Genomic DNA, 57,671 nt, shown 5'->3' on the forward strand with positions numbered 1-57,671 from the left:
GTAAAGGCCTTCTACGTTTTTAGCCATCATGGTTTTTGATGAAAGTTCGTTGGTGTCTACGCCACCTATGGTGACTTCCGCTGTTCTATAGCCTTCTGTGCCATTGGGCTTTATTTGCCAATTTTCTAGCGTGTCAGCAATAGCCTCGCATTCGCCGTGGGTAAGCTGTTTCACCGGTACATTGCGCCAGTTATGATATTCAATAAAGCTTTGCACCATGCGTTTGGGGAATACTTTATTTAAGCAGGTAGCAAGTAGTGCGTCTGGCGTTTCGGTGCGAGCAGTTTGTATAAGTGCAGTGGCATCGTCATTTGGCAGCGTGTTAATGCTTAAGCTGTCACCCGCCTCCCAATAACTTGAAATTTGGAGCATAGCAGGGCCGCTCAAACCACGGTGAGTAAAAAGCATCGCTTCTTTAAACGTGGTGTCGTTACAGCTGGCGTATACGTCAACGGCTATACCGCTAAGCTCTGCCAGCGTCTCTTTGTCTTTATCGTGTAAGGTAAAGGGCACAAGAGCGGCCCGTGTGGGTAATACGTTCAGGCCGAATTGCTGCGCAATTTTATAACCGAATGGCGTTGCCCCCAGCTTTGGCATACTTAAACCACCGGTCGCGATTACTAAAGACTCACAGCTATATTCGCCGTTCGACGTAGTTAGTAAGTACCCACCTTCAACCTTTTCTACGCTTGTAATTTCACAGCGAGTAGTAATGGTCACGCCTGCTTTATTGCATTCGTTCAGCAACAAATCGACGATGTCTTTTGCGCTGTCATCACAAAATAGCTGACCTAAGGTTTTTTCATGATAGGCAATACCATGTTCGGCAACCAAACCGATAAAGTCCCACTGGGTATAGCGGCTTAATGCCGACTTACAAAAGTGAGGGTTTTGCGATAAGAAATTGGCAGGTTCTGCATACATATTGGTGAAATTGCAGCGTCCACCACCTGACATAAGGATCTTACGGCCAACTTTTTTGGCATGATCGAGTACTTCTACGCTGCGTCCGCGCGCGCCTGCCTGTGCCGCGCAGAAAAGCCCTGCTGCACCAGCTCCAATAACGATAACATCGCGCTTAATCACCCTGTATTCACCTTACATCAAGCTAAAAATACTTACGCTCATTCAAGCGTAGGTTAAGAGTTCGGGATTATACGTAATAAGCCTTGCTGCACAACGCAAAGCCCAATCTTACTGTAAATTTAATCTAGTTCTTTAGTAGAAAATTATGGGTTTTAATACTTTTTAACAATACTAAAAGATTTTTAATTCGCCTATAACTACGCACCAGAATTGAGGTGCAACTCAATTTGAACGAACAAACGAACAAAACAAGCAGTAACTACTTCACAAATTACAGAGGATTGTATCCATGGAAGAGTTCTTAGCATCACTCGATATTAATGAGTACCTGCCTGCCGCATTAGCTTGGGCTACCAATATACTTCTAGCCTTGGCCATTCTAATTATTGGTCTTTGGGTAGCGAGTAAGGTGTATAACGCTATCGTCGCCATTGCGAATAGCCACCCTCAACTTGATGACACCCTTTTTAAGTTCTTTGGTAGCGTAGCGCGCTATACCATTCTTGCTTTTGTTGGCATAGCGGTACTTAATCGCTTTGGTGTACAAACAGCATCTATTATTGCGCTGTTAGGTGCCGCAGGTTTAGCGATAGGCTTAGCACTTCAAGGTACACTATCTAACTTGGCTGCAGGCGTCATGCTACTTATCTTCCGCCCCTATAAAGTAAATGACTTTGTCGATGCTGCGGGTAAGTTCGGTAAAGTAACTGAAATCGACTTATTTACTACTATTTTGCAAACCTTCGATAATAAGCAAATTATCATTCCAAACAGCCAAATTTGGGGCGAGCAAATTGTTAATCACTCTCATCATGAAATTCGCGGTGTAGATATGACCTTTGGTATTGCCTATAACGAAAACATTGATGCCGCTCGTGCCGTTATCGATAAAGTGTTGGCAGACCACCCGCACGTACTTAAAGACCCAGCACCATTTGTTGAAGTGTCTACTCTTAACGATAGCTCAGTAGACTTTATTGTGCGTCCATTCTGTCACGGTGAACACTACTTCGACATCCTGTTCTCAGTGCCAGAGCAGGTTAAAAAAGCGCTAGATGAAGCGAATATCGAGATTCCGTTCCCGCACCGTAAAGTGATTGTGGTAAACGAAAACGCATAGCGCGCAGGTAAAAAATAACGTCCTAATAAGCAAAAGGGCAGCCAATTGGCTGCCCTTTTTATGTTCTGGTTTTAGTCAGTTATGAACCGACTTATGCCTTATCTTTTTTAGGAAACACCGCCAAGGGGTGCGTAGTAATTAACTGAACGAACGCTCGAGTATTTGGCTTAATGGCATTTTCATGACTTACTCGTACTTTAAGTTCATCGCCGCTGTCTAGCATAACTGCATAAAGTCTGCTTTCGCCCTCATAGCGCACCCACTCTACCGTACAGTTAGTTTCGCTGTGAGCTGCATCTAAACTTAAATCGTCAGGGCGTACGAGCAAATCTACATTGCCGTTAGCACCTTGAAGCGGCGTTCCAGGCACCTTGCCAATTTCAGTAACGACCGTTTTGTCTGTATTTACTTCGCTAGCATCAAAGGTTGCACTTAAGAAGCTTGCTTCACCCATAAAGCGCGCCACAAATCGACTAGCTGGCGAAGAGTAGCAGGCTTCAGGTGTGTCTAGTTGCTCCAACACGCCTTTGTTTAATATGCCCACTCTATCACCAACACTTAACGCTTCTTCCTGATCGTGGGTTACCCAAATTGCAGGCACGCCCGCCTTTTTAAGCGCATCGCGAATTTCCCAACGCAAGCTGTCTTTTAGTGCTGCATCTAGGTTTGAAAGGGGCTCGTCTAGCAGGACAAAAGAAGGTTCGTGCGCAAGGGTTCTTGCTAGCGCAACACGCTGCTTTTGCCCACCGGAAAGACGTGCAGGTTTAGCATCGCGGAAATTATCTAGGCCTAATAATTTAAGCCAATGGTCGGCAAGCTTAGTGTCTTTTAATCGAAAGCATACGTTTTGCTGAACAGTAAGATGGGGAAACAGCGCGAAGTCTTGGAACACCATGCCCACGTTACGCTTTTCAGGCGGCACGTGTTTGCTTGCTGTACTTTCCCAATTACCTAGGCTCATTGCGCCTTCTGAAATAGGGATAAGCCCTGCCAATGCCTGCAAAATAGTCGTTTTACCGCAGCCAGTTGGCCCCACCAACATCAGGATTTCGTCTTGCCCAAGCTCAAGATTTAACTTGTCGACAACGCGGGTAGACCCATAATTCACTGACAAATTACTTACACTAAGCATTACGAACGATCATCCTCGGTAACGGTAAACTGGGCTTTTCTTTCGCCCGACAGCATGAGAATTAATCCCACACCAGATAATAAAACAAGTAGAAGGCCAGGTACGGCAGCACGTCCAAAGTAACCCGCCTCGTAAACACGCCACATGTAAGTGGCTAAGGTTTCAAAACCTGTAGGCCCCAACATCAGCGTGGCAGGCAGCTCACGCATGGCTTCTAAAAATACTAAAGCAGCCCCTGCAATCATACCACGAAGGGTAAGCGGCAGCGTAACCCGTATAAAGGCTTCCCTTGGGCTAGCACCAAGTACGCGGGCAGCTTTAACCAACCCCGAATCTATATTCTCGGCGGTACTTCTAACACTTCCCACCGCAAGAGGAATAAAACGCAGTACATAGGCCATAACCAATAAACTTAAAGTTTGATACAGCGCAGGTAAGTACTTAAGGCCCACGTACACCAGCGCTGTTCCCATAACTATACCTGGTACACCAAAGCCGAAATAAGTAATACGCTCCATAAAGCGGCCAGCTTTGCCTGCAATAGCCGCGTGAGCAACCGGAATGGCAAGAAGCACGGCCACAATCGCGGCAATAAATGACGCATGGGCTGAATTCCATGCATAGCTTAATTCAAAGCCACCTGTGCCCTCTCGCACTAACCACAGCGTGAAAATAGCTAGGGGAAGTACAATAGCCATAAATACAACGGGCATGGTCGCAAGCAACATTAGGTTGCGCTGCCAGCGTGCAGGAAATAAAGATAAGTGCTTTCCTGGGCGTTCTTGCGCCCCACCTATTCGGCTTTCTATAAACAGAATAAGCCCAACAATCACCATAAGCTGCAGACTTAGCATAGCCGCCTGGCTCAAACCAAAAGCGTTATATTCAACAAAGATAACGCGGGTAAAGGTGTCGAAGCCCATTATTGCGGGTGTGCCAAAATCAGATAACGCGTAAAGCGCAGCAAGAAGTGCCCCCGCAGCAACGCTGTTTACTACGCGCGGTAGCACCACACGCCATAAGCTAGCACCTAACGACAGACCTAGCGTACGCGCCGCGTTAACTAAGCTTGCATCTAAACTCAACAGGCTCGAGCGTGTTGTCATCATTACAAAGGGATAGGTGTATAGGCTCATGACCAACGCCGAGCCCCACAAGCCGCTAATAGGGGGTGTGCTAATTCCTAGAACGTTTTCAATCTCTCCGCCAATACCAAATGAGAAGTACATGGCGAATGCGCCAATATAGCTAGGCAACGCCAGTGGCGCAGCAAGTAGAATTAGCCAGAAGCGCTTGAACGGCATTTGCACATAGGCGGTTAAAAAGGCAAGGGGTACACCAATAAGCACCGAACCAATGATGGTAAGTACTACCAATGAAATAGTATTGCCTAGTACACGAAGGTTATGGGTATCGAAAAGCTGGGCACTATCTTGAGCTAAAGAAAACAAAACGCCGACGGGCAATAAAGCCATCAGCGCAATAAGTAGTGCCAGTGGATACGACTTTGGCCAGTTTGTCACAGTACGCCAGCTTCCCTCATAAGGTTAAGTGTTGGGCGTAAATCAGCCAGTTTACGAAGATCCATTTCAGGTGGCGAAAGCGTGCTTAAATCCGCCAAGCCTTGTGGTGGTTCAACCCCTTGAACCAAAGGTATTTCATATGCCTCGCGAGCAAGGTAAGACTGTACTTCGTGCGACAGCAGATACCGGATAAAGTTAACCGGTAAGTCACCGTCGCTTAATGCCACAATGCCAGACGCATTAACCAAGCAACCTGCATCGCCTTTGCTGTAAGCAAGGGCCACATTTGCGTTTGGTTTACCCGATTTAAGGCGAAGAGTGTAGTAGTGATTTGCAAAGCCAATATCTACTTCGCCACGTTCAACGCCCATCACTACACCAAGTTCACCCGCATACTTTTTCGAATGCTTGTTAATGCCTTTAAGCCATGATTTAGTGGCTTTATCGCCTTCCAAAATACGCATGGCGGTGACGAAAGACTGAAATGATGAATAAGCCGGTGCCCAGCCCACTTTCAAATCGCTATCAGCTAACGCCATCACGCTTTCCGGGATTTGTTCGGGCTTAACGCGCTCTGTGTTATACGGCAGTGTACGCACACGCCCAGTTACCGGTGACCAGCTAGGGTACTGAAAATCTTCGCGAAGCTGCGAACGCAAGTCATCAGGCAATGGCTTTGCAGCGCCAGCATCAGTAACAACGCCAATAGAACCGGTGTCTACAGCCCAAAACAAATCAGCGCGTTTAACGCCCGCTCTTGTTTCAGCAACAATGGTATTTGCCAGTGCTGCTGAGCCGCCGCGTCTAACTTTTAGGTTCAACTTGGGGTTGCGCTTTTCAATGGCTTTTAGAACATTCTCATACAGACCGCCTTCGCCACGCCCTAAATAGAGTGTGAGATCACCTTCTAATTTAGGTAAAGACTCAACTGACACACTGCCAGTTTGGGTCATAGCGAGGGCAAAACTAAACGGCAAACCAGTTAATGCACCGGCTGCAGCTAAGCCTTGTAAGAATGTTCTACGTTGCATACCCCTTCCTTAAAATACGTCTTTACGACTTTGTTCTACTTCAACTAGCAGTGTACGAGCGCGATCAAGTTTAGCCTGCATAGACTCTACTACTTTGCGTACTGCATCTACGCCAGTATCTTTCGAAATGGCTTGCGGAAGCGTTACGTTAAAATCTTTTTCTAGATCTTCAACCAAGGCTGCGTCTTTTGCAATCAAGTCACCCTCTACACCTTCAAAACGTTGAAGGTAGGTGTCGTGCACTAGTGTTGTTGCAACCTCGTGAAGCTGCTCTGCATATTTAGCAACAACGCGATCAAGACGTGTTTTGATATCGTCGATAACTTCAGGCCCTGTAGTCGGCTCTTTTTCAGTGGTTTGAACCTTGCCTACCAGACCTTTCTTCTGATATTGAGACGCAAGTTTAACTGCGCCTAGCGCCTGCCACAAGGCATGATTTAGCTTCTCTTGCTCTACGCGCACGTCAGAAACTGGCTTACCTTCATCAATAGCTACCTTTACACCATAAATACCTTGCCAAATAGAAGCATAGATAGGCACGTACTGGGTTTCGATAGCTGAGTGGAAGTCTACTTCTTCCCAATACTCAATTAGCGCGTCGGTTTTAAGCGATTTATCTTTTGCTTCATACGCATCAACAACACTGCCAAATTTACTTTCTAACCAATGTACTTCTTCGGTGTATTCACCAATATGCGCATGCAAGTTGTTTACGTGATCACCAATGGCACCGTTAGCAAGCGCCTGTGAAGAAAACATCGAAAAAGTAACGGCCGAAGCCATTACTAAAGCACTTATTTTTTTCAGTGTTATTGTCATATTTTTTCCTAAAACGTTTGTCTTTTTTCGCAAATGATACTTATTATCATTAATCAAGTAAAGGTAACTAAACGAGGCTACACGCTAAGTAACGCAGTACATGAACCTTTAATTTCACTGCATTTTCAACGCACAATGATGCAATTAAGTTCATTAACCCTCGCTGAACACTTTGATATTCAACGCAATTTGCAAAACGCTAGATCATAATTGGGTTACATTTTAATGAAAATAGCGACCAAGTATACGCATATATAAATTAATGAATATTCACAAAAGACTAAACGAAAAAAGCCCGCAACAATTGTTGCGGGCTTTGAGTATTTAACGCCTTTTAAAAATTAAAGGCTATCTAACATGGTTTGGGCATCGCTTACATCGAAACGACCAGGGTCTTCAACGTTTAGCTTTTTAACTTCGCCATCTTCTACAAGCATAGAATAACGAAGCGAACGTAAGCCACCGAAGTTACCTGTACTCATGTCTAAGCCAATTTGCTTGGTAAAGAAACCATTGCCGTCGGCTAGCATGGTAATTTCTTCTGCATTGTTTGCTTTACCCCACGCATCCATAACGAATGCATCGTTCACACTTAGGCAAATAATATTATCAACACCTTTTGCCTTAAGCTTATCAGCAAGCGCTACATAGCCTGGCAAATGTGCTTGTGAGCAAGTAGGTGTAAAAGCGCCGGGTACAGCGAATAGTACAACGCGCTTTTCTGAAAACAGTTCGTTCGTTCCTGGGTTAGTTATTTCGCCATTTACTAAAAGGCTAAAATCTACTTCAGGCAAAGTGCCCCCAACTTGTATCATGCTACTCTCCTAGATTTTTTTGACACAAATACACATCAAATCTGTGTTTTTTGCTTTCAATAGCCATTGATGCTTTTATTCCTGCCAGCACATCTGCACTGTTTGGGCGTTTAACCACTACCCGGTGCGTAGCTAGCTCTAGTGCTGGCGGTAACAGCGCATCTGCGTCTGGGTCATGACCAAGCAGTTGCTGAAACAGCCGCATTTCCTTTTTCACCAAGGCTGACTTCTTTTTATGTGGGAACATGGGGTCTAGATAAATAGCGTTCACATTCTCACCAGTGAAGTATTGCATTACCTCAGCGCTATTTCCATGTTGAAGCGACATTTTAGCTGCAAGTTCTGGAAAACTAAGTGCTAATCTGCGAATACCATCTTCAAGTAAGGCGGCAACCACAGGCGATCGCTCTATCATTGTGACCTTGCAGCCAACGCTTACCAAAACAAAGGCATCACGACCTAGCCCAGGCGTTGCATCTACCACATGCCACGCTTCATTACCTTTAAGGCCAATGGCTTTAACAATAGGCTCTTTGCGCCCGCCACCGTGCTGTTTGCGATACAAACTAGCTGGCGAAGCAAAATCTACCTCTACAGGGTTCACTTTTTTCTCGCCAGCGTCAGCAAGACCCAGCACACCATTTTGCACCTGTAAGTACAAGCCTTCGACGGGCTTTTCACTGCTACTAACAACGGGAAAGCCCCATTTTTCGCTAATTGCGCTAATTAGCCCAGCGTCTTCGCTATTTGCGTTAGCGCTGTTTCCGTCATCGCAACTAATTAAAGGCACACTATTAAGCATGACCGTACTGCTCCTTATGCCCTATCCATCTATTGATGATTGCTTGAGCGTGAGACGGATATTTATCCCAAAGGGTATAGGCAATCTCTTGAACTTTTGGAATAAGCGCAGCGTCGCGAACCAAATCTGCTATTTTAAGCTCCGCCATTCCGGTTTGCTTGGTACCCATAAATTCACCCGGGCCACGAATTTCCAAATCGCGCTGTGCAATATAAAAGCCGTCGTTAGACTCGCGTAATACGCCTAGGCGCTGAGTGGCAGTTTTGGATAGTGGGCTTTGGTACATAAGTACACACTGACTTTCTACCGCACCACGCCCTACTCGGCCACGTAATTGGTGAAGCTGTGCTAAACCCAAACGTTCGGGGTTTTCAATAATCATAATACTGGCGTTAGGCACGTCTACGCCTACCTCAATAACCGTAGTTGCCACTAATAAGTCTAGCTTGCCATCTTTAAAATCAGCCATAACCTGCGCTTTTTCAGCAGGTTTTAAGCGCCCGTGTACCAAGCCAACGTGTAAGTCTGGCAACGCTGTACGCAGGGTAACCGCAGCATCTTCAGCGGCCTGACACTCCAACACTTCCGACTCATCAATAAGTGTACATACCCAATAGGCTTGTCGACCGTTGTCTTTACAGGCCTGACGCACTCGCTCTATCACATCGGCCCTGCGTGTATCTGGTAGCACAACAGTTTGTACCGGCGTTCTGCCCGGCGGCAGTTCATCTATGACCGAGGTGTCTAAATCGGCATAGGCTGTCATGGCCAGCGTTCTTGGAATAGGCGTAGCCGTCATGATCAGCTGATGAGGATAGCGACCTTGCTGTTCACCCTTATCACGAAGGGCCAAGCGCTGATGTACACCAAAGCGGTGCTGCTCATCCACAATAACCAACGCTAGCTGCTGGTAGTTCACGCTTTCCTGGAAAATAGCGTGAGTACCCACCAACATTTGAATATCGCCAGCTTCTAAGCGAGCTAAAACTTCATTGCGGGCTTTACCCTTTAGCTTTCCAGCAAGCCAGCCAACTTCAATACCTAGTGGTTCTAACCAGCCTCGAAAGTTATTCGCGTGTTGTTCAGCCAATAGCTCAGTGGGGGCCATTAACGCCACCTGGTGGCCAGCCCCAATGGCTGATAGTGCAGCCAATGCCGCAACTAGGGTTTTGCCCGAGCCCACGTCCCCTTGTACAAGGCGCATCATAGGCCGCGCATTCTGCATATCTTTTTGAATATCTTCTACTACTCTTGCCTGTGCACCCGTTGGTGAAAATGGCAGCTGAGCGAGCATTTTATCGATAAGCGGCTGATTCACCTTAATAGGAATACCTGGCTGCGCGTCAGATAGCTTGCGTACTTTAAGCACGCTTAAGTGATGAGACAGTAGCTCTTCTAATATTAAACGATACTGGGCAGGATGAAGCCCCTCTTCCATTTCATGTACGTCTACATCAGGCGGCGGGCGATGCACTAAGTGAAGCGCTTCGTTCAGGCTAATTTGGTCATCGTAAATGCCTTCAGGTAGTAGGTCGGCCAGCGCCCCTTTATCTAACAGCTTCAAGGCTTGGTCGGTCAAGTTGCGAAGGGTTAGCTGTTTTACACCATCGGTAGTGGGGTAAACCGGCGTCAATGATTCTTCTGTGGGTGGCGCGTCTTCATCTACTAGCTTAAATTCAGGGTGCATCATTTCAATGCCCCACTTGCCAGTACGCACTTCACCGAAACAGCGTACCGTGTTGCCCGGTGTCATAATTGACCGCTGCACGGCGCCAAAGTGGAAAAAGCGTAGGGTTATAGTACCTGTGCCATCACTCAGCTTGACCACCAGCATGCGTTTTTTGCCGTACTGAATGTCGGCGCTCATCACCTCGCCCTGCACGCTTACATGGCTAAACGGGCGGCACTCAGCCACGCTGTAAATACGGGTTCTGTCTTCATAGCGATGAGGAAGGTGAAACAGTATATCTTGAAGGGTAAACAAGCCTATTTTATTAAGTTTTTCTGCCACCTTTGCGCCCACGCCTTTAAGCGCAGTTATGGGTGTAGTGGCCAGTGCTTGCATCAAGCGACATCCTTCTTTTGAAACATAAGTGACTTAACCTTAAAAAGGCACAAGCTGGTATTATTCAACATGTTATAGGAAAAGAAGTGTAAAGGATTGTTGAGGGGTTGGCGAGTACGCTTTAGGCCAGTTTTTTACGCTGGCCTGTATACACATGAGAACCAAACTAAAAGCGAAACCAAGACGTTAAGCCCTAGTCGGCTTCTAGCGCGTTAGCTTCCGCCTTAGTAATTTGCATTTCTCGCCACCAACTATCGTCAGCATCTACTTCACCGATAGCGTTAATAGCAGGCAGTGGCAAACCTTTGCGTTGGCATAGTTTGTACAAGCGAGGATAACCGTTTTGAAATGCCAAAGCCTGACATTCTTCTTCCGGCAACTGCTGTGTATCGTACATACCCGCAATAGTGCGTTGGCGCTGTGCTTCATAAAGAACCAAAGCTGCGGCTACCGATACATTTAGCGACTGCACCATGCCCATCATGGGAATAACGATGTCTTGATCGGCAATGGCTTTCGCCTCATCAGAGGCACCATACTTTTCCTGACCAAACAAAATTGCGGTAGGTTTGGTGTAATCGACATCACGAAAATCGACCGCGGTGTCAGATAAATGGGTAACCAACACTTGCATGCCTTGGCCTTTTAATTCAGCCATCGCATCGCTAATACCATCGTGGTTGGTTTGGCGCACCCATTGCTGGCTGCCCATAGCCGTACCACGGCGAAACTGGTATTTCTTTTCCCACACGGTGTGAACGCGATGAATGCCTACTGCGTCACAAGTTCTAACTATTGCCGAAACATTATGAGGCTTGTGTACATTTTCAAGGCATACCGTTAAATCGGTTTGTCTTTTTTCCAACACATCTCTAATGCGCTGGTAACGCTCAGGTGACATGGCTTACTCCGGCAGTTCCATCACACCATCAATTTCAATTTGTGCACCTTTAGGCAATGCAGACACCTGAACGGCAGCGCGCGCTGGGTAAGGCTTATTGAAGTAACGGCTCATAATTTCATTAACCGTTGCAAAGTGACCTAGGTCAATAAGAAAGATGTTCACTTTTACTAAGTCGTTCGTGGTGCCGCCAGCAGCGTCACACACCGCTTTGATGTTTTCAAAAACTTGTACCGCCTGGGCTTCAAAGTCATCAGAAACCATTTCCATTGTTTCAGCAACAAGTGGAATTTGGCCTGAAAGATAAACGGTAGTACCTGCTTTAACCGCTTGGCTGTAAGTACCAATAGCAGCAGGAGCCTTATCGGTCTGAATAATAGACTTAGACATAGTAGTTCCTAAATATTTGAGTAATTAGTGTCGTGATTGACTATGACGAGACACTTTCTGAACTTCCGGCATGGTGCGTATTTTCTTCATGACTCGCGCCAAGTGCACTCGGTTGTGCGTGGTAAGTTCTAGGTCGATAAAGTAGATATTACTCTCTTTTTCTTCAGTTTGCAGGCCAATAATATTGGAATCGCACCCTGAAATAGTGTTCGTTAATGTTGCCAGTGTGCCCTGATGGTTTATCAGTTCTATACGCAGAGACGCTTTAAATTCACCCTGCGGATTGTCATCCCACTGCATGGGTAGCACGCGCTGAGGCTCTTCACGGGTAAGCTTGCGAATATTGTTACAGCCAGTTTGGTGAATGGTCATACCGCGGCCTGGGCTTAATACCGCTACAATCTCATCATCAGGTATAGGGTGACAACAGCGAGAATAGTGAACAAGCAGGCCTTCTGTACCACGAATAGCCACATTGCCTTTCTTGTCAGACAGATCCGTCGTGCTCTCGCCTAATAAACGGCGAGCCACGATAGCACTTAGTTCGTTACCTAAGCCGATGTCTACCAATAGGTCGTCAAAATTAGCGTGCTTGGTTTCCGCTACCACACGCTCAATGTCTTCATTAGGAATATCATCTAACTTCACTGCACCTAATGCATGACGAAGTAGACGGTTACCCATGTTCACCGCTTCTTGAGAATGCTGCTTACGCAGATACTGGCGAATACGGGTACGTGCGCGAGCACTCACTACAAAGTTCAGCCAGTTCGCATTCGGCTTCGCTTTCGGCGAGGTAATAATTTCCACGGTTTGGCCGTTTTCAAGGGGCTTACTTAAGCTAAAGTTTCTGCGCTCAACCCTCACACCTACGCAGGTATTGCCTACATCAGAGTGTACGGCGTAGGCAAAATCGACAGCGGTTGCGCCCATTGGCAATTCGATAATTCGCCCGTCTGGCGTAAACACGTAAATTTCATCAGGAAACAGGTCAGTCTTAACCGATTCGATGAATTCAAACGATGAACTGGCCGATTGTTGTAGCTCGAGCAAGCTTTGCATCCACTTGCGTGCACGTAGCTGTGCAGTAGTGCCGTTATCGCCTGGCTCTTTATAAAGCCAGTGGGCAGCTACTCCTTTATCTGCCATTTGGTCCATTTCCTGGGTACGAATTTGAATTTCAACAGGAATACCATGAGGACCAATTAATGACGTGTGCAACGACTGATAACCGTTGGTGCGCGGAATAGCAATATAGTCTTTAAAGCGGTTTTCAATTGGCTTGTATAAACCGTGCATAGCACCAAGGGCGCGATAGCAGTTATCTACTGATTTAACCACGATACGAAACGCATAAATATCCATTACCTCGTTGAACATCAGTTCTTTGTTTTTCATTTTTCGGTAAATGGAATACAGGTGCTTCTCGCGGCCTAGTACATCAGATTCTATCTCGTAGGCATCAAGGCGCGTGTTAAGCTCTTCGCGAATGTTTTCGATAATTTCTTTACGGTTGCCACGAGCCTGACGCACGGCAGATTTCAATGCGCGATGGCGCATGGGGTACATGGCCTGAAAACCTAAGTCTTCAAGCTCATTTTTAATATCGTGAATACCCAAACGGTGGGCAATAGGTGCATATATTTCTAGCGTTTCGCGTGCGATACGGCGGCGCTTATCTGGTCGAAGCGAGCCCAGCGTGCGCATATTGTGCGTGCGGTCGGCAAGCTTAATAAGAATAACCCTGATGTCTTGCACCATGGCCATCATCATTTTGCGGAAGTTTTCCGCCTGCGCTTCTTGCTTGGTACTAAAGGCAAGTTTATCAAGCTTACTAACGCCTTCTACCAATTCTGCAACGGTATCACCAAACGCTTCAGCTAAATCTTCTTTGCTGTAATGGGTATCTTCAATAACGTCGTGAAGAAGTGCCGCCATGATCGTTTCGTGATCAAGGTGCATGTCGGCAAGAATACCCGCAACCGCAACAGGGTGAGTAATGTACGGGTCGCCGCTTGAACGCATTTGCCCATCGTGAGCATCTTGAGCTAGCACAAAAGAATTCTGAACCAGCTGAACGCGCTCTGCTGGCAAGTACTCTACAACTTTCTGCTTTAAACCTTCAAACAAATACACAGTGAAGCGTGACCCTTATCTACCTATACACCTTAAGAATACGTTTAATTGTGCAATAAGCCAATACACCAAAAGCAAAGCGCCAGTGCTTTTTTCAAAGCACTGGCGCCAAAATACCGATAAAACCGTTAAAAAGAGGTCTTATTGATCAGATAATATATTTGCTACTGATGCAAATTCAGCGTGTTCTTGCTGCTCTTGTGCTTGAAGTTCTGCTTGTTCAAGCGTTGCAGCAGTTACAAAACCTTCTTCAATTTCACGAAGTGCTGTAACAGTTGGCTTGTCGTTTTGAACGTCAACCATAGGATCTTTGCCTTCAGTGGCAATTTGACGTGCACGGCGTGCAGCAACAAGCACTAGGTCAAAGCGGTTACCAATTTTATCTACGGCATCTTCTACAGTTACGCGAGCCATGTATTTCTCCGAAAATTAGGTTGAGCAAGTTATTCAAAAAACGGCCGCGTAGTATACACAGATACGTAGCGCGATCCTAGCATTTTGTTTGAAATTGAAGCACTCAGATCGTGCAAGATATACAGCGATCGGGATCAGTTTTAAAACAAAACGCTTATTGTTTGGTTAAGCTTACGCGCTACCGAGCAGTTCGTCCATTAGCACTTGATGACGCATCTGCTGTTTTACTGTACGTAAACGCTGCGCTGTCACAATGGCTTCTAAATCGCTTAGTGCAGTCGCAAAATCATCGTTGATGATCACACTATCAAACTCACTAAAGTGAGACATCTCTGCTACTGCTTGTGCCATACGCCCCGCAATGACTTCTTCACTGTCTTGGCCGCGGTTGTTTAAGCGCTGTTCTAATACATCGAGTGACGGTGGAAGAATGAAAATGCCGCATGTATCTGGCATAAGCTTTTTGACTTGGCGAGCGCCCTGCCAATCAATATCCAAAAACACATCAATACCGCGATGCAATGTTTGCTCAATAGTCACACGGGATGTACCGTAATAATTGCCAAACACTTCTGCGTACTCAAAAAATACACCCTGTTCGATAAGTGCTTCAAACTGTTCTCGGCTTACAAAATGGTAATGCACACCGTCGACTTCACCCGGACGCGGTTGACGTGTGGTATGAGACACAGACACCTGCATAGGCGTGGCTGCATTGCCTTCATACTTTTCCATTAGTGCCTTGATAAGGCTTGATTTTCCTGCTCCTGAAGGAGCAGCAAGAATAAATAAATTACCGAGTAGTGAAGCCATAGGATATTAAAATTCTATCAAAATGTGGTGATTTCAAGCGGCAATGATAGCATATGAAGCCATTGCGCCGTAACTGCGATTATCTGGTTTATCCATTGATGGTACATACTCTTTACTCGCAGACCGGTGTTAGCAAAATAAATAACAATAATAAGTTTCCAAGAATTATGGGGTCAGAGTCGTGACTCTGACCCCACCATTCTTGGGAAGACAGAGATTGCCTGTGAGAAAGGATAACCATTGGTGATAAAGCAACAACAAAACTAGGAAATAAAGAATGACTCAGCAACTTCTGCCGTGCGTAGAGATAAACCCATCCACTACGCCTGATGCCTGCGTTATCTGGCTACACGGTTTAGGCGATTCCGGCCACGGGTTTGCGCCTATCGTGCCTGAACTTAAACTTCCCGAATCAATGGCGGTCAAATTTCTCTTTCCCCATGCCCCTGAGCGCCCCGTTACCATTAACGGTGGCATGCGTATGCGAGCATGGTACGACATCAAATCATTGGATTTTGAAAGCCGTGCCGATTTAGAAGGCGTGAAAGAGTCTGCTGCACAAGTAGAAGCACTTATTGAAGCGCAAATTGAAAGTGGTATACCCAGTGAACGCATAGTGCTTGCTGGATTTTCTCAAGGCGGTGTTATTGCGCTTCACTTAGCGCCTAGATATGCCCGTAAGTTTGCTGGAGTTATCGCGCTATCAACCTACATGTGTGAGCCATCGCTACTTGCAAGTGAGGCAACAGACACCAACCGTGAAACGCCTATTATGATGGCCCACGGTGACCAGGACGAAGTGGTACCGGTATTTATGGGCAACGCGGCATTTAAAACGATAAATGAGAGCGGTTTTAACGCTACTTGGCAGACGTATACAATGCAGCATAATGTCTGCATGCAAGAACTAAACGATATCAGCGCTTGGCTTCAGAAGGTTTTAAACTAACTTTTACGATGCCTTACTCAACAATGCCATACCCAGTGTGATAGCTAGCTACAGGGCTAACTATCACACTGCGCCGAGCGCCTTTGCGGGTACTACCGTTATATTCACGCGTTGCGTTCATACATGGCATTAAGATGCCAAACAGGTCGTTACAAACATCGCGCTATTCAGCAACGCGGTTTCTGCCCCCATTTTTGGCTTTGTACAGGTTGTCGTCGGCTTGTTTTAAGCTAGCGTGCAGTTTGTCATCGGTAAGGGCGGTAGCCACGCCAAAACTGGCGGTAATCTTGTGATTGATATCCCCTTCAATAAATGGACTTTCTTCAACCAATTTTCTCATTTTTTCCGCAAGTTTTACGCCTTGGCTCAAAGGCGCTAGAGGAAAGAGGACTAAAAACTCTTCACCACCGGTACGCGCAACAATGTCAGATGCTCTAACAGCACCTTTGATAATATTAGTGAAGTGGATTAGTACCTCATCACCAATATCATGACCGTAGGAGTCGTTTATTTTTTTGAAGTGGTCTATATCGACAACAACTGCGGTAAGAGGGAAATAGGCGCCAGGGTCTTTCATGGCCCGTTCAAAAAAGACCGCTTCCAGAAAGCGTCTATTTGGGAGCTTGGTTAGCGGGTCTGTGTTAGCTTGCCTCATGCGCTCTAAATTTTCACGCAGCATTTCTTTTCGGCTTTTATGCCAGAAATTTTCGCCAATAAAGGCAACGCAAATGAAACAGAATGTGGCAATTAAAAATCGTGAAACATGCTCAGCAGGATATTTTGCAACAATAACGTCTTGGTTATAGAGCATGTAAATAGACAGCCCTATGGTGACAGCAACATAGAGCATAGCGGGCTTAAATCGCACCACTATTATTTGAATAAAAAGTAGTGGAAATATGAAGTACAGTCCAGTGTTATTCAGCCCGCCTGTATAAACCAACGCATTGATAGTGAATACAACGATGAGCCCCGCGACGTAATAAAATACGTCACTTTTGGGGAAAATATGTGAAAGCGCAACGTTAAGGTAAATAACGGTGGCAGATGTAGCTAATACACTAACCAATAATGGGTTATTGGTACCAAAATTAAGCCACGCCATAAATGCGATTATGGTGCCACCAACATAGGAAATAAAATACAACGTCAGTTTGCGTCTTTTTACTTCAGCTTCGTCTTGCTGTGCGTTTCTTAGTAATTGTCCAATTGGCGTGTTGTCCATCTAACAACTCTACTCCCCGTATTTATAAGCAGACACTTTGTCCAACTACAGCATAGACGTATATGTGCACAAAAACCAAATAGAAAACTGCACCTAATTTCAAACATTAACCTAGAAAATGCGTATACTACGAAGTATCTCGTATAGCGTTGTGTTACAGCGTTTAAGTTTCTTTTTTTACAGAGTTTGGAATAGCCATGAGTCACCTCAACACTACCCGCACCGTTCGAATTGCTACTAGAAAAAGCGCGCTAGCGCTTTGGCAAGCAGAGTATGTGAAGGCAAAATTAATGGAGCATTATCCATCAATGACCGTTGAGCTTGTGCCTATGAGTACGCAGGGCGATAAAATTTTAGACACGCCATTGGCGAAAATTGGCGGTAAAGGTCTGTTCATTAAAGAGCTTGAAATTGCCATGCTGGAAGGCCGTGCTGATATCGCGGTTCACTCAATGAAAGACGTTCCAGTAGAGTTTCCTGACGGTTTTGGTTTGCATGCTATTTGTGAACGCGAAAATCCGTTTGACGCTTTTGTTTCTAACAATCACGATAGCCTAGATGCGTTGCCACAAGGTGCAGTTGTCGGCACATCTAGCCTTCGCAGACAGTGCCAAATTCGCAAATATCGTCCGGATCTCGTCATTAAAGACCTGCGCGGTAACGTCAACACCCGCCTAGCCAAGCTCGACGCTGGTGAGTACGACGCTATTATCTTGGCTTCCGCTGGTCTTATTCGCCTTGAAATGGAATCTCGTATTCGCATGGCATTACCTGCCGACATTTCGCTGCCGGCTGTAGGCCAAGGCGCTGTAGGAATTGAATGCCGTAATGACGATAAAGAGCTAATTAACTTGCTACAAGCGTTAAATCATAACGATACCAACACCCGTGTTACCGCAGAGCGCGCCATGAATGAGAGATTGGAAGGCGGCTGCCAAGTACCTATTGGTAGTTTTGCTACCCTAGACGGCGACGTACTAACCTTAACGGGTATGGTTGGCAAACCAGATGGCTCTGAGCTGCTGTTTGCATCGGCTACCGCGTCACGCGAGAAAGCGACTGATATCGGTATTGAAGTGGCGGAAGCCCTCTTAGAGCAAGGTGCCGGAGAAATTCTTAAAGCACTTTATAACTAAGTTATATTTAGTAGAAGCGCGCATTCCTACGCACATAGGAATGCGCCGCAAACTTAGAAGGACGAGAGTTCGATAATATGCTTCTGTTCACGCGCCCACTGCCAAAATTAAAAGCAAGTGCTTCGGCTTTCGATCAGGCGGGCATTGAAGCGGTAGGGGTAGCCACCTCTGATATTATTGATATCTCATCTGAACGAGAAGCCGCGGCAGAGTATTTAGCCCTAAATACAGTAAACGCAATTATTGTTACCAGCGTATACGCTGTGAATAGTGTTATTTCGGGGCTGCGTGACACAGCCACCCCACTCCCTTTGATTATTGCCGTTGGCGATGCCACTGCGCGCAAACTGCAGGCTGGCCTTGAAACGTTTTCTTCGGCGAATGTTGTTACTCCAAAGGTCCATACATCCGAAGGTATACTGGCAATGCATCAGCTTAATGAGGCAAACTGTAAGCATGTCGTTATTATTAAAGGTGAAGGTGGACGAGAAGCCATAGCAAAAGGATTAGACGAAAAAGGTATTTTAGTAAATAGCTTTTGCGTTTATAAAAGGGAGCAACTTACACGCCCAGTTTGCACAAAACGTTGGAAAATGGGCGAAGTTAGCGGCATTATCGCTACAAGCGAAGCAATGGCACTGCAACTGATAGAACAATTTGGTAACGCTTTGTTAGCCTTTAAATGGTTAACAGTGAGTGACCGAGTCGCCCAAACCCTTAACAGTAAAGGTGTTAAAGAGGTAGCGGTATGTCAGCGAGCCACCGATCAGGCACTCATCGCCTGGGTAAAGGATAACTGGGAGTATTGAATGGCCAACAATAATGAAAATAGCCCACAAAAAGAGGAACTCGTAAAAGTGGAAGCTGAAAAAGAAGTAATTGAGTCTTCTGCCACGCAGAGTGAATCGACTGAGACTGGCGCTAAGAAGAAGAAATCATCAGGCAATGGCCTGCTATGGTTCGTTGTAATCATTTTGCTCTTAGCCGTAATAGGCATGGCTGGCGCGGGCTACTGGTATTACATGCAGCAGCAATCGGCTAGCGCAGATTCTACCAACGCACAGCAAAGCAACACGGCAAAGTTAAACAATATCGAACGCGAGCGTAGTGACATCTTAGCGACGCTAGAAGACGTGTCGCGAACGAATAAAGCCTTACAAGATACGGTAGATGAACTTAAGTCCGAGAACGAGAAACTTAGCTTACAGGCCGAGTCTACCCTTCAACAGCTTAATAATATGGAAGGTCGCCGCCCTGCCGACTGGCTAATTGCAGAAGCTGACTATTTAGTTCGTATGGCGGGCAGAAAGCTTTGGCTGGAGAACGATGTTCGCACAGCAATCTTACTGCTAGTTAATGCGGATAAACGCTTAAAGTCTTTGGCCGACCCGTCGGTGCTACCCGTTCGCGCTACGCTAGCTGAAGATATTCAAACCCTTCAACAGCTAAACCCGGTGTCGCAAAGCTCAGTGGCGCTTGCGCTTACCGGCATGATTGCACAAATTGATAAGCTTCCCCTTGATACTTTTGAGAAGCCTGAAGACGCTAACGCAGAAGACACCACCTTGTCTGAGTCGGCTGACGACTGGCAGGACAACCTTGCGAAGGTGTGGCGTTCGTTGGTAAATGATTTTCTTACCGTTAAAACTATTGAAGGCCCGGTTGAGCCAGTACTTTCATTAGAAGCGCAGTTCTTGGCAAAAGAGCAGCTTCGTCTGCAGCTTATGCACGCACAAACCGCCGCACTTCAAGGCGATGCTGGCCTTTACAGCCAATCACTTCAATATGCACAAACGCTGCTTACAGAAAAATACGATACTGAAAAAAGCCAGGTAACCGGCTTTGTTGATGCACTTCAAAACCTAATGGCTACCGATGTATCGCGTCCAATTCCAACAGAGCTGGCATCACAGAAACCGCTAGAGCGTTTATTGGATAGCCGTGTTAAGCAGGTGTTCGGACAAGGAGCAAGTGCACTATGAAATGGTTAGCTATTGCCCTTGCGGTATTAGCCGCATTCGTTGTTGCACTCATTGTTGGACCAATGCTACTTGGCGATAAAGGTTACGTGCTTATTTCTCTTGGCAGTACAGCCATTGAAATGACAGTGATCAGCTTTTGTATTTTGGTCATTGGCGCCGTTATAGCCTGGTACGTGTTATCCCGTTTTGTTTTGTGGGCGTTAAGCTTAATTACAGGCTCACATAAATGGTTCGGCACCTTAGGTGAACGTAAGCGCAAGCGCGCGTTTTACGATGGCTTGCACGCCATGGCCGCTGGTGATTTTGATTCGGCGCAAAAAGCATTAGGCAAAACCACCAATGGTGATTTTGAAGGTGTTAACTACTTAGCCTCAGCGCAAATTGCCTTTGCCAACGACGACCTAGCCAAAGCCCGGTATTTTCTGGTTCAGGCCACGGACTTTCCGAAAGCGAAAGTAGCGGCAACGGTAATGCATGCACGCATTGATGTAGCTGAAGAAAAGTTTGATGCAGCACTCGAAAAGCTTAACGAACTAGACGAGCAAGATCGTGACAACAAGCAGGTTGTGCAGTTAAAAGCGCAAATTCTTGCCAAGCTAGGTAAGTGGCAGGTGCTTCAAGAGAATTTATCGGGCTGGCGTAAAGCCTTGCCTAAAGCTGACTACACCGCGTGGAGCCAGCGTATTGCTAAAGGTAAGTTTGCAGAAATTGCCAGTAAGCAAGGTGCAGTGGAGCTTAAATCGTATTGGGACACACTGCCTCGCAAATTACGTCACGACGACGCTTATCGTGCCGCTTATATTCAGCAATTGCTTGACCAAGGCATGCATGCCGACGCACAAAATTTACTAGTTGAATGGCAAAAACGTGGGCCGAACAGCGCGCTATTCCCGCTTTTCACGCAACTTAATATTCCTGATGCATCGCCATCATTACGTTTACTTGAAAGCTGGATAAAGCAAGACGAAGAAAACGTTGAGCTTTATTCCACGCTAGGTCAAGTGGCGTTCAACTCTGGCGACGATGTGTTGGCGGAAAAAGCATTGCTTAAAGCCACTAAAATGCAGTCGCGCAAAGAAGATTTATTGCTTTTGTCTGCAATTAGCGAACGCAAGCACGACACAGCCACTGCACTTCAGCTTTATAAGGAAGGACAGCAACTAGCTAGCTAAATGAATATTCGTTTAGCTTTCTGGTAGTACTTGTAATCCAACTAAAGTTGAAGATATAGTAAAAGGGAATTCTCAATTCGGGCTGTTTCAATAAAAAACAGCCCGAGCTGAAACAAACAACTTGTCGGAGTGCTTCACTGTTAACCCAGTAAGCTGAGACCGCGAAAGTGGGATCCGTAGAACCTGATCAGGCTAATACCTGCGAAGGGAACAAGAAAATACAATGTGCACAATGTTAAACCGAGGTTTAGCGTTGTGAAGCGAAGTTGTTTTGCTGTTGATGATACAGACACACCCATTACGGTGTGGCTAGTTACTCAAGGTAAACTGCTCAAGTTTATCATCAAGTGAATATCAACGGTGTAAAGGGCTGTAATCACCAGTACCTTCACCAACAATCTCGCTAAAGTAACGGGCTTATCCCCTTCTACACTTACACTTTGTATTCTCCTTCACTCCTGACAAGCATTTTTAGAACCTAAATTTACAAGGTAAAATGCTATGTCGAACAGACGCGAACAACGCCAACAAGCTCAGCAATTCATAAATGAACTAGCGGGCGAAGCTTACCCCAATTCCACACGCCACTACGAGTGTGGTAGCCGCAACGATATCCGCGTGGCCATGCGCCTTATCCACCAGCACGATAGCCTAGTCGGTGGCACCGAAGAAAACCCTATCTTAGAGCCGAACCCACCTATTCCAGTGTATGACACCTCAGGGCCCTACGGCGACCCGCAAGAAAACATAGATGTACATAAAGGTTTAAGTCCGCTTCGCCAGAAGTGGATTGAAGAGCGCAGCGATACATTCGAGCTAGAAGGCGTATCATCAAGCTTTGCAAAAGAGCGTGAAAACGACATTTTTACCGAAGATTTCCGCTTTCTCCGCAGCCGCAAACCACTAAAAGCAAAAGCAGGAAAAAACGTCACTCAGCTTCACTACGCAAGACAGGGCATTATTACCCCTGAAATGGAATACATTGCCATTCGTGAAAACATGGGCCGCCAAGCTATTAAAGATGCGGAGCTAACGCAGCAGCACAAAGGCGAGCATTTTGGCGCGAATTTGCCCAATACCATCACGCCTGAATTTGTTCGCCAAGAAGTAGCCGCAGGCCGCGCCATCATTCCATGTAACATTAATCACCCCGAACTAGAGCCAATGATTATCGGCCGCAACTTCTTGGTGAAAATTAACGCGAATATTGGTAATTCGGCTGTGACGTCGTCTATTGAGGAAGAGGTAGAAAAGCTGGTGTGGTCAACGCGCTGGGGCGCCGATACCATCATGGACTTATCTACCGGCAGAAATATTCACGAAACCCGCGAGTGGCTGCTGCGAAATAGCCCGGTACCTCTTGGCACCGTACCTATTTACCAAGCGCTGGAAAAAGTAAACGGTGTGGCTGAAGACTTAACCTGGGAGATGTTTAAAGACACCCTAATTGAGCAGGCCGAGCAAGGGGTAGACTACTTCACTATTCACGCTGGCGTATTGCTAGAGTACGTGCACCTTACCGCAAAGCGGGTTACTGGCATTGTATCTCGCGGCGGTTCAATCATGGCGAAGTGGTGTTTAAGCCACCACCAGCAAAGCTTTTTGTACGAACACTTTCACGATATTTGCGAAATTTGCGCGAAATACGATGTCGCGCTATCGCTAGGTGACGGTTTGCGGCCAGGTAGCGTGGCCGATGCCAACGACGATGCGCAGTTCTCTGAGTTACGTACCCTTGGTGAGCTAACTAAAATTGCATGGGAATACGATGTTCAGGTCATGATTGAAGGCCCTGGGCATGTGCCAATGCACATGATTAAAGCGAACATGGAAGAGCAGCTTAAGCACTGTCACGAAGCGCCGTTTTATACCCTTGGCCCGCTTACCACAGACATTGCACCTGGCTACGATCACTTCACCTCAGGTATTGGTGCCGCCATGATTGGTTGGTACGGCTGCGCGATGCTTTGCTACGTAACGCCTAAAGAGCATTTGGGTTTACCTAACAAAGAAGACGTAAAGCAAGGGCTTATTACCTACAAAATAGCGGCCCACGCTGCTGACTTGGCAAAAGGCCATCCCGGTGCGCAAATACGCGACAATGCTATGTCGAAAGCGCGCTTCGAGTTTAGATGGGAAGATCAGTTTAACTTAGCACTTGACCCTCACACTGCCCGTGCCTATCACGATGAAACCTTGCCGCAGGCTTCTGGCAAAGTTGCGCATTTCTGCTCTATGTGCGGCCCAAAATTCTGCAGCATGAAAATTTCTCAGGAAGTACGTGACGTCGCTAAACAAGCAGAAGCCCAAGAGTTTGAGAAAGAAAAAGGCATGAAAGACATGGCTGATGCGTTTAATCAATCGGGCGCTGAGCTTTATCACACTGCAGATAGCAAGGTAGAATTGCAATGATAAACAGCCACCTAACCACACCCATACTAGAGCCACCTAGCGCAAGGCTGCCGGTGGTATGGTGTATAGGCGGCGTTGATTCAAGCGGTGGCGCGGGTATAACCCGCGACGCCATCACGCTTGCCGATTTAAGCGTTCATGCCTGTGTGCTCACCACACAACTTACTGTGCAATCAAACCAGCATCTGCTTAGTACAGAAAGCATGAGTGCATCTGCGTTAAACCAGCAGTGGCAAGTGCTTTACGAAGATACGCCACCACGCGCTATTAAAATTGGCGCTATCGCAAACGATGAGCAAGCGCTTTTACTTTGTGCACGTATTCAGTCGTTAATAAAGCCTCGCCCGTTTGTGATATGGGACCCTGTGCAGTCTTCTTCATCTGGCGGCATATTAAGCGATTTAAGCGAAAGCGTTGTTGACGAGTTGCTGAACACAGTAGATTTGGTTACCCCAAATATCGACGAGCTTGCTTGGCTGTCTTACTTACCAGTAAACGACGATACAGGCCTAGCTTCAGCAATAAACCGGCTAATAGGAAAAGGGGCAAAGAGTGTTTACGTTAAAGGCGGCCACGCCGAATGGCAGACTCAGGCATATGACACCTTTGTTTGTGCCTCGCACACCCTTAACTTTAGTCAGCCGATAATCAATAACGGTAAACTTCGGGGTACTGGCTGCATGTTAGCAAGTGCGATTGCAGCTTTTATTGTTAACGACTATTGCATTGAAGATGCGCTCACCCTAGCTAATGCTTATGTGTGTGAAGTAAGGCGAAAGACCCTTTGCGAGCCTCATTCTGATAGCGCTAAGGCGTACAGTCATGGGGCTAATTTGCCCACGTACTTCCCGCGAACTAACGGTTTTCCCGCCCACGCCGTAAGTTTTCCAAAGGTAAATTTTCACCAAGGTAGCGCTGTTTTTCACAATAAAGATTTGTGCCTAGAGAGTTTGTCGAACAGCGACCTCCCCTCAGAAAGTGTGCAAGGTAAAGTAGCCCGTTTCCCTACACTCACTCATACGAACCTAGGCATATACCCCGTAGTAGATAGCGTTGAGTGGATAGCGAGGCTTTGGCCAACGGGCGTAAAAATCATTCAGCTAAGGGTGAAGGAAGGGCCACAACAAGACATTCGCCAACAGATAAAAGAGGCCATTGAGTTAGTGGAACACACCAATTGTCAGTTATTTATTAACGACTACTGGGAGCTAGCCATAGAGCTAGGGGCTTATGGCGTACATCTAGGTCAAGAAGATCTCGACACTGCAGATTTAAACGCCATTCGCAATGCAGGACTAAGACTGGGCATTTCAACTCATGGATTCGCTGAGATTCAGCGGGTTCGCGCACTAAACCCTTCTTACATTGCCCTTGGTCATATCTTTCCAACCAATACCAAAGACATGCCGTCTAAGCCCCAGGGTATAGAGCGATTGGCAAAATATGTGAAGCTGTGTGAAGGCATACCCACGGTTGCCATTGGCGGTATTAACTTATCGCGTATAAGTGACGTGGCTGAAACCGGTGTTGACGGTATTGCCGTGGTCAGTGCCATTACACATGCGGAGCATCCGCTGGAAGCCTACCAAGCATTGGTTCAGGAGGCAGGTTTTGCATAGTCAAACAGCACATCGTACCGCTACAGTCTCAGTCAATAACGCTTATGGCTCACTTAATACCGGTAACAGTTCATTCAATAACGCCAGTAGCACAGTTACTCCCACCAATGGCTTCGCTAGCGCCCAGATTGAACATCAAGACATACGCCGCTACAGCAGGCAGCTCTTGCTCGACTGTATCGACCACGACGGCCAGCTTAATTTAGCAAACGCACACGCCGTTGTTATTGGGCTGGGCGGTCTAGGAAGCTTAACCGCCCGCTATCTAGCTGGCGCTGGTGTTGGCAATATCACTTTGATAGATGGAGACACTGTCGATATCAGTAACTTGCAGCGCCAAGTTAGCTACAACGAAATGCACCTAGGCGAACTTAAAGCCAAATCTCTATATAACGAGCTTCGAAAAGTTAATCCTCACTTAAACATACAGTTTAAAAGCAAGTTTGTTGATAGTAATAACTTACCAACTTTAATTTCATCAGCCACTTGTGTATTGGACTGCACCGACAACATTAGGGTAAGGCGCCAGATTAATGCTGCGACCTACTACGCCTCTATTCCGCTTTTTATCGCAGCCGCCAGCGGCCTTACATGGCAAGCACTTAATTTGCCGCAAAACTCAGCCGCCTATGGTTGTTACGAATGCTTAGTCAATAACATAACCGTACGGGAAGACTGCGTGAGCAAAGGCGTACTTGGCCCTGTTGTTGGTATGGCCGCTTGCCATCAGGCAACACAGGCTTTGTTGTTTTTAGCAAAAGGTTTCCATTCCGACATTAAGTGGGGCCACTACCTAACTGGGAATGCAGGCCTTGGTTCGCTACAAAGCTTTGCGTTGCCCCCCTCTTCCACCTGCGAGGTTTGCAATGACGCAAATTAAAGTAAACGTAAACAATCAACCTATGAACGTGATTTCGCCCATCTCACTTAGCGAGTTAATTGCCCTGAAACAACTGAATGACGACGGTACCGCCATTGCTAGGAATGCTGCCATAGTAAGTAAAACAGAATGGCCGACCACTTATCTTAAAGATAACGACACCGTTGATATCTTCACCCTAGTTGCAGGAGGCTAATATGCTAACGCTTGCAAACCACACCTTTTCATCACGTCTTTTAACCGGTACAGGAAAGTTCAGCAACGCCGCCACGATGAAAGACGCGGTGGCCACTGCACAAAGTAACATTGTTACCCTGGCAATGAAGCGCGTGTCGACTAATAGCAAGCAGGACGAAACGCTAACGGCGCTTCGGGAATTAGGGGTTACACTGCTACCCAACACCTCGGGGGCTAAAAATGCCCAAGAAGCGATATTTGCCGCAGAACTTTCTTATGAAGCGCTAGGTAGCCCATGGATAAAGTTGGAAATTCACCCCGACCAACGCTACTTGCTGCCCGACCCAATCGAAACTCTTCAGGCCGCCGAAGCTTTGGTAAAAAAAGGATTTCACGTGCTGCCTTACTGTGGCGCAGACCCCGTTTTGTGTAAACGCCTAGAAGAAGTAGGCTGCGCCGCTGTTATGCCATTAGGCGCTCCTATAGGCAGTAATCAAGGCTTACAAACTAAGCCTTTTTTGCAAATTATTGTTGAACAAGCCTCTATTCCGGTCATTGTAGATGCAGGTATTGGCAAGCCCAGTGAAGCCATGGCGGCCATGGAAATGGGCGTAGACGCAGTATTAGTAAATACGGCTATTGCAACCGCTCAAAACCCTGTAGCCATGGCAGAGGCCTTTGCAAGCGCTGTAGAAACAGGCCGAAAAGCGTTTGAAGCAGGACTGGGGGCCACCAGCAATTTTGCACAGGCATCAAGCCCGCTTACTTCCTTTTTGGAGCCTGCGGTATGAAGGTAGCGCAAGCGCTAATGCAGCAAGATTTGTCGCATTTTGCTTTATCGATAAACAGCAAAACCGCAAGTGACGTAGAGCGAGCATTGGGTAAAGAATCACTTTCACTCGATGACTTTATGGCGCTGATCTCACCTGCCGGATCACATTACTTGGAAGCCATGGCAAGTCGCGCGCAGGCACTCACCCGTCACCGTTTTGGCAATACCATGCAGCTTTTTGTGCCCTTATATTTGTCGAACCTGTGTGCCAACGAGTGTACCTATTGCGGCTTTACCATGAGTAACAAAATAAAGCGCAAGACCCTATCTATAAGTGAAGTGCTTACCGAAATCGAAGCTATAAAGGATATGGGCTTTTCTCAGGTTTTGCTGGTTACTGGCGAACACGAAGCCAAAGTGGGCATAGACTATTTTGAGCAAACCCTTAGCGCCATTCGCGACAAGGTAAGCTACCTCATGATGGAGGTGCAGCCATTAAAAAAAGAGCAATACGAAACCCTAAAACATCAAGGGTTAGATGCTGTTTTGGTATATCAAGAAACCTATTCGCCCCAGCACTACGCCAGCTACCACACCAGAGGTAAAAAGCAGGATTTCTTATGGCGATTAGAAGCCAGCGACCGCATAGGGCAAGCCGGTATAGATAAAATAGGCATAGGTGCGTTACTTGGTTTAGGAGACTGGCGGGTTGATAGCGCTATGACCGCCCTTCACTGCAAATTAATCCAGCAGCACTACTGGCAAAGCCGTGTATCTATTGCTTTTCCGCGCCTTAGAAGCTGTGAAGGTAATAGCAGTGGCGGCAACGCTCTTACCAATAACAAACTACCTAACGAACGTGACCTGCTGCAGTTAATTTGCGCCCACCGCTTGTTTAACCCCCAAGCTGAATTATCACTGTCTACTCGTGAGTCGGCAGTATTCAGAGACGGCGTAATGCCGCTTGGCATCACATCGATGAGTGCTGCGTCACAAACTCAGCCAGGCGGCTATAGCGAACCCTCACAGGCTTTAAATCAGTTTGATATAGACGACAGCCGCTCGGTACCAGAAGTGGTAAACGCGATTGCTAGGAAAGGACTAGAGCCTGTTTGGAAGGATTGGATGCCCTTTGAAGTACGAGCATAAATGTTTCCGTTGAAGCAGCAGTTAAACGCTGCTTTATCACGCATTAAAAGATTAGTTTTTTTAGGGCAAAACAAATAAAAAATTTGTTTTGCTTTCATGTAAAACCCTCCGTAGAATCCGCCCAAATTTTAGCCAGGCACGTTACCTATGTGTCTGGCTTTTTTGTCTTATTTATTTCATATTAGAGTTATCAAAACTTAAGGGCAGTGCGTTGGATACCGTTGAATTTATTCAAATTCGTAGATTTATAGTGAAGCTTGGCAAAATGCTGCACAAGTATGGTACCCCTGCGTTCCGTCTGGAAGCTTACCTAGGTGAAGTCGCTCAGTATTTAGGTGTGCACGCGTCATTTATTTCTACCCCTACATCGCTTACTTTTGTTATCTGGAGCGACCGTCACGAAGACGAATACAACCACTCGGCGCGATTGCAGCCAGGCGATTTGGACATGAATGCGCTGTCGCTAACCGACGAATTAGCCAGCGAGCTACTATCGGGAAACCTTTCGCTAGCTGAAGCCGATAAGCGCCTAAATGAAATAGATGCGATGGGCAGCCCCTACGGTAAATTATCTACCGGTACGGCATTTGCCATGGCCACCGGTGCATTCGCTATGCTAATGGGTGCAAGCTGGAGCGAAATAGGTTGGTCTGCTGCGCTGGGAATTGTGGCCTATTTGTGGACGTTATGGGCAGAGCGCTCGAAGCGTGTAAACCTAATGCTAGAGCCTGTTACCGCATTTGTAGGCGGCATTTTAACCTGTGCCATTAGCCAGTATGTGAGCCCAGGAATTAACATTCCCTTAGTTGTGCTTTCGTCAGTCATTGTATTTGTGCCCGGGCTTGCGCTAACTATGGGCCTTGCAGAGCTTTCATCTCGCAATATGGTGTCGGGCACGGCCCGTACAATGGACGCTATTATGCAGCTATTTAAACTGTATTTCGGTGCGTTTTTGGGTGTATCAGTAGGCTTTAGTGTATTTGGCGAAAACGTGTATACCCCTGCTGAATCCCTGCCCTATTGGGCAACCTGGCTTGCTGTGTTTTTACTTTGTATTGCGCTAGTTGCCATATTTAGAACCCGTATTAAGCACATACCTTGGGCACTGGCAGCTGCGTTTATTGCTTATAGCGCTACCGCGTGGAGCTCCGATTACATGAGCCCTGGGCTTGGTGCATTCGTAGGCGCATTTGCCCTAGGCATTTTTGCTAATGCGTTCACCCGCATTGCCGATCAGCCAGCCACCATTGTTGCAATGCACGGGCTTATTGTGCTGGTGCCGGGTTCTAAAACCTATATTGGCTTGAACTCGTTCATGACCGGCCAAGACTTTGTAAAGGCCGACCATTTGGGCCAAGAAGTGTTTCTGATCTTTATGTCGCTAGTGGCTGGGCTTATCTTTGCTAACGTAGTCGTGCCCACCAAAAAGGCGCTATAACATTAATGCAGTAAACTGAGGGTTTCGCGTTAGAGCGCGACTGGTACCATTAGGCTGCGCCCACTTGCAAGCGCAGCCTAACAAGTGAGCGAGACGTGCTATTTAAGCAACTTGATTAACGCCCGCCCTAAACGAGCGTTAAGCGCGCCAGCGGCAATGGCTTCAGCCGAGTTTTCCATAAACTTGGCCGACAAACTGCCACCAATTTGATTGGCTACTTCGTCGGTAGCCAAGTCGAACACGCCCTGTGCCGCAATGTTTTGTGCCAGTACTTTTAACAGCTTCCAGTTACCCGCTGTGCTCGGCCTTAACCCGTATACTCGCGCCATACGGCGAATAGTGCGAAAGCTAATCCAAACCACGGCAAAGGTTTGGATAAGGTTGTTGGGGCTTATAAATGCCAAGCTTCCAGCAGTTACCGATTCTTTGTTCAATACCTTATGCGCTTTTTCCTGCACCGGCTTCAAAACCGTATCTTCGTACAGGCCAAGTCGTTCTGGCCCCGTCATATCGTCTTGAAGCTGCTGCTTGTAACGGTCGAAACAATGGGCCGCGTAAGACCCTCTAGAAAAGCGTTTGCCGTGCTGACTTAACACGCGGTCTATTTGTTGTGGCGATGTTTCACTTCCTTTATTGGCCAGTAGTTCCCGGATAACACCAGCATCTTCCATCGCTGTATTTACTTGCTTATAGCCGCGCCACTCTTTAAAGCTTAAAAAACTAAAGCAGCTAACAAACCCCACTAGCAGCGCACCCAAAACACCTGTACCTATGGGGTGCTCAGAAAGGTTCGCAGCAAGGGTGGTATAGGCTTCAAATACAAAAAAGCCAATTAACGACACTACACCGAAGCCCAAGGTGGCGGCACCTAACGAAAAACCGTCTTTCTTAGCTTCAACTTCCCACACATCTTCACCAACCTGCTGCGGAAGCTTGGTTTCCGGTTGCGCAATATCTAAGGTTTGCGTTTTAACCTTGGTTTTATACTGTGGCTTGTTCACCGCACTAGTTTGTTGGTCTTCCTGAGACGCTGTTTGAGAATGCGTGTCTGCATTATCTTGCTGATCGCTATTCGCGCCATAAAGCGCGTCACTTCTAGAAACGGTCGAACTGGGCGAATTACTAATATCGGACGAGCTAGACGGCTCTGGGCTTTCATCAAATGTATAAGGTTTATCGCTCATTGTTGTTCTCCTTTGCCCAGTAAAAACTGAAGCAATCTGTCTACGCCCTTACCTGCTAAAATACGCGCTTTAAAATCGCTGGGCACACTCACATTAGGTACTGGGAAATGACTGCCCTCTTCCATATCTTTTAGTGTGCTGGGTATGGGTTCAAACGTAGATTCTACATAGCGGCCTTCGCTGTCTTTATAACGAATAGCGTCTTCATTGCTGCCGTCGTCTGTGACTTGCATGCTAGACACTAAGAAATGTTCAAACTGAATAGGTTTACCGTCGAACCGTGCTCGTGCCCCTTCGGTAATCTGGGTAAGCAAATTAAGTAAATTACCGCGCTGACTTACCGGCACCAAGTCAGACTTAGTGGCCACAAACGCCACCTTGCCTATTTGTTCTTTTTTAAGCACATTGCGCGAAAACCAATTGCTTTGCCCGTACACGAAAGTATCGGCCAAATGGCTTAGGGTTTCCTTTAGCTGATACAAATGCTGTCTGCTATGGTTAAGCCCTTCAAACAAATCTACTAAAATAATTTGCTTATCGGTTTCTTTGAAAATGGACTGTTTTAACGGCGTTAACCACCCGTTTTGAAATTTTGAAAAATGCTTATCAAAGATTTTAAACCAAGGGTGCGACACATCGCTGGTAATGCTAGAAGGCAGAGGCGTAAAGCCAAAGGCCTGCCAATCAAAGTCGCTCGACTCTAATAAAAAACTCCCCGGCTGCAGCAAAGATATACCGTTCGCTTTAGCTTCAACCAAATAATCTCGGTAGGCGTTAACTAACAGCTGAATGCGCTGTTCTGTGGGCTCTTGTTCAAAGTCGAACTGATTAACAAAGGCTTTCCACTGACTGGCAAAGTATTGTTGCGGCCCGCTGCTAAGCTGCGCCCACGCAGAGTCTGACCAGTGAGCATAGGTTTTACTTAACATAGGAATGTCAGTAACCCACTCGCCAGGGTAGTCAATGAATTCAAACACCACTTCGCTATGGGGCAAAACATGGCGCTTTAGCGAAGCCGTTTCTTTTAAACGTACCACTAACTTAAAACCAAACGCTTCTTCAGTCGCTTTAGGCCACTGGCCGTTTTCAAGATCACCAATATTCTGCAAGTGCGGAAAAGGTTTATAGCCTTCAATGGGCTCTATACGCATATCAAGCACATGGGAAGGCGGCAAATATCGCAACAAAGGCAAACACGCATAACCCTCTTCACTACGGCTTTTCAGCATGGTGATAAGGCTGGTAAATAACATGGACTTACCGCTTCGACTCAGCCCAGTAATGGTGAATCGGTGCGTTTCTTTGTTAAACGCACTACTTAGTTTGTCGCCGGTTAGCGACGCTAATTCCCGAGTTTTGTCAAAAAGCGTAGCGATATTTTTCTGCATTATTGTTTTATATTCTGCCTTTGCAGCTCCTATACCTTTGAGCCTATCTCAACAAACATAACGTGCCGAGAGGGCTGCACTTACTTTAATATAAAGTTCGCGATATAAGAGTAATGAGGTTTTGTACGTTTAAAAGCAAGGGCAGTGCCATTTAAACACGCCACTTAGCAGGCAAAGCCAGGTAACCCTTAGCCTGCAAGTTAATGTTCGCGCGTTTGATTGAAGAGCTTTTTCTTTATACGATTTTTGCTGGAGTGCCAGTGGTTCTTGGGCTTGCGAGGCGCATTCTCGATAACATGCTCAAAATCAATATCCGACTTTTTAGTTGGCGCTACATGTGCACAAAAGAATGTATCAATTTGTGACTGCGCCAGCTTTTTTAAGCTTTCACGATATTGATTAGGGTGACATAGCGGATACGGTGGTACTAGCTCACCTTTCACCTGCACTAAAACATCGGCAATGTAAGCCTGCTGCGTGGGAATATGCGCAAGGGTTAGGTCGTGATCGGTATGACCCGGCGTGTACATTACCTGCCAATCGGGAAAACCCGGCAACCGCTGATTGTCGGCAAGTGTGATATCTGGCGCTAAAATTGGGTTATACCAAATAGGCATTCTAGGCTTGCCAATACGGTTTGCCACCCACCAGGTTAGCAGCAAATCAATACCGTGAGCGGTACGCCCGGCAAAGCCCGCATACCACTTAATCGCTTTGGGGTGTGATGCTACTTGTGCCCCCGTACGCTTGCGCAATTTAATAGCCCCACCAGCGTGATCGGGGTGCATGTGGGTAACAACAATAAGCTTTAGGTCTTGCAACGGGCGCCCTAGGGTTTGCGTAATATATTTGCACACTTTGTCTACATCGGCCCGGCTACAGCCATCAAGCAACAGCAAGCCGCTCTCGTCTTCAACAAGATAAATGTGCTGTATATAGCCTGCTAATGTGTGAATTTTCATTACCGCTTCCTTTTCACCCGAACCTGCAACGCTTGCTAAAAGTACTGCCTAATTAGCCTAAGCACTTACTTCTACTTATCTATATACCGTCGCGCTTTTTACCGTGAAAGTCGCTTGGCATTACAAAGCGTAAAATACTGTGCTAGTACCTGTATGCTATTAGCGATGATTGGAATGAATCCTATCAGAACTTATCTGGTATGACCAGATTCAGCGAACAAGTGTAACATTAAATCCCTAAGCCACATTAGCCCTGGCTCGCCTTCTTGCTGGCTATGCCAGTAAAGGTGTGTTTCCAAAGCCGGAAGTTGATACGGCAATTTAGTACTTATTAAATTGTCATCGGTTACCGCATCAGCTACGGAGCCTGGCAAGGTTAACAAAGCGTCTGTATTAGCCACTACATCAGCAGCCGCACGATAGTTTTGGCAGCGCCACAAGGAAGGCCGACTTACGCCCAACTGTTGAAGCGCAATTTCCTCTACCGACGCGCCTTTAGCACGATTAGACACGGTTATATGTCGAGCCGCCACATACTTTTTCTTATCTAAATTCTGCGCCAAGGGGTTTTGCTTATTCATAAGCACTTTGTAGGTGTCGCGACGCAATAGCGAGTGCGAGATAGGCGCGGCTACAGCGCGGCCAATATCAATAACTAAATGCAGATTCCGGTTGGTTAGATCAGCCAGCATGGTGTCACGATGTAAGCGAGTGCTTACTATTTCAATATTAGGCGCTTGTTTCTCCAAGGTTGAAAGCAGTATGGGCAGAACCCCTAACTCTAACGACTCCTGCATGGCAACAACAAAACGTTGATGGCTATGCAACGGGTCGAAATCGGTAAACTCCCCTAACGCCTTTCGAATATCGCCCAAGGCTTTTAAGATGGCTGGCGCTAATCTTTCACAAGCAGCGGTAGGCAGCATGCTTTGTTTTTCTTTTACAAAAAGCGGGTCGCCTAAAATATCACGAAATCGGCGCATAGCATGGCTAACTGCAGACGGCGTAATATGCAGCGCTTCAGCCACACGGGTCATGTTTCTATGCTGCCAAAGGGCCTCGAAAACCTTGAGTAGGTTTAAATCTAGCTTTTCAAATTGCCTGCTTTCTAACATCTGCATCATCATGAATGTAATTCACACCATCTAAGGATTATATTTCATTTCATTCACTGAGCAAGTTTCTCTAGTATGAAGCTAACGAAGCACTTTCGCACACATTCATCGATAGCTAAGGAGCATGAATTTAGTGCGCACTTAACAAGTAGGCTAATCATGTGATGCAAAGCCTTAATACGCTGCTTGCAAGCATTACAAACTAAAGCGAACAATTAAAAAATAAAGGTACCCTATGGATTTTTCACATAACGACAAAACCAAAGCCTTATTAGAAAAGCTGGATAACTTCATTGCTGAGCATATTGCGCCAATCGAGAATGAAGTTTACGACTTTCATCATAAAGAGAATAACCACGGCGACTGGAAAAACTGGAAGCTGCACCCTGGCACCGAGGCACTTAAAGCCAAAGCACGCGAAGCGGGCTTAGCGAATTTGTTTCTGCCTGATGCAGAGCTAGGCCAAGGCCTTACCACACTTGAATATGCGCCAATGGCTGAGCGTATGGGTAAATATTTGTTTGCCCCTGAAATATTCAACTGTAATGCGCCAGACACCGGCAACATGGAAGTGCTTTATCATTTCGGCAACGATGCACAAAAAGAACAGTGGCTAACACCCTTACTGGCTGGCGAGATCCGCTCGGTGTTTGGCATGACTGAACCAGATGTTGCATCGTCTGACGCTACCAACATGGCCGCCACCATTATTGAAGATGGTGACGACGTTGTTATTAACGGCAAGAAGTGGTGGTCGACAGGCTTAGGGCACCCTAACGCGGCATTCACTATATTCATGGGTTTATCGAACCCCGACAACGACAAGCACAGCCGCCACAGCATGGTGATAGTGCCGCTAGACACCCCCGGAATTACCATTAAGCGAATGCTAGATGCCTATGGCGATTACGATGCGCCTTACGGCCATGGCGAAATGCACTTCGACAATGTACGCGTAAGCAAAGACAACATTATCATGGGTTTAGGCAAAGGGTTTGCTATAGCACAAGGTCGCTTAGGCCCTGGCCGTATTCACCACTGTATGCGCGCTATCGGTATGGCAGAAAAAGCGTTAGAGCTTGCGCTTAAACGCGGACACGAACGGGTTGCTTTTGGTAAGCCTATCATCCGCTTAGGTGGTAACCTAGAGCGTGTTGCTGATGCTCGCATGGCAATAGAGCAAGCGCGTTTGCTTACCCTTCACGCGGCGTGGAAGATTGATAATCTAGGCGTGAAACACGCTATGACAGAGATCTCGGCCATTAAAGTGGTAGTGCCTAATATGCTTCAAAGTGTAGTAGATATGGCGCTACAAATTCACGGTGGCGCAGGCATGTGTAGCGACTTCCCATTAGCGCGATTTGCCGCAGGTGCAAGAGCCCTTCGCTTGGCAGATGGCCCTGACGAAGTGCACAAGGGTATGGTGTCTAGGTTAGAACTTAAAAAATATCAATAAGCTTTCTACAAGGGCGTTTGAAAACAAAGCAAGCTTGATAGAAGCCTACTTATAAGGCGCCCAATTTAGGGCCAGAAACAAAAATGCCGTTTCAATGAAACGGCATTTTTTATTGCTTTAAGGCTTAGTAAGTATAGCGTGCCTGCACGTACCACATACCACCATTGAAACCAAACGGACTAGCTTCTGAGTAAAGCTGGCCTAAGCTTCCTGCGCTTGGGTTTTCTTCTGGGTATTCGTCGAACAGGTTGTTCACACCAATAACAAGATCAAGGTTTTCGCTATAAGAGTACTTGGCTTCTACGTCTATCAAAATAGCCGCATCAATGCCGTCTACACCGTTACCCGTGTCGTCCCAACCACCGTAGTAGTTAGCGCGAACTAGGGTGCGAAGTGCGCCTTGGGTGTGTGTCCATGAAATATTACCGCGAAGGTTTGGCAGTAAGTCTTCAATTGCAGCAACACGGCCTTCACCAATTGGGTTAAGCGTACCTACATCGTCTACTTCGGTTTCGTTGTAGTTTGCCGCTAGGGTGATACGTGAATTACCTTCCCATAAATCGAAGCTGTAGTTACCTACAATGTCGATACCGCGTGTAGTGGTGTCGAAGCTATTCGAGAAGAAGCGGAACTGCGATAGGTCATCTAGACCGATAAAGTCTGAGCGGTCGATAATACCCGACGCATCAAGCTCAGTAAGCGCTTCAGATACGGTTGCGTAGTCGGTACCGCCACCGGCGAAGTTAAGCGCATCCAAGAAGTTTACGTTAGCACCTAGTGCAACACGGTTTTCCATTTCAATGTTGTAGAAGTCGATGGTCCAGCTCATATCTGCCACATCAATTGATGCACCGAAAGAGAAGTTAACCGCTTCCTCTGGCCCTAGCTCTGGACGACCGTTGCCTTGACTTTCAATGAAATCAGCCGCTAGCTGACCTGCCGCCGATGATAATGGCAGTGTACCTTGGTCAATTAGCACACCATTCACGTTTTGCGTGGTAACGTTAGTAATGCTTGCCTGGCCCGCTGTTGGCGCGTGGAAACCGGTTGAGTATGCACCGCGTAAACGGAAGTCGTCCGTTACGTGGAAAATACCGGCCAGTTTAAAGTCGGTAGTATCACCAAACTCACTGAAGTCTTCACGACGCAGCGCTGCTTGCAAGGTTAGTTGGTCTGTTACGTCAGCTTCCAAGTCAATATAGACCGCGTTACTGTCTTGTGACGAGCTAGTATCACGAGGGAAACCACCAAAACCGTTCGAGCTAGATGAGAAGCCTTGGCTTGCTAGTGGGCCAAGCGCATAAGACGCTTCATCACCCGCAAACAAATCAAACTCTTCTTTACGATATTCTGCACCAAACGCAACGTTTAAGTCAGACGCTAAACCTACATCAACACCGTACACAAAGTTAAGGTTAACTAGTGTTTCAGTTTGCTCTTGGCCACCAGGTACAAAGTCGCGAGGCGTATCTGGGCCTAACGAGGCATTAATGGTGTTTTTAATGAAGAAATCTGTGCGGTTAGAGCCACGCTGCGCGCTGAAGTCGTAACCTAAGCCGTTACCAATTTCTAAGTCACCACGTACGCCTACAGTAAACGCCATGTCTTCGTTGTCGCCACCAAAGCGCGGTACAAAACCTGTAGGAATAGTTTCGATGAACGAGAAACAGTTATCGTCAGCCTGTACTTGCGCTAGGAACGTTGGGTCAGGGAATACATTGCCTTCACCGCCAATAGGAATACCGTCGATACAGCTTCCACCTACGCCAACACCGTCAAGGTCACCAACAAGTACTGAATGTACGCCGTCTGGGTCGGCTAAACCTGTTAGTGGGTCAACCAATGGGCCTGCGTATACACCGCCGCGCTGGCTACCTTCCGTTACCGGGTTACGGTAGAAAAAGCCACCAGTAACCGTACGTTTACCGTAGTTACCAAATAGGTAAAGTTCGGCTTTGTCGTTTAGCTCGTACGCTGAGTTAATAAAAACTTTATAGTCGTCTTCTACGTCTGGCTGGCCCCAATACTGTGGCACTTCATTGGTATAAGTGTTGATGGTAGAAAAATCTGACTGGGCTAAATAGCCAGCATCAACCATACCTTGTACGTCGTCACGTACAACTGAGCGTACAGTACCTTCAACATCACGAATTTCACCTGTGATGTTCACAAAGCCGTCGGCACCTAGCGAGAAACCAGCGTTAGCAGAAATAGTGTAGTTGTCGCCATCGCCTTCATAAGTAGAGCCATAGTTAGCACGGAACTCAAAACCTTCATCATCATCGCGAAGCAAGAAGTTAAGCACCCCTGCAATAGCGTCTGAACCGTACTGAGACGATGCACCGTCACGCAGTACTTCAACTTGTTTTAGCGCAAGCGAAGGGATTGCTGAAATATCCACACCCTGCGCACCGTCAGAAATACCACCACCTAGGAAAGAGATAATAGAGCCGCGGTGACGACGCTTACCGTTTACCAACACCAACACGTTATCTGGTGATAGGCCGCGCATGTTAGCCGGGCGCACAATGGTAGCGGCGTCACTGATTGGCTGGGTGTTTACATCGAACGAAGGTACGTTAGTACGCAGCATATCTTGCACGTCGCTAGACGAGTTTTGACGGAATTCATCACCGGTAATTACGTCTACTGGCACTGGCGAGTCGGCTGCAGAGCGGTTGCTCATACGCGTACCGGTTACAATGATATTTTCAACATCTTCTGCTTTTTCTTCTGCTTCTTGTGCAAAAGTAGGCGCTGACATTGCCGCAAAAAACGGCAGTGAACTAGCAATAATGGCTGAGGTTATTCGATTAAGTTTTTTCCCCTTAGGGAAGTTACCTTGATCCACTGTGTTTCTCCTTCAAGACTTGTTGTTTTTTATATGGTTTTTATATTTTTATTATTGGCGTGAGCAATACTTATAAGTGGCCGCAGCTAACGTGCGTGACAGCCAAACTAATAAACACTGAATAATTAGAACAGAATAACTAAAAAATCTTACTGAAAGAGATAATTATCACTCACAAGGCGCAATTTATATTAGCCTTTAGGATAATACTGCTTTAACGAATTTACAGAAGGATAGAATTAGCGGTGCTTTCGACGGTAGGCAGCGCTAGGCAAAAAGGATTAACGATACTTTAGGTTTATAATGGGCGCACTTTTGCGCGTTAAACTAGCGCATAGCCTTGCTAGCAGGTAATGCGAGGGAATTAAAATTAAGAAACAAAAATGCCCACAGTGTTTTGCTAGGTATGCACTTACACGGCGGGCATGGTATCTAATTAAAAGCGAAGCAGTAGCTAACCCTAAAAGATTAGCTACCATCACTTAAATATAGCGCTTTAATTAAAAGCTATACGAAGCACTTAGCTGGGCGTTAATGCCTGCGCCGTAGTAACCCACGGTATGTAGGCTATTGATGTATTTCTTATCAAAGATATTGTTGATGTTCATGCGAACGGTTAGGTTTTCAGTAAACGCTTGCGATGCGTACACATTACCCAAGAAATACGCACCTTGCTCAACGTTGTAATCAACATTGCTTATCTCAGACTGCCAACGACCGCCAAAGCCTACTTCCACCTCTGGTGCTTGCGGTACTGTGTACGCTAGTTGGAATGTCACTACGTCGCGCGGTGCCCATAGATTAGCATCGTTACCTTGCTCGTCTTCTACGTCGATAGCGGTATAAGACGCGTTAACACGCAGTGCATCGGTTACCTGGCCGGCTACTTCAATTTCAAAACCATCAGACTCTACCGATACGCCCTCATAGTAATACTGTAGCGTTTCTGGGTTGGTGCCAGCGTAGGCGGCTAGGTTATCTTGCTCTGCAGTAAAGTAAGCGAACGTTGTTAATAAACGGTCGTCGAACCATTGGGCTTTCACGCCCGCTTCAAAGTTTTGACCTTTGGTAGGGTCTAGGTACTGGCCGTTAATGTCGTACTGTTCTTGCGGCTGGTAAACGTCTGAATAACTTACGTACGCGTTCACACCTTCAGTTACCGCGTAAGTAGCACCAACATAAGGGCTGGCTTCGCTTTCTGAGTTATCGATAACCGCGCCAGCGTTTTGCCCTGTACGCTCAAAATCAATAGCATTAAAGCCAGCAATAACATGCATTGCATCGGTAACGCTGAAACGGGCTGAACCGAAGTAACGGGTTAGGTTTTGCTCAATGTTTGAATATTCAGCAGCAGCTAGCCAATCTGGCTCGGCAATGGCATCTAGCGCATAAGGGAACGCTGGTGTTGGGCCGTAAGCAGGTGTAGTGGCATAGTCAAAGGCGTGAACAAAAGACACATCGTCGCTAGTAGCGTGGCTTACCCCAAAGTTAACTTCATGATTGCGGCCAAATAGCGAAAAATCACCAAATACACGGCCTTCTACAAGGTGAGAATCGCGCTCTGAGTCGTAACGACCCGGCCAGCCAACAAGGCCTAAGCCCGTGTCTTTATCAATAGCGCCGTAGGCGTAAAACAGTTTGCTTTGATCTTCAAAGTCGCGGTAGTTATAGCTAAGCAGAAGCTGCCAATCGTTATCGAACACGTAATCTAGCTCTACAAACGCATTGGTGGTTTCGGTATCCCATTTCGACCACTCTTGGGCCGTGGTATCGTTAATGTCCCACTCGGCTTGGGTACCATCGGTATAGTTAAATACTAGCCCGCCCCAGGTGTTGCCGTCGGTATTCGCATCTTGATAAGACAACCCAAAGGTTACGGTAGCGTTGTCGGTTAACTGCCCGTCGATAACACCGTACACAAAGCTGCGATCGTTCTCTAGGCCATCTAGGTGCGACTCTTTATCTTCAACGCTTGCTACCACGCGGGCCGCCCAGCTGCCGTCTTCAGTAAGCAGCATTGAATAGTCGCCCTGTACGCGCTTAAAGTTGTACGAGCCAATGCTTGCACCAATTTCACCACCCTCTTCATTAGTTGGGCGCTTGCGCACATAGTTAATGGTACCCGACGCATTACCCACACCGGTTAGCAGGCCGTTGGCACCACGAATAACTTCAATTTCTTCATAGCCGTACGCTTCTACAGAACCGGTAACAATACCCCAGTCGTTCGGCAGGCCTACACCGTCAATTTGGGTGTTTTTAATTTCAAAACCACGGGCTGTGTAGTTGGTACGGTTAGTTTCCCACTCTTCTACGTTAATACCCGGCGCAAGCTTTAGCGCATCATTAATATTAAACGCACCAAACGACTGCATTAAGTCTTCAGAAAGAATACTAATAGACTGGGGCGTTTCGCTAATTTCCATGGTTAAGCCCGTTGCACCGCGGCTAACGCGGTTTTGACGAACGCCAACAATACGAATTTTTTCTACGTCTGCTTCTTTAACTTCTACCGTATCGTTTTGCGTAGTTTGCGCATTTACCGACAATGCAAACGCGATAGGCGTTAGGGCAAATAAACTGCTTAATTTCATGGTTTTCTCTGTTATTGGTTTTGAAGGGTTGGTTTTTTTCGAGCGGGAGTATAAAACAGCTTAAACTTAATTTAAATGATAATTGTTTTTATTTATGAAGTGATGATTGGAGAAATGCTGTAACGCTGGCTGCGCTGAGGGTAATGCGATAATCTGTACTTTAGATCAGGGAGGCATCGACGTTTTGACCAGCAGTACAAAAAACACCATTACGCATTACAGCGAAAAAGCGCAGCACTATTACGATTTGTATAACTCGGTAGACGCCGAAAGTGTGCACAGCGATTGGAAAGCGTTTCTACAGGATACCAAAGCAGGCACCGCGCTAGATGTAGGCGCAGGCAGTGGCCGCGATGCCAACTGGCTAGCTGAACAAGGGTGGAAAGTAATAGCTGTAGAGCCTGCCGATGAGCTAAGAAATCTAGCACAAGCTAATTCACATAACAGTGTTATATGGTGTAACGCCAGCTTACCCGCCCTTACCGCCCTACCCCAACAGCCAAAAACATACGACCTAATACTGCTTTCAGCGGTATGGATGCACTTGCCCCAAGCGGAAAGGCCACCTGCGTTAAAACGGTTAGCAGAATTGCTTTCGGAAAACGGAACCATTTACATAAGCCTTCGGTTCGGCCCAAACGATGAAGCACGGCCCATGCACCCTGTAAGCTATGAGGAAGTGGCGGCTTTAGCACAAAGCAATGGACTTACTGCACGCAACTTAAACCCAGTTCCGAGTCAGGATGGTTTGAAGCGAGATGATGTGAAGTGGGTTACGGTTGAAGTGGTGAAGATATAATGTCAGGGAAAAATGTCGCAACAACGGATTTAAATGGATGAGTTTATCAAAATTGCTAGAGCGAAAAGGATTTCGACTCATTGACTCACAATATACTTCTTACTTATATAGTGACGCCGAGCAACAGACTGGCGTTATTCTAGATACGCAGTTTTATGGCAGTGACAAACCTCAATATCGATATCATGAATATACGGGTTGGCAAAATATGCTTATGCATAAATTCACCAAGCTTTATAGATTCATTGATGATCAAGAACCGGACAATAAATGGCTCTTTGATACCGTTTTAGGTGAACCAAAAGAAGAATACGATTTCAAACAGTATGGAACTGACAGACACACAAACGAAATAGATCCTACGAAGCCTGAGTATAACTTCGAAAGCCTCTTTGAACAGGTTTATGGTTCTAAGTATCTCTATGCCCTTACACGTGAATATCAGTACATCGACCTGCTTGGTAAAAGTCGTTATGTAGACTACGTACTAAAAACACAAGGCGGTGATATTGCAATTGAGTTAAACGGCGAAGCTTTTCATCACCCGCTCGTTATCAATAGAAAACGGTATCTTTCTCAGTTGCTTAAACAAAACTCGTTAATGAAAGACGGTATAAAAGTGTATCGTTGGTCAAATGCGGGAATGGCAGACGAAAAAAAGTTTGCCGATCAAATTCGTCTATATTTTGGGACGACCGAAACGTTCTGCGAAAAACCCTCAGCAAGTCAGTTTCGTCATATCAGCTTTTCACCTTTCAAACACCAAGAAGACGCACTATCTGACATACAAAATAATAGGGAAGCAGGAAAGGATACTTTCTTGCTGATACTGCCTACTGGTACAGGCAAGACGGAAGTATTTATTGCAGACCACCACAGGCAGCGGAAGTTGGGACTAGCTAAACGTGCATTGGTCATAGTACCTTTCAAAGACCTTCGCGACCAAACAAAATCACGGTTTCTAGAGCGCAACCCTTCCCTAATAGTATCTTCGGATATAACCGATACCGAAGCAGATGTAATCGTACAAACAACACAAGCAGTACAAAGACGTTTCTCTTCTCTTTCGTCAGACCACTTCGACTATATTGTGGTGGACGAGGCACACCATGCACCTGCACAAGGTCTTAAAAGAGTTTTAGAGCACTTCAAGCCCAAAACCTTACTCGGCTGTACAGCAACCGATAAACGGCTAGACCAGAAAGATTTAGCTGAAATATTTGGTAGATATCGGATAAACATGACCCTAGAAGAGGCGATAAAACAAAACCTCTTACCCCCTATACGCGCTTTTCGATTAGAGAGTAATATTGATTTTTCACAAGTACGATTCAATGGGAAAGAATTCGTAAAAAGCGACCTCAACAAGAACGTCATTATCCCTTCACGAGATCAGCTGATTGTTGACGTTATTTCTAAATACTTTAGCCAAGAAGACACCACTACCCGCCAATCTCTATCTTCACTTCAAGGCGTAATATTTTGCGTAGATGTAAAGCACGCGAATAGGCTTGCAGAGCTACTCAATAAACACATGATTAGTGCAGAAGCAGTATCGGCAAACAGCCGCGAAGGCCTTCAAAAATATAAGGATGGGAAGCTACGGTTTTTATGTGCATGTGATTTGTTAAATGAGGGTTGGGACGCCCCCAACACTTCGATTGTCGTAATGGCAAGGCCAACCATGTCCAAAGTGCTTTACATGCAACAGTTGGGAAGAGGCACAAGAAACCACCCGGGCAAAGAAGCGCTTTATGTAGTTGACGTGGTTGATAGTTATGGACCAGTGCTTCAACCATGGAGCTTACACAGTATATTCAATTTAACTGATTACAAGCCTTTCGCTGATGTGTTCAACCCAAACGCAGTACCTGTAGGTGAAGAGATTGTCCTTGACCACCTTCATGAATCCGTAAGAATACTGAGACCCATTAAGCTATTTAATTTTGAGGATGAATTCGGCGATTATGTAAATGATGAACAACTAGCAAGAGAGCTATTTGTTTCCACGGGGACGGTTAAGAACTGGGTGAAAAATCAAAGTATAGTTCCAGACAAGCAGTTGCCGTTTGGCAATAAAATGCTTAACTATTATAAGCAAAGTAGAGTTCACGAAATACGCGAAGCGAAAAACCTGAAGCTTCGTAGCGAAGCCACAAGAAGGGATGATTTTCTCGAGTTTTTAGAGCAACGAGATTACACGTTTTCATTCAAAATCATCTTTTTACTTTTGATGCTTAAGCACGCAGATAAAACTGGCGAAGTATCACTTACATTGCTAAGAGATGATTACCAGTCATTTTATAAAGACTTACTGACAAAATACGGTAAAGCAGAAAAACCAAACAGCCCTTTGAATAAAGAAGAGTTTCTAAATGACAAAAAACAGCTAACTAAAAGTATTCTGCAGAATCCATTCGAAAAGTTCGAGCGCAAAAGCTTTATGTACCACGCCAAGGATTTAGACAAACTAGCCTTTGATGCTGTTTTGTGGGAGAAGCTTGAGAGCAGCGACATAGAGTTAATTAGGAGGCAAATGCTTGAGGATGGGAAAAGTTACTTCGATAAAAATGTTGAAGGTGGCGCGTTCAAAAAGGAACTCTTTAGTGAATAGTTTTTTCAATTGATAACTTGGTGAGACTAAGTCGTTTAGAAGCAGAATAATATTAATATTGCTCAAAACTTTTAGCCTGGTATTATTGCTCAGCATTTTTTTAATATAGTGGCTATTGTGAAAACAGGCGAAGTTCTAGTAATCGATTTGTTTGCCGGTCCGGGTGGGTTAGGTGAAGGAATATCTTCTTGTCGGCACAAAAATGGAAGTAGTCCATTTCAAATCGGGTTGTCTGTTGAGAAAGATCCGCATGCACATAAAACTCTAACAACAAGAGCATTTTTCAGAAAAGTAAAAGGTTTGCCCGGCGGACTCGATGATTACTATGAATATGTTAGGGGCAATCTTTCTAGAGAAGTTCTTTTTCAACGCTACCCTGAACAAGCGAGAGAAGCGAACATTGAAACTCTAGAGGGGCCAAGAGAGCTAGGCGCTGATAACAACTTAATTCATGAACGTATCCGAGAGTTAACGAAAAAGCATACCGGGCCGACGGTGGTAATCGGGGGCCCCCCATGCCAAGCTTACTCTTTGGCCGGAAGATCCCGCAACGCCGGTATCAAAAACTATAAAGCTGAAAAAGATTCCCGTAACTTCCTTTATCTTCAGTATTTGAAAGTGCTGTCCATAGCCAACCCAAACGTATTTATAATGGAAAACGTTCGCGGAATTCTGTCTGCAAAATTAAACGGCAAAGTCATGTTTCCGCAAATGTTAAAGGATTTAAGAAATCCAAGTAGAGTAACTAAGGTAAAGAATGGTCCCAAATACAAAATATACTCACTTGTTGTAAATGCGGAGAATCCCGACAATCCTCAATATAAAGATTCGAGAGATTTTCTCATAAAATCAGAAGAATATGGTATTCCGCAGGCTCGTCATAGAGTAATTTTAATAGGTGTTAGAGAAGATATAAAAGCTATACCGTCAACACTAAAAAAAGCAGACAATACGATAAGTGTAGAGAGTGTTCTAAGCGATTTACCGCCGCTTAGAAGTGGATTTTCTAAGAAAACCGAGAACGAGGGGCAGGTTTGGACTAGAGTAATCTCAAAGAACGCAAAATACTTAAAAAGATTACTCCAGAAGACTGGTATTTACTCAAAGAAAACTATTGATGATCTAGACATTGAGCCTATTAAGAAGCTGAATAGAGTCGAATCTCAACATGCAAATATCGAAGAAACCAAACTCACATCGCCCTTAAAGGATTGGTTATTGGATGAAAATCTAAAATACGTATTAAATCATGATACTCGGGGTCATATGGAGTCAGATTTGTTACGTTATGCCTTTTGTGCTGTACATGCGAAATTAAATGAAGGTATATCGCCAAAGTCGAGAGACTTTCCAAAAGAGCTAGCACCTAACCATAAAAATTGGGAGTCAGGTGATCACGCGGATCGCTTTAGAGTCCAACCGGCAAATTCGTACTCAAAAACAATTACCAGCCATATCGCTAAAGATGGTCATCACTTTGTACACTACGACCCTAAACAGTGCCGGAGCCTTACTGTAAGAGAAGCCGCTCGTTTGCAAACTTTTCCCGATAACTATTATTTTGAAGGTGAAAGAACTAATCAGTATGTTCAGGTTGGAAACGCCGTACCACCGTTTTTAGCAAAACAGATCGGTAAAGTTATAATGGAACTACTGAATTAAGCTATGCAAAGTATGATTCGCTATAGCTTACTCAATAAGTAGAAAATAAAATCTCAACTTAGCTATGCATAACTTGTGAAGTCTGCCTTTCACTTACCTTTGGTGACAAACATCGGCAGCTTTAAAATCAAAAATTTAAGCTACATAAATATTAATTAATCGATAGCCCTGTACTTCTTTATTGAAAGTTGAAACTCATTGGAATCATAAAAATGGTTTAATTCTTTAGAATTTTTAATAACATTCCACAACTCGGACTTTTTGGCATATTCACTACAGTCGTCACTTAACGAATACCGTTTTATTAAATCATTCACCAAAGAGAGTAACTTAAACAACATATCTTCTAGATCGCCGCTAATGACTTCTTGCTTCCATAGCTTATCTAAAGCAAAGTTAGCTGACTTAGGGTTTCCATCTGTATAAGCATAAATTGCGGCAATAGAGTAAGGAACAGCAGCTGAACGCAGTTGACCAATAGCATTTTTTCCAGCTCCATAGATCTCTTCCATCTTTCTAAAAAGAATCATTTTAGCTACTAATCGCTCATAAAAATCTCTATTTATCTCAATACCTTCACCCTCTTCAGGCTCCAGCTCTTCTATAAATAATCGAAAGATTTTTTCACCGCCTTTCTTTACTAAGTATGGAATATCACCCCAAGCACAATAATATTTAGCTAGAAGCTCTTTTGTAAAACGCTTACTCGTGGGGAAGTCTCTTTTAAGTTTAGCTGGATTGTTGTCCTTTCTTACTCGTGTATTAAATTCACCTTTTGCTCGCTCAAAGAACCAATAACCGCCAGATGGTGTTATCACGGTTTCACTTAACCTTTTTAACTGAACGAGTTTAGGGCTTCTAGATCTTAAATCTACTCTCGATACTCTTGATTGACTGTTTGAATATTCACTGATTTTTGAAATTAAATCGTCTAGTTCAGAGGTCTTGTTGTTTTTGGCAACGTTTATTTTTGCCATGACTTTAACCTTGGAAATATCCAGTCCCTCTTTACGTGAAAAATAAATACTTGCCGTAGTTTGACCACCATTGACAATTTGAAAGTCTTCCAAAGAGGACAAGTACCAAGACTTCTTCTGGTAATAGACTTTCGCATCAGTAGCTGTAATAGTTAAACCGTTGTTATATGCAATAAATTTTTCTGGCTCATTTTTAATCGTAGATTTGATGCCGCGATTGACGCCTTTAAACTGTAAGAAAGATCTGACATTCTTTTCTAACAGCTGGGAGGAATAGCGCTTGTAAAGGTCAGCGAGCATATCGGCATCCAAAACACAAAGATAGGATTCAAACTCACTTTCCTCCGCAGCTTTAATAACTTCAATGTCCTTGTTTACAACGTCCTTAAACACAACTTTAAGAGGTTTACCTCTTCCTTGAGATACTAGGCAATTGGCTATGTAATTTAAGTCGATTACTCGCCTAACAAATAGGAGTTCTTTTGAAAAAACCTCGCCGTTTTGCTTTACGTTGAATGTTTTGTTTTCTTCTTCGAAATGGATGCTTTTTAAATGTGCCTCGCCACCACGGTTCATTACTGTTATTGACAACGAAACTAAGAATATTTCAATTACATCAAAGGCTTTTAAGCCCTCAATAGACCTTAGTTTAGCAACAAGTGGCTTTACTGGTTCCGAATCTTGTAAGTCATCTAAATTTCCCTTAATCGCAGAAGTGATAAATCTGATGACTTTTTTAAACTCGGTATCATATTCTGAACGCTGAGAAACGAGGATGTCATTGTCACTTTGTGACAGATATTTATCATTAATAATAAAAATCTGTAGTCGCTCGCCGGTAAAATTTATGGTGTACCCATTTAGTTTTAAGTTATCAGCTTCTGAGGAAAAATAAGCGCTGTTAATATCCTCAGAGTCAATTAACTTTGTGTCTACTAAATGAGGTGGTATTTGTTCTAGAAGTGCATATTGCTGAACAAAATCATGCTCATCCTTTGATGCTTCCAGTAACTCGTCTCGAATATCAATAAGGGATTGAAATGACACTAATACTTCTCCGTGTACAAAATAAATTCATTCAAGCTGGAAACATCTAATTTATATTTGACTGAAAATACTTCATCAATAAGCCTGCTTCGAACAATTTTGGGGAATTTTTCGTCTAGACAATTGTAATATGTAACTCTCGATGCTTTATATGAATAGTTTTCGTATCTTTTCAAATTGCGTTCATCTAGTTTCAAGGCAATTAAGCGAGCTATAAACAGCGAGAGGTCGGCACTTTTCTCTAATATAATTTTTTTTATTTTGCTATATAAATCTTCGATAGTTAGACCATTAACGTCTTTTTCAACATTAACGATACAAAGCTCTAAATTTTCTACTGCCCCGGAATCTAATTGAAATTCGCTTGCAATATTTATAGAATTTTGCGTAGAAAGCTTGCTTTTGACCTCAATACTTATATCGCTAAACGTAAAGTCATGAACCGAATCAAAAGGGCCTGTCCAAGCTTCTAAAACTCTGTCAACTTCGATTGCCTTCGAGTTTTTCTCAACAAGTTTTTTCAGAATAAATAGCTCTCCCCAAATTCCTAGAATTGTTTTTTCGCTATATACCTTTTTCTCTAATTTACGAAAAAATTGATTCCATTTGACGAAATTTTCTATCATGCGTTTCGATGCTATCTCAATTGATGACTCTTTACTTATTGCGTTAAACATTGACACTATTAGATCGTCAAATAAATCATCAAATTCTATATCAATTAACTTTATTGCGATCAGCTGTTGCGCGCGGGAATAAGTTAATACAATATTCTCATTCTCTAAAATTTCGATAGATGGCTGAAAATTATCGGGTAAATGGAGAATGAGATAACGGCATTTATCTTTGTCAATGGCTAGAAATAGTTCTAATATACAGAGCTCCGATAACCTAATAGTCTTTAACCCTTTTCCATCCAATATGGCGCTGTCAAGTTGAGCCCACTTACTACTTAAATTCATTAAATATTCACATCATCTGGTAAAGCCGAACCACCTTGCTCAAAGTCGTTACAATCGTCTTCTTCGAGTTCACTCATTTCTTGCAAATTGTAATCGCCTTTTACATATACACCGCTGGGATCTTGGTTACGGCTGATAGGCGGAAATCCTATTGCCAAGCCAATTAGAGGAACACTTAGGTCTATCCCTTTTTCCCTAACCCATGCAGAATACTCTGGAATCTCCTCGCCTTTTTCTTGCCTAAATGAATAATAAGAGTCAAAAAGATACACGATCAAAATACCCTCTTCTGGTGATAGCTTTTCGCGGTAAACTCTTTCTGGAACATTTTTTTGCTTGGCTTTTTCTAGTGCTTCATTCTCACTCAATGAAGGATCCAGCTTCATAAGACCTGAAGCTTGTTCCTTGTAGTATTCAGTGTCAGCCATATTCGCAGTGGTTTCAGTAATTGCAGCTGCCATGTCTCTACCACTAGACATTATGTTTGCAGACTTTGACGTAGCTTTGAAAGTAGAGTTTTTAATTAACTCATCGAAGAAACGTTCTCCGGGCTTTGGCCCACGTCGAACGGCTAAAGTTACATCAATTGGCAAGCCACTTTCAGCAGTACCTAGTTGGCCCAGCCCATTTGAACTTTTGGACGTACCAGTCGTTTTTATCGCAATAGTCCAATTTTGAAGAAGTCCTTTTTCGTTACACTTTTTTATGTACGCAGCCATAAGTTCGCATTTCGTAGGGTCGAAATTATTTTGAGCCTTTAAGATTTCCAGAATTAATTCAGAGTTAACTTGCTTACAAAGTAAAGTTCCCCTCATTTCAGCATCGGCCATTACCGGTGAGAGCTTGGCTTTGAATGCGCTCCAAACATTTGAAATATGGTCCTTTTCAACGTTAATTGATGTACTCATTTGTAAAGAGTCTTGATAGGACCATTTCACCAACTCCGTATTCTTCAAAATAGAAGGCCGTGTAATTTGTAGAACTCCTTCGTGTGTTCTTACTCTTAATTCGAAGTCACTTGGAGTACGGCCCAGATCATCCATTTTTTTAAATTCGGCTTTTAGTTCTTCTACACAAAGAGTTGTCGAGTCATATTTGTCTATTAAATCTTGAGAGGTAAAAAGCTTGCAGCAATCGAGATACCCGGGGCGATAACCAAACCATCGCCCCATTTGCAGTAGCGAATCTGAATAGTTAGTAGTTCGAACAAAATAACTAGTAATTAAACCCTCCAAAGTGAAGCCCCTTGAAAGCCGATTACCTCCTATAGCAATTACTTTTTTAGGATCGCTTTTTTTATAATCTAGCTCATCATTGGTTTGGCTATTCAACGCTAATATATCAATATCTTTAGCGGCATCTATCAATCCAGGTAAGACAGAGTTGAAAGAAGTAGGCGTCATGAATTCATCTACATAACCTTTAGGCAAATACTCCCTAATATTCAAAATTATGTCGTGATAATACCTTCTCCAGACCTTCTCAAATTGCAGATATACAGAGCCAGGTGCATTTGGTTTATCCATTACTAGTCGCGAAATCAAATCTGAGTAATATGTTTTAAGGAGTCTTTTTGTCTTTGACTGCCATGCCGTGAATCTAGATATATGCACAAGCATTGTATTGTGAGGTTGATACAGATTAGACGTAAGCATTTTGGGTTGGCGCAGTTCCCTTACTGCAATACCTAGAATAAAACACATAACAGACTGCTTAAGTGAATCAGGAAGATTTTTTGGGAATTTATCTATCGCCTTTGCGGCTCTAGTTCCTTTTCTGTAATCAGAGTAGCTAATGAAATGTTTATAAGTACCAAATTTACCGTTCTTTTTTTCCCAATCAGGTTTGGAGTCAAAGCGCTCGACACCAATGACTTCTTCCTCAGCTACTTCTAGTACACGACTTGGAAAGTCATCAGAGTAATCGTCAATAGAAAATACAACCGGCAATTTAGGTACACCCTCATCAGATAGGGTTTCGAAAATTCGTTGAGCACCGACATAGTTAGTTGGCGAGTTCAATTGCACTATAAAGTCATCTGGGAACAAGTTGTTTATCTGGCTGAATTTAACTGACTTATCTTGTTGTTTAGTTTTGTAAGTCAATTCCCATGCATTATCGGGAACATCGTTTCTATCTTGAATTACATTTGCGAATGGCGTTGCTGTATACCCCAAATATGAACGTTTATGAAAAAGATCCAAAAGCGCTCTAATGTGGCCGTTTATCTTTGATGCATATTCCTGCCCTTTGTGTCCCTCATTATTCAAAGATGCATTATCAGCTTCGTCGTCTATCAGTAAGAAAGGAGTAGCATGCTTGCTTTCCCCTTCAGATAAATTCTCGTTAATCCAAATGAGTAGATTTTTTAGAATACTGACATTTTTTTTGCATACTAGAATGTTTATAGGCTTCATTGAGAAATTGGCTTTCTCGAGTGGACTGCTAAAGTCTGCATCTTCTGAAGTTATAGAGTTAACTTGCTGGACAGGCGATCCAACATCAATACCAAAAGACTCGATTAGCCCGACCCCTACTTTCCCTTTTTTTCCTTCACCTATTACATCCAATTGTATTCTTTCCTGAGTTTGCACACGCAAATCATCCATAAGACCTGAAAGTACGATAATAAGCCTATAGCCGGCATCAATTGCACGGTTGATTACTGCGTTAAAATTCCCGGTTTTACCTGACTGCACATCGCCTTCAACCAACCCTTTGATCAAAAAGCTATTTTCATTTTTAGGATCTCCCAGTTTTCCAAGAATTTTTTTCGACGAAGCCTCTATTTCTCGAACTACCGTATCCGCTCTTCCCGTATTTGATAAATGCTTCAAATATCTTGATGTATAGTTCCACTTAATTTCTGCATCTCTAGAGCCATTCAGCCATGTGTCCTTGTTTTTAGATAAAATATTTAGGTCATCTACTGTTGTTACTGTAGTAGCCAAAACTTCCTTTCTTATTGCATCAAAATACTCTTCAAAGGTTTCCTCTGATATTGACGGCCAGCCAGAGAGGTTCGCAATGGCCATCACCGCGTCTTGAGTTTTCTCATATGATTCTTCTAAAAACTTGGACAGTGAGCCTGACGTAAATTCTTTTTGGTGACGAGCAAATTGATGTTTTATTGCGTTTTGATATTCAAATTGAAAATTTAACATTACTGCTCCAGTAACTTTAAAACATTGCTTGGAAGATTAGTCTCGCTGATTCCGAAGTTTTGTCGTATATGCTCGATAATAAAAGAGTTAGGGAACTCGTGCTCTTTGGCCTTTTCAACAAAGTATTGAAGCGAGTTAACCTCTTGCTTTGAATAAACTTCATAGTGAGGTTGCCCTTCGTGAATATTTCGGATTTTGTTAGTAGAGTGATTTAACACACGCAGGAGCAAGTTGAAATGGCTTTTTTGCTCCTCATTTAATGACTCCCGCAACATTTCAACTAACGGGTACTCACTATTAATTTCAAGCATAGGCCCTTTATTTGTGTGAACTTTATTGAATAGCGATAAATCAACTTTCTTCTTTCGTTCAGGGAATTTGCGTAAACCTCTATTGGTGTATTCTTTCGTAGCTTCAGTGGTTAGGACGCGAATGTAACCTTCAAATGCCTCTTTTAAGTCATGCGGAATAATAACCGCTGATTTCGCTACGTTAAGATGTAATAGGTGGTCTGCACTATTGCCGATATCAACTCTCAACCTTGCAAGTTGTAGCCTCGGATATTTCTTTATTAGGCCATTCCAACCGCCGTATAAAATCAAACGATTAGCTCTGTATACATATACTCCTTCCATATCAATTAAACTTTTATTTGACGTAGTCCAGCAATTTTTTTCACTTTTTACTTCGTCAAGGGCGATAGACGGAAGTACAAATCCCTCTAACTTGATATTGTCATTACCAAATTGCTTTTGTCTGTATTCGATGCTTCTAAGACCTTTATGAGTCTCGGGAAATGGATTGAAAGACTGGATTAGATGGTTGTTCACCCTAATTTTTAAAGACTTTTTCTTATCTTCAATAAATCTATGAAATACGATACCTAGATGCTCATAAACATTTATTGAAACTTCACGATTTAGCGCTTTTGAACGGTTTTTTTCATTTAAGTAGTCTTCAAACTTATATAGGCCGGACCAAATAATAATTGTGTTCGCTTCGAATCCTTTAATAGGGTCAACATAAGAACTTCTCAATCGAATGTAGTCTTGCAGTAAACGGTCTACCTCAGCATCTGAGTTTATTATTAAACGCCACTCTCCAGTTTTTTTTATAAAATCGACATCCCAAGTAAAAGCATGGTAGCGGTCTGTTCCTTTTTTTCGCGATAAAACGGTAAACTTTCTGGACTGTGAAAAAGACGCGGCTTTCATTCCTAATCCAAAACGCCCCAAATCCATCGCGCTTCTTACGTGCTCTGGTGAACTACTTGGAAATTTACAGTTTTGTTCTAACTCTTTTGGAGACATGCCTTCGCCGTTGTCACATATAAAGAGTTGAAAAGGTGATTTTTCAGTGTCTACAAGGATCTCAATACTATCGCAGCCAGCGGTGATAGAGTTATCCGCAAGATCAGCGATTGCAGATTCAAGAGAATAGCCTTGCTCAGAAATTGATTTGATTAGATATTCTGGGTTTGGAATTGCGGAAACGTATCTCCGTTCAGCTTTTTTGGATACATTCATTTCAAGCTAACATTCCTTGTAAAACTTCTTCCATTGGCTAAGAACAACAGCCTTACTTTCAAAAATCGAAAGGTAACATATCAGATTTCTCAGTAAAACACATTTACTGGCCTCCTTGAACAGCACCATGAACCATTTTTAGAAAATCAGCAACATGCCCTTTCTTAACTTTCTAAACTGAGCAACTGATAGTGAGAACAGATTATCATCATAGGTGAACGTACAAGCCGATTAAATATGTCTAACCCTTATTAAGTATAAAATTCAATCTTTCGAACATAAGTATTTTTCTTATTGAGTGATTAATAGGGCCCTAGATTTCTTTTCATAATCAAAGCTGACTTAGCCGGCTTTTCTTTATTTTGTAGGTAGCGCAGGCAAAGGCTAGCGCTTCCGTAAAGCTGTTAAACTCTTCATCAAATACTTCAAACACCTTGCGCTGCAGTTTCGCCACCCGCATCTCTTAACACGCTAATCATTAGCGCTAATTGAGTTTATAATAGCGGTTAAACCGTTTTTGAATTACATCGACCAACGTGAGTAGAACATGGCCCATAAAGTACGTTATAAGTTTAAAGGTGTGGCAAAAGAGATAAATTTTTCTTACAGCCGCCATCAAAATATGCATGAAGCCGTTGCCGATGCTGAGGGAGTAGACCTTTCCCAGTTCCTGCAACTTGAACAGCAACTTTCCGCTATTAGTAAAGACAAAAAAACCGTAAGAAACTTCAGAGATACCGAATTCGCAAAGATGGGGTTTTCTGATTTGTACTTCTTAAAGAACGGTCAAGAATAATGGTGGGCCGATAGGGTTCGAACTCTGACTTTAGAACGCAAAACCATCAATTAAATTTTCATGTTCTACCTTCAACCAACCCATGAAAAGCCTCAATCGCCCTATCGAAGCTTTCATCGTTGTCGAAATAAAGCTGGCTTAGTCGGCTTTTCTTTATTTTGTAAGTGGCGCTGGCAAAGGCTAGCGCTTCTCTAAAGCTGCTAAATTCTTCATCGAATACCTTAAACACCTCGCACTGTGGTTTTGCTACCCGCGTTATGCTGCCGTTTACTTCATAGTCGAACCCAGAAAACTGAAGGCGTGACAGGGTTTCTTTGCCTAGTCGCATACCGCCTTTTAGGCTTATTTGAAATGCGGCGTCCATTTCTTCAATTTCTTCCATGCTCCAGTGGTTATATACCCTAATGGCCTTTTTATACTTTTCTGCCAATCGCTTTTTTAAGGTGTTTATTCTTGGTTCGAGGGTGCCGTTGTTTTCGTTTTTTAGCAGGTCGAAGCATTCGTTGCATGAAGGTACAACGATGAAATCGGCCTGTAGATGGCCACTTTGCCAGTCGTGAATGAATTTTATGGGCGGAATAAAGTCTTGGCGTGCAGTTTCGCAGCCACAATAAAAGCAGCGCCCAAAGTCTTCTGAATTCACGGCTATTAGAGGCTGGTAGAATTTTTGGTAATTCTTTACTGACATGCTGCTATTGGCTTGAACGTTGTTGCTAAAAAACTAGGTTATTTGTGGTGGCTACGTTAACACAGCACGCCTTTTGTGAAAGTTAATTGTGCGGCGTTAAAATGAAGAAAGCGCCACCTTTTGGCAGCGCTTTGCTTTATAACTTAATCACTATTTGTAAGTTAATCCTTATTTATGACCTGTTCGGTAAAGCCTACAATCGCGATGGTTTGCTGTGCGGGTCGCCTTCAATATGGTCTTTTGGCCCGCGCGGTTTGGGTTTTGCAGCTATGGGCACGTCTTCTTCAGCTTCTTCTTCAATGTCCCAACTGCCCTCTTCGCTCCATGGGTCGTCGTCTGGGAACTCGCCTATGTTAATTTCTTTTACCGAGTAGTCGGGCTGATAACGCATGTCGTAGTTTGCGGCCCGTACAATGGCAACACACAACAAGAAGGCTACGGCTAGTAGCGGTACGCCCCCTATTATCGATGCGGTTTGTAGCGTTTCTAACCCGCCAACAAACATAAGCACTATGGGCATGAAGGATAGTGCAAAGGCCCAGAATAAACGGTTCCAGCGCAGTGGCTCTTCGTCTACTTCTTTTTGTACTACGGCAGCCAAAATGTAAGAAATGGAATCGAACGTGGTGGCGGTAAAGATTAGTGCCAGTAGCGTGAATACAGAAATAACTAAGTAGTCGAGCGGCAGCGTATGCAGCATGGCAAAAATAGCCGCTGTAGGGCTTTCTTGATTCAGTATGGTAACTACGTCTAGTTCACCCGATAGCTGTAAATACAGGCCGTAGTTCCCCATTACCATGAAGAATAAGAAGCAGCCCATGGTGCCGAAGAACATAGAGCCTGCCACCATGGTTCGAATGGTACGGCCCCTTGAAATACGGGCAATGAATAAGCCTACGCTTGGCGCGAACACCAGCCACCAAGCCCAATAGAATATAGTCCAGTCTTGTGGGAAGTGGGTGTTTTCAAAGCCGTTGAATTCGGCGAAGGGTTCTAGCCATGTGGCCATTTTAATGATGTTGCTAAGTACTCGGCCCAGGGCGTCTAGGCCGGTATTGGCCATAAATAGCGTGGGCCCAACAATGAAGATAAATAGCAGTAACCCTACGGCCAGCCAAAAGTTAATGTCTGACAGCAGCTTAATGCCTTTCTTAAGTCCAACATACGCGCTGTAGCCGAATATGGCGGTACAGGTTATTAGCACCACCACCTGCGTAGTTAGCGATTTAGGTACCCCAAATAGTTCGTGCACCCCTTCGTTTATCATAGGTGCCGCCAAGCCTAACGTGGTAGCCCCACCACCTAGCATGCCGAAGATAAAGCTGATATCGATAATTTTACCTAACCAGCCGTGAGCCATTTTCTCGCCTATTACCGGCATTAGGGCTTCGGATATTTTAAGTACGCTGTGGTTGCGTACGTAGTAGAAGTAGGCAATAGGTACCGCAGGAATAAGGTAGATAGCCCAGGCTAACGGCCCCCAATGGAATATGCCATAGGCCGCGGCCCATTTAGCGGCTTCAGGGGTTTCGCCTTCTATGTGAAACGGCGGCGCTTGGTAGTAGTACACCCACTCAATCATAGACCAGTACAAGATAGACGCCCCAATGCCGGCGCAAAACAGCATAGCAGCCCAGGACACGGGCGAAAACTCGGGCTTTTCTTCAGGTTCGCCCAGTTTTATTTGGCCGATATCGCTGAACATGATGTACACCATGAAGCCACCTGCGCCTACACCAAGTAACAGGTATAAAACACCCAGTTTACTGGTAACGAATTCTTTGGCCGTGGCTACCCACTGTGCGCCTTGGTCGGGCCAAATGATAAGAGGAATGGTGACGGAAAGAAGAAGAATAAGAGAGCCAAAAAACGTAGGCTTATCGATTACGCTAAACGCGGTTTCCTGTTCAGTGCCAGCCTTTGATGAG

45 protein-coding genes and 1 riboswitch (2 of these 46 running past the window's edge) are annotated in these 57,671 nt (G+C 44.8%); of the genes, 18 read left to right on the top strand and 27 right to left on the bottom strand.

Annotation, left to right across the window (positions count from 1 at the left end; translation table 11 throughout):
- Positions 1 to 1,086: the 5' portion of a BaiN/RdsA family NAD(P)/FAD-dependent oxidoreductase gene (locus tag ACXACS_RS00955; protein WP_474802954.1), read on the bottom strand. It extends 96 nt beyond the left edge of the window; the window shows 1,086 of its 1,182 coding nt (coding positions 1–1,086); its start codon is at positions 1,084 to 1,086; its stop codon lies beyond the left edge, outside the window.
- A gap of 289 nt (positions 1,087 to 1,375) precedes the next feature.
- On the opposite strand from ACXACS_RS00955, the gene ACXACS_RS00960 reads away from it, so the two are divergent.
- Positions 1,376 to 2,206, top strand: a complete 831-nt coding sequence (locus tag ACXACS_RS00960) for a mechanosensitive ion channel family protein (protein WP_474802956.1) — start codon at positions 1,376 to 1,378, stop codon at positions 2,204 to 2,206.
- A 91-nt stretch (positions 2,207 to 2,297) separates the two neighbouring features.
- Here ACXACS_RS00960 and ACXACS_RS00965 read toward each other — a convergent pair whose 3' ends face one another.
- The 12 genes from ACXACS_RS00965 to gmk form a co-directional block, all read right to left on the bottom strand.
- Complete coding sequence (locus tag ACXACS_RS00965; protein ID WP_474802959.1) at positions 2,298 to 3,338, bottom strand: ABC transporter ATP-binding protein; 1,041 nt, start codon at positions 3,336 to 3,338, stop codon at positions 2,298 to 2,300.
- Positions 3,338 to 4,861, bottom strand: coding sequence for an ABC transporter permease (locus ACXACS_RS00970; protein ID WP_474802961.1), 1,524 nt, complete (start codon positions 4,859 to 4,861; stop codon positions 3,338 to 3,340). Before ACXACS_RS00970 ends, ACXACS_RS00965 begins: the two co-directional genes overlap by 1 nt.
- Entirely contained in the window at positions 4,858 to 5,892 is a 1,035-nt protein-coding gene (locus ACXACS_RS00975) for an extracellular solute-binding protein (RefSeq protein ID WP_474802964.1), read from the bottom strand. The genes ACXACS_RS00970 and ACXACS_RS00975 overlap by 4 nt, the downstream gene beginning before the upstream one ends.
- Before the next feature lie 9 nt (positions 5,893 to 5,901).
- Entirely contained in the window at positions 5,902 to 6,711 is an 810-nt protein-coding gene (locus ACXACS_RS00980) for a hypothetical protein (RefSeq protein WP_474802966.1), read from the bottom strand.
- A 341-nt stretch (positions 6,712 to 7,052) separates the two neighbouring features.
- On the bottom strand, positions 7,053 to 7,526 hold the full coding sequence (locus ACXACS_RS00985) for a redoxin family protein (RefSeq protein WP_474802968.1): 474 nt from the start codon (positions 7,524 to 7,526) through the stop codon (positions 7,053 to 7,055).
- 1 nt (position 7,527) lies between these two features.
- Positions 7,528 to 8,328, bottom strand: coding sequence for a class I SAM-dependent methyltransferase (locus ACXACS_RS00990; RefSeq protein ID WP_474802971.1), 801 nt, complete (start codon positions 8,326 to 8,328; stop codon positions 7,528 to 7,530).
- Positions 8,321 to 10,393 carry an ATP-dependent DNA helicase RecG gene (gene recG, locus ACXACS_RS00995; RefSeq protein WP_474809178.1) on the bottom strand — a complete coding sequence of 691 codons (2,073 nt, stop codon included), beginning with the start codon at positions 10,391 to 10,393 and terminating at the stop codon, positions 8,321 to 8,323. The genes ACXACS_RS00990 and recG overlap by 8 nt, the downstream gene beginning before the upstream one ends.
- A 193-nt stretch (positions 10,394 to 10,586) precedes the next feature.
- Positions 10,587 to 11,294 carry a tRNA (guanosine(18)-2'-O)-methyltransferase TrmH gene (trmH, locus tag ACXACS_RS01000; RefSeq protein ID WP_474802973.1) on the bottom strand — a complete coding sequence of 236 codons (708 nt, stop codon included), beginning with the start codon at positions 11,292 to 11,294 and terminating at the stop codon, positions 10,587 to 10,589.
- 3 nt (positions 11,295 to 11,297) lie between these two features.
- A complete protein-coding gene (locus ACXACS_RS01005) occupies positions 11,298 to 11,684 on the bottom strand; it encodes a RidA family protein (RefSeq protein WP_025257011.1) in 387 nt (128 codons plus the stop codon).
- A gap of 24 nt (positions 11,685 to 11,708) precedes the next feature.
- Positions 11,709 to 13,820 carry a bifunctional GTP diphosphokinase/guanosine-3',5'-bis pyrophosphate 3'-pyrophosphohydrolase gene (gene spoT / locus ACXACS_RS01010; protein ID WP_474802975.1) on the bottom strand — a complete coding sequence of 704 codons (2,112 nt, stop codon included), beginning with the start codon at positions 13,818 to 13,820 and terminating at the stop codon, positions 11,709 to 11,711.
- Positions 13,821 to 13,961: 141 nt separating this feature from the next.
- The gene (rpoZ, locus tag ACXACS_RS01015) at positions 13,962 to 14,234 is read right to left on the bottom strand and encodes a DNA-directed RNA polymerase subunit omega (protein WP_015065914.1); all 273 of its coding nucleotides are present in this window, start codon (positions 14,232 to 14,234) and stop codon (positions 13,962 to 13,964) included.
- Between the two features lie 171 nt (positions 14,235 to 14,405).
- Positions 14,406 to 15,047: a guanylate kinase gene (gene gmk, locus ACXACS_RS01020; RefSeq protein WP_474802978.1), complete on the bottom strand. Its 642-nt coding sequence runs from the start codon at positions 15,045 to 15,047 to the stop codon at positions 14,406 to 14,408.
- Between the two features lie 277 nt (positions 15,048 to 15,324).
- Between gmk and ACXACS_RS01025 the strand changes: the two genes are divergently transcribed.
- Positions 15,325 to 15,996: an alpha/beta hydrolase gene (locus ACXACS_RS01025; RefSeq protein WP_474802980.1), complete on the top strand. Its 672-nt coding sequence runs from the start codon at positions 15,325 to 15,327 to the stop codon at positions 15,994 to 15,996.
- Positions 15,997 to 16,159: 163 nt separating this feature from the next.
- On the opposite strand, the gene ACXACS_RS01030 is transcribed toward ACXACS_RS01025, so the two are convergent.
- On the bottom strand, positions 16,160 to 17,221 hold the full coding sequence (locus ACXACS_RS01030; RefSeq protein ID WP_474802982.1) for a GGDEF domain-containing protein: 1,062 nt from the start codon (positions 17,219 to 17,221) through the stop codon (positions 16,160 to 16,162).
- A 197-nt stretch (positions 17,222 to 17,418) separates the two neighbouring features.
- Here ACXACS_RS01030 and hemC point away from each other — a divergent pair, with 197 nt between their 5' ends.
- The 11 genes from hemC (at position 17,419) to ACXACS_RS01085 (ending at position 29,958) form a co-directional block, all read left to right on the top strand.
- Positions 17,419 to 18,357 carry a hydroxymethylbilane synthase gene (gene hemC / locus ACXACS_RS01035; RefSeq protein ID WP_474802985.1) on the top strand — a complete coding sequence of 313 codons (939 nt, stop codon included), beginning with the start codon at positions 17,419 to 17,421 and terminating at the stop codon, positions 18,355 to 18,357.
- A 77-nt stretch (positions 18,358 to 18,434) separates the two neighbouring features.
- A complete protein-coding gene (locus tag ACXACS_RS01040) occupies positions 18,435 to 19,166 on the top strand; it encodes a uroporphyrinogen-III synthase (protein WP_474802988.1) in 732 nt (243 codons plus the stop codon).
- Entirely contained in the window at positions 19,167 to 20,339 is a 1,173-nt protein-coding gene (locus ACXACS_RS01045) for a uroporphyrinogen-III C-methyltransferase (protein WP_474802990.1), read from the top strand.
- The gene (locus ACXACS_RS01050; protein ID WP_474802992.1) at positions 20,336 to 21,511 is read left to right on the top strand and encodes a heme biosynthesis HemY N-terminal domain-containing protein; all 1,176 of its coding nucleotides are present in this window, start codon (positions 20,336 to 20,338) and stop codon (positions 21,509 to 21,511) included. The genes ACXACS_RS01045 and ACXACS_RS01050 overlap by 4 nt, the downstream gene beginning before the upstream one ends.
- 115 nt (positions 21,512 to 21,626) lie before the next feature.
- Positions 21,627 to 21,738, top strand: a riboswitch (TPP riboswitch).
- A 274-nt stretch (positions 21,739 to 22,012) separates the two neighbouring features.
- Positions 22,013 to 23,923, top strand: a complete 1,911-nt coding sequence (thiC, locus tag ACXACS_RS01055; RefSeq protein ID WP_474802994.1) for a phosphomethylpyrimidine synthase ThiC — start codon at positions 22,013 to 22,015, stop codon at positions 23,921 to 23,923.
- Complete coding sequence (gene thiE, locus ACXACS_RS01060; RefSeq protein ID WP_474802996.1) at positions 23,920 to 25,542, top strand: thiamine phosphate synthase; 1,623 nt, start codon at positions 23,920 to 23,922, stop codon at positions 25,540 to 25,542. The genes thiC and thiE overlap by 4 nt, the downstream gene beginning before the upstream one ends.
- A gap of 127 nt (positions 25,543 to 25,669) precedes the next feature.
- Positions 25,670 to 26,422, top strand: coding sequence for a HesA/MoeB/ThiF family protein (locus tag ACXACS_RS01065; RefSeq protein ID WP_474809180.1), 753 nt, complete (start codon positions 25,670 to 25,672; stop codon positions 26,420 to 26,422).
- Positions 26,409 to 26,618: a sulfur carrier protein ThiS gene (gene thiS, locus ACXACS_RS01070; RefSeq protein ID WP_474802998.1), complete on the top strand. Its 210-nt coding sequence runs from the start codon at positions 26,409 to 26,411 to the stop codon at positions 26,616 to 26,618. Before ACXACS_RS01065 ends, thiS begins: the two co-directional genes overlap by 14 nt.
- Before the next feature lies 1 nt (position 26,619).
- Positions 26,620 to 27,390 carry a thiazole synthase gene (locus ACXACS_RS01075; protein ID WP_474803000.1) on the top strand — a complete coding sequence of 257 codons (771 nt, stop codon included), beginning with the start codon at positions 26,620 to 26,622 and terminating at the stop codon, positions 27,388 to 27,390.
- Positions 27,387 to 28,520: a 2-iminoacetate synthase ThiH gene (gene thiH / locus ACXACS_RS01080; RefSeq protein ID WP_474803002.1), complete on the top strand. Its 1,134-nt coding sequence runs from the start codon at positions 27,387 to 27,389 to the stop codon at positions 28,518 to 28,520. Before ACXACS_RS01075 ends, thiH begins: the two co-directional genes overlap by 4 nt.
- Positions 28,521 to 28,731: 211 nt before the next feature.
- Positions 28,732 to 29,958 carry a threonine/serine exporter family protein gene (locus ACXACS_RS01085; protein WP_474803004.1) on the top strand — a complete coding sequence of 409 codons (1,227 nt, stop codon included), beginning with the start codon at positions 28,732 to 28,734 and terminating at the stop codon, positions 29,956 to 29,958.
- A gap of 98 nt (positions 29,959 to 30,056) precedes the next feature.
- Here the strand turns inward: ACXACS_RS01085 and ACXACS_RS01090 are convergent, their stop codons facing one another.
- The 4 genes from ACXACS_RS01090 to ACXACS_RS01105 form a co-directional block, all read right to left on the bottom strand.
- Positions 30,057 to 31,142 (bottom strand): DUF697 domain-containing protein, encoded by a 1,086-nt coding sequence (locus ACXACS_RS01090; RefSeq protein ID WP_474803006.1) that lies wholly within the window; start codon positions 31,140 to 31,142, stop codon positions 30,057 to 30,059.
- Entirely contained in the window at positions 31,139 to 32,530 is a 1,392-nt protein-coding gene (locus ACXACS_RS01095) for a YcjX family protein (RefSeq protein ID WP_474803009.1), read from the bottom strand. Before ACXACS_RS01095 ends, ACXACS_RS01090 begins: the two co-directional genes overlap by 4 nt.
- Positions 32,531 to 32,730: 200 nt before the next feature.
- Positions 32,731 to 33,492: an MBL fold metallo-hydrolase gene (locus ACXACS_RS01100; protein WP_474803012.1), complete on the bottom strand. Its 762-nt coding sequence runs from the start codon at positions 33,490 to 33,492 to the stop codon at positions 32,731 to 32,733.
- A gap of 191 nt (positions 33,493 to 33,683) precedes the next feature.
- Entirely contained in the window at positions 33,684 to 34,607 is a 924-nt protein-coding gene (locus ACXACS_RS01105; RefSeq protein ID WP_474809182.1) for a LysR family transcriptional regulator, read from the bottom strand.
- Positions 34,608 to 34,842: 235 nt separating this feature from the next.
- On the opposite strand from ACXACS_RS01105, the gene ACXACS_RS01110 reads away from it, so the two are divergent.
- Positions 34,843 to 36,063, top strand: coding sequence for an acyl-CoA dehydrogenase family protein (locus tag ACXACS_RS01110; protein ID WP_474803015.1), 1,221 nt, complete (start codon positions 34,843 to 34,845; stop codon positions 36,061 to 36,063).
- Between the two features lie 124 nt (positions 36,064 to 36,187).
- Here ACXACS_RS01110 and ACXACS_RS01115 read toward each other — a convergent pair whose 3' ends face one another.
- Together ACXACS_RS01115 and ACXACS_RS01120 are read right to left on the bottom strand one after the other, a co-directional pair.
- Positions 36,188 to 38,914, bottom strand: coding sequence for a TonB-dependent receptor plug domain-containing protein (locus ACXACS_RS01115; RefSeq protein WP_474803018.1), 2,727 nt, complete (start codon positions 38,912 to 38,914; stop codon positions 36,188 to 36,190).
- Positions 38,915 to 39,414: 500 nt separating this feature from the next.
- Positions 39,415 to 41,508 (bottom strand): TonB-dependent siderophore receptor, encoded by a 2,094-nt coding sequence (locus tag ACXACS_RS01120; protein ID WP_474803022.1) that lies wholly within the window; start codon positions 41,506 to 41,508, stop codon positions 39,415 to 39,417.
- A 184-nt stretch (positions 41,509 to 41,692) separates the two neighbouring features.
- On the opposite strand from ACXACS_RS01120, the gene ACXACS_RS01125 reads away from it, so the two are divergent.
- The 3 genes from ACXACS_RS01125 (at position 41,693) to ACXACS_RS01135 (ending at position 46,583) form a co-directional block, all read left to right on the top strand.
- Positions 41,693 to 42,307, top strand: a complete 615-nt coding sequence (locus ACXACS_RS01125) for a class I SAM-dependent methyltransferase (RefSeq protein WP_474803025.1) — start codon at positions 41,693 to 41,695, stop codon at positions 42,305 to 42,307.
- A 37-nt stretch (positions 42,308 to 42,344) separates the two neighbouring features.
- Positions 42,345 to 44,921 (top strand): DEAD/DEAH box helicase, encoded by a 2,577-nt coding sequence (locus tag ACXACS_RS01130; protein WP_474803028.1) that lies wholly within the window; start codon positions 42,345 to 42,347, stop codon positions 44,919 to 44,921.
- A 117-nt stretch (positions 44,922 to 45,038) separates the two neighbouring features.
- A complete protein-coding gene (locus ACXACS_RS01135; RefSeq protein WP_474803031.1) occupies positions 45,039 to 46,583 on the top strand; it encodes a DNA cytosine methyltransferase in 1,545 nt (514 codons plus the stop codon).
- A gap of 155 nt (positions 46,584 to 46,738) precedes the next feature.
- Here ACXACS_RS01135 and ACXACS_RS01140 read toward each other — a convergent pair whose 3' ends face one another.
- From ACXACS_RS01140 to ACXACS_RS01160, 5 genes are all read right to left on the bottom strand, one after another.
- Entirely contained in the window at positions 46,739 to 48,607 is a 1,869-nt protein-coding gene (locus ACXACS_RS01140; RefSeq protein WP_474803034.1) for an AIPR family protein, read from the bottom strand.
- Complete coding sequence (locus ACXACS_RS01145; RefSeq protein WP_474803037.1) at positions 48,607 to 49,569, bottom strand: PD-(D/E)XK motif protein; 963 nt, start codon at positions 49,567 to 49,569, stop codon at positions 48,607 to 48,609. Before ACXACS_RS01145 ends, ACXACS_RS01140 begins: the two co-directional genes overlap by 1 nt.
- A complete protein-coding gene (locus ACXACS_RS01150) occupies positions 49,569 to 52,733 on the bottom strand; it encodes a Z1 domain-containing protein (protein WP_474803040.1) in 3,165 nt (1,054 codons plus the stop codon). The genes ACXACS_RS01145 and ACXACS_RS01150 overlap by 1 nt, the downstream gene beginning before the upstream one ends.
- On the bottom strand, positions 52,733 to 54,259 hold the full coding sequence (locus ACXACS_RS01155) for an ATP-binding protein (protein ID WP_474803043.1): 1,527 nt from the start codon (positions 54,257 to 54,259) through the stop codon (positions 52,733 to 52,735). The genes ACXACS_RS01150 and ACXACS_RS01155 overlap by 1 nt, the downstream gene beginning before the upstream one ends.
- Before the next feature lie 331 nt (positions 54,260 to 54,590).
- Positions 54,591 to 54,713, bottom strand: coding sequence for a hypothetical protein (locus ACXACS_RS01160; protein ID WP_474809343.1), 123 nt, complete (start codon positions 54,711 to 54,713; stop codon positions 54,591 to 54,593).
- Positions 54,714 to 54,806: 93 nt separating this feature from the next.
- Between ACXACS_RS01160 and ACXACS_RS01165 the strand changes: the two genes are divergently transcribed.
- The gene (locus ACXACS_RS01165; RefSeq protein WP_474803046.1) at positions 54,807 to 55,055 is read left to right on the top strand and encodes a DUF2960 family protein; all 249 of its coding nucleotides are present in this window, start codon (positions 54,807 to 54,809) and stop codon (positions 55,053 to 55,055) included.
- 58 nt (positions 55,056 to 55,113) lie between these two features.
- Here ACXACS_RS01165 and ACXACS_RS01170 read toward each other — a convergent pair whose 3' ends face one another.
- Both ACXACS_RS01170 and ACXACS_RS01175 read right to left on the bottom strand, forming a co-directional pair.
- Positions 55,114 to 55,743, bottom strand: coding sequence for a hypothetical protein (locus tag ACXACS_RS01170; protein ID WP_474803049.1), 630 nt, complete (start codon positions 55,741 to 55,743; stop codon positions 55,114 to 55,116).
- A gap of 193 nt (positions 55,744 to 55,936) precedes the next feature.
- Positions 55,937 to 57,671: the 3' portion of a BCCT family transporter gene (locus ACXACS_RS01175; protein ID WP_474803052.1), read on the bottom strand. The gene runs 26 nt beyond the window's last position; only the last 1,735 of its 1,761 coding nucleotides appear in the window; its start codon lies beyond the right edge, outside the window; the stop codon is at positions 55,937 to 55,939.

Source organism: Alteromonas sp. AWM4_230 (assembly GCF_056158305.1).

Bases quoted from the DNA above. Each gene is read 5' to 3' on its own strand.
- ACXACS_RS00960 (WP_474802956.1), top strand. From the start codon at position 1,376: ATGGAAGAGTTCTTAGCATCACTCGATATTAATGAGTACCTGCCTGCC.
- ACXACS_RS00965 (WP_474802959.1), bottom strand. From the start codon at position 3,338: ATGCTTAGTGTAAGTAATTTGTCAGTGAATTATGGGTCTACCCGCGTT.
- ACXACS_RS00975 (WP_474802964.1), bottom strand. From the start codon at position 5,892: ATGCAACGTAGAACATTCTTACAAGGCTTAGCTGCAGCCGGTGCATTA.
- ACXACS_RS00980 (WP_474802966.1), bottom strand. From the start codon at position 6,711: ATGACAATAACACTGAAAAAAATAAGTGCTTTAGTAATGGCTTCGGCC.
- ACXACS_RS00985 (WP_474802968.1), bottom strand. From the start codon at position 7,526: ATGATACAAGTTGGGGGCACTTTGCCTGAAGTAGATTTTAGCCTTTTA.
- ACXACS_RS00990 (WP_474802971.1), bottom strand. From the start codon at position 8,328: ATGCTTAATAGTGTGCCTTTAATTAGTTGCGATGACGGAAACAGCGCT.
- recG (WP_474809178.1), bottom strand. From the start codon at position 10,393: ATGCAAGCACTGGCCACTACACCCATAACTGCGCTTAAAGGCGTGGGC.
- trmH (WP_474802973.1), bottom strand. From the start codon at position 11,294: ATGTCACCTGAGCGTTACCAGCGCATTAGAGATGTGTTGGAAAAAAGA.
- ACXACS_RS01005 (WP_025257011.1), bottom strand. From the start codon at position 11,684: ATGTCTAAGTCTATTATTCAGACCGATAAGGCTCCTGCTGCTATTGGT.
- rpoZ (WP_015065914.1), bottom strand. From the start codon at position 14,234: ATGGCTCGCGTAACTGTAGAAGATGCCGTAGATAAAATTGGTAACCGC.
- gmk (WP_474802978.1), bottom strand. From the start codon at position 15,047: ATGGCTTCACTACTCGGTAATTTATTTATTCTTGCTGCTCCTTCAGGA.
- ACXACS_RS01025 (WP_474802980.1), top strand. From the start codon at position 15,325: ATGACTCAGCAACTTCTGCCGTGCGTAGAGATAAACCCATCCACTACG.
- ACXACS_RS01030 (WP_474802982.1), bottom strand. From the start codon at position 17,221: ATGGACAACACGCCAATTGGACAATTACTAAGAAACGCACAGCAAGAC.
- hemC (WP_474802985.1), top strand. From the start codon at position 17,419: ATGAGTCACCTCAACACTACCCGCACCGTTCGAATTGCTACTAGAAAA.
- ACXACS_RS01040 (WP_474802988.1), top strand. From the start codon at position 18,435: ATGCTTCTGTTCACGCGCCCACTGCCAAAATTAAAAGCAAGTGCTTCG.
- ACXACS_RS01045 (WP_474802990.1), top strand. From the start codon at position 19,167: ATGGCCAACAATAATGAAAATAGCCCACAAAAAGAGGAACTCGTAAAA.
- ACXACS_RS01050 (WP_474802992.1), top strand. From the start codon at position 20,336: ATGAAATGGTTAGCTATTGCCCTTGCGGTATTAGCCGCATTCGTTGTT.
- thiC (WP_474802994.1), top strand. From the start codon at position 22,013: ATGTCGAACAGACGCGAACAACGCCAACAAGCTCAGCAATTCATAAAT.
- thiE (WP_474802996.1), top strand. From the start codon at position 23,920: ATGATAAACAGCCACCTAACCACACCCATACTAGAGCCACCTAGCGCA.
- thiS (WP_474802998.1), top strand. From the start codon at position 26,409: ATGACGCAAATTAAAGTAAACGTAAACAATCAACCTATGAACGTGATT.
- ACXACS_RS01075 (WP_474803000.1), top strand. From the start codon at position 26,620: ATGCTAACGCTTGCAAACCACACCTTTTCATCACGTCTTTTAACCGGT.
- thiH (WP_474803002.1), top strand. From the start codon at position 27,387: ATGAAGGTAGCGCAAGCGCTAATGCAGCAAGATTTGTCGCATTTTGCT.
- ACXACS_RS01090 (WP_474803006.1), bottom strand. From the start codon at position 31,142: ATGAGCGATAAACCTTATACATTTGATGAAAGCCCAGAGCCGTCTAGC.
- ACXACS_RS01095 (WP_474803009.1), bottom strand. From the start codon at position 32,530: ATGCAGAAAAATATCGCTACGCTTTTTGACAAAACTCGGGAATTAGCG.
- ACXACS_RS01100 (WP_474803012.1), bottom strand. From the start codon at position 33,492: ATGAAAATTCACACATTAGCAGGCTATATACAGCACATTTATCTTGTT.
- ACXACS_RS01105 (WP_474809182.1), bottom strand. From the start codon at position 34,607: ATGTTAGAAAGCAGGCAATTTGAAAAGCTAGATTTAAACCTACTCAAG.
- ACXACS_RS01110 (WP_474803015.1), top strand. From the start codon at position 34,843: ATGGATTTTTCACATAACGACAAAACCAAAGCCTTATTAGAAAAGCTG.
- ACXACS_RS01120 (WP_474803022.1), bottom strand. From the start codon at position 41,508: ATGAAATTAAGCAGTTTATTTGCCCTAACGCCTATCGCGTTTGCATTG.
- ACXACS_RS01130 (WP_474803028.1), top strand. From the start codon at position 42,345: ATGAGTTTATCAAAATTGCTAGAGCGAAAAGGATTTCGACTCATTGAC.
- ACXACS_RS01145 (WP_474803037.1), bottom strand. From the start codon at position 49,569: ATGAATTTAAGTAGTAAGTGGGCTCAACTTGACAGCGCCATATTGGAT.
- ACXACS_RS01150 (WP_474803040.1), bottom strand. From the start codon at position 52,733: ATGTTAAATTTTCAATTTGAATATCAAAACGCAATAAAACATCAATTT.
- ACXACS_RS01155 (WP_474803043.1), bottom strand. From the start codon at position 54,259: ATGAATGTATCCAAAAAAGCTGAACGGAGATACGTTTCCGCAATTCCA.
- ACXACS_RS01165 (WP_474803046.1), top strand. From the start codon at position 54,807: ATGGCCCATAAAGTACGTTATAAGTTTAAAGGTGTGGCAAAAGAGATA.
- ACXACS_RS01170 (WP_474803049.1), bottom strand. From the start codon at position 55,743: ATGTCAGTAAAGAATTACCAAAAATTCTACCAGCCTCTAATAGCCGTG.